This window comes from Streptosporangium sp. NPDC002544, from assembly GCF_040295965.1.
In the GTDB taxonomy this organism is placed as follows: Bacteria; Actinomycetota; Actinomycetes; order Streptosporangiales; family Streptosporangiaceae; genus Streptosporangium.
The window spans coordinates 57,672-114,544 of record NZ_JBEOWJ010000019.1; the positions used below are offsets into that span (position 1 = coordinate 57,672).

53 protein-coding genes (2 of these 53 cut by a window edge) are annotated in these 56,873 nt (G+C 70.6%); 26 read left to right on the forward strand and 27 right to left on the reverse strand.

Annotation, left to right across the window (positions count from 1 at the left end):
* Window positions 1-669: the 3' end of a glycosyltransferase family protein gene (locus ABT061_RS27085; protein WP_350923023.1), read on the forward strand. 1,389 nt of this gene lie to the left of the window's left edge; the window shows 669 of its 2,058 coding nt (coding positions 1,390-2,058); its start codon lies off the left edge, out of view; its stop codon occupies window positions 667-669.
* Window positions 670-1,383: 714 nt separating this feature from the next.
* Here ABT061_RS27085 and ABT061_RS27090 read toward each other — a convergent pair.
* Window positions 1,384-1,947: an ATP-binding protein gene (locus ABT061_RS27090; RefSeq protein WP_350923025.1), complete on the reverse strand. Its 564-nt coding sequence runs from the start codon at window positions 1,945-1,947 to the stop codon at window positions 1,384-1,386.
* Complete coding sequence (locus tag ABT061_RS27095) at window positions 1,944-2,231, reverse strand: hypothetical protein (RefSeq protein WP_350923028.1); 288 nt, start codon at window positions 2,229-2,231, stop codon at window positions 1,944-1,946. Before ABT061_RS27095 ends, ABT061_RS27090 begins: the two co-directional genes overlap by 4 nt.
* 208 nt (window positions 2,232-2,439) lie before the next feature.
* Here ABT061_RS27095 and ABT061_RS27100 point away from each other — a divergent pair, with 208 nt between their 5' ends.
* The 3 genes from ABT061_RS27100 to ABT061_RS27110 all read left to right on the forward strand — a co-directional run bounded on the left by ABT061_RS27100 (window position 2,440) and on the right by ABT061_RS27110 (window position 5,118).
* Window positions 2,440-3,300: a helix-turn-helix domain-containing protein gene (locus tag ABT061_RS27100; RefSeq protein ID WP_350923030.1), complete on the forward strand. Its 861-nt coding sequence runs from the start codon at window positions 2,440-2,442 to the stop codon at window positions 3,298-3,300.
* A complete protein-coding gene (locus ABT061_RS27105; RefSeq protein WP_350923032.1) occupies window positions 3,297-3,536 on the forward strand; it encodes a DUF397 domain-containing protein in 240 nt (79 codons plus the stop codon). Before ABT061_RS27100 ends, ABT061_RS27105 begins: the two co-directional genes overlap by 4 nt.
* Window positions 3,537-3,792: 256 nt before the next feature.
* On the forward strand, window positions 3,793-5,118 hold the full coding sequence (locus tag ABT061_RS27110; RefSeq protein WP_350923035.1) for a leucine-rich repeat domain-containing protein: 1,326 nt from the start codon (window positions 3,793-3,795) through the stop codon (window positions 5,116-5,118).
* Window positions 5,119-5,280: 162 nt separating this feature from the next.
* Here ABT061_RS27110 and ABT061_RS27115 read toward each other — a convergent pair whose 3' ends face one another.
* Window positions 5,281-5,604, reverse strand: a complete 324-nt coding sequence (locus ABT061_RS27115) for a hypothetical protein (RefSeq protein ID WP_350923037.1) — start codon at window positions 5,602-5,604, stop codon at window positions 5,281-5,283.
* A gap of 168 nt (window positions 5,605-5,772) precedes the next feature.
* On the opposite strand from ABT061_RS27115, the gene ABT061_RS27120 reads away from it, so the two are divergent.
* A complete protein-coding gene (locus ABT061_RS27120) occupies window positions 5,773-6,696 on the forward strand; it encodes a sigma-70 family RNA polymerase sigma factor (protein ID WP_350923040.1) in 924 nt (307 codons plus the stop codon).
* Entirely contained in the window at window positions 6,693-7,364 is a 672-nt protein-coding gene (locus ABT061_RS27125) for a hypothetical protein (protein WP_350923043.1), read from the forward strand. The genes ABT061_RS27120 and ABT061_RS27125 overlap by 4 nt, the downstream gene beginning before the upstream one ends.
* 203 nt (window positions 7,365-7,567) lie before the next feature.
* On the opposite strand, the gene ABT061_RS27130 is transcribed toward ABT061_RS27125, so the two are convergent.
* From ABT061_RS27130 to ABT061_RS27140, 3 genes are all read right to left on the reverse strand, one after another.
* Window positions 7,568-7,840 carry a GlsB/YeaQ/YmgE family stress response membrane protein gene (locus tag ABT061_RS27130; protein WP_350923046.1) on the reverse strand — a complete coding sequence of 91 codons (273 nt, stop codon included), beginning with the start codon at window positions 7,838-7,840 and terminating at the stop codon, window positions 7,568-7,570.
* Window positions 7,841-8,001: 161 nt separating this feature from the next.
* Window positions 8,002-9,483, reverse strand: a complete 1,482-nt coding sequence (locus ABT061_RS27135; protein WP_350923048.1) for an SPFH domain-containing protein — start codon at window positions 9,481-9,483, stop codon at window positions 8,002-8,004.
* 32 nt (window positions 9,484-9,515) lie between these two features.
* Window positions 9,516-9,716 (reverse strand): NfeD C-terminal domain-containing protein, encoded by a 201-nt coding sequence (locus ABT061_RS27140; RefSeq protein ID WP_030916074.1) that lies wholly within the window; start codon window positions 9,714-9,716, stop codon window positions 9,516-9,518.
* 493 nt (window positions 9,717-10,209) lie between these two features.
* Between ABT061_RS27140 and ABT061_RS27145 the strand changes: the two genes are divergently transcribed.
* Complete coding sequence (locus ABT061_RS27145) at window positions 10,210-12,207, forward strand: flavin monoamine oxidase family protein (protein ID WP_350923051.1); 1,998 nt, start codon at window positions 10,210-10,212, stop codon at window positions 12,205-12,207.
* 5 nt (window positions 12,208-12,212) lie between these two features.
* Here the strand turns inward: ABT061_RS27145 and ABT061_RS27150 are convergent, their stop codons facing one another.
* Window positions 12,213-13,241 (reverse strand): acyltransferase family protein, encoded by a 1,029-nt coding sequence (locus ABT061_RS27150; protein WP_350923053.1) that lies wholly within the window; start codon window positions 13,239-13,241, stop codon window positions 12,213-12,215.
* A 93-nt stretch (window positions 13,242-13,334) separates the two neighbouring features.
* Entirely contained in the window at window positions 13,335-14,141 is an 807-nt protein-coding gene (locus tag ABT061_RS27155; RefSeq protein WP_350923055.1) for an SDR family NAD(P)-dependent oxidoreductase, read from the reverse strand.
* 159 nt (window positions 14,142-14,300) lie between these two features.
* Here ABT061_RS27155 and ABT061_RS27160 point away from each other — a divergent pair, with 159 nt between their 5' ends.
* The 4 genes from ABT061_RS27160 (at window position 14,301) to ABT061_RS27175 (ending at window position 18,135) form a co-directional block, all read left to right on the forward strand.
* Window positions 14,301-16,760, forward strand: a complete 2,460-nt coding sequence (locus ABT061_RS27160; RefSeq protein WP_350923058.1) for a sensor histidine kinase — start codon at window positions 14,301-14,303, stop codon at window positions 16,758-16,760.
* The gene (locus ABT061_RS27165; RefSeq protein ID WP_350923060.1) at window positions 16,757-17,164 is read left to right on the forward strand and encodes a roadblock/LC7 domain-containing protein; all 408 of its coding nucleotides are present in this window, start codon (window positions 16,757-16,759) and stop codon (window positions 17,162-17,164) included. The genes ABT061_RS27160 and ABT061_RS27165 overlap by 4 nt, the downstream gene beginning before the upstream one ends.
* A gap of 67 nt (window positions 17,165-17,231) precedes the next feature.
* Window positions 17,232-17,579, forward strand: coding sequence for a DUF742 domain-containing protein (locus ABT061_RS27170; RefSeq protein ID WP_350923062.1), 348 nt, complete (start codon window positions 17,232-17,234; stop codon window positions 17,577-17,579).
* Window positions 17,560-18,135, forward strand: coding sequence for a GTP-binding protein (locus ABT061_RS27175; RefSeq protein ID WP_350923064.1), 576 nt, complete (start codon window positions 17,560-17,562; stop codon window positions 18,133-18,135). The genes ABT061_RS27170 and ABT061_RS27175 overlap by 20 nt, the downstream gene beginning before the upstream one ends.
* Before the next feature lie 72 nt (window positions 18,136-18,207).
* On the opposite strand, the gene ABT061_RS27180 is transcribed toward ABT061_RS27175, so the two are convergent.
* From ABT061_RS27180 to xylA, 6 genes are all read right to left on the reverse strand, one after another.
* Window positions 18,208-18,579, reverse strand: a complete 372-nt coding sequence (locus ABT061_RS27180; protein ID WP_350923066.1) for a DUF742 domain-containing protein — start codon at window positions 18,577-18,579, stop codon at window positions 18,208-18,210.
* Window positions 18,576-18,965, reverse strand: a complete 390-nt coding sequence (locus ABT061_RS27185) for a roadblock/LC7 domain-containing protein (RefSeq protein ID WP_343961557.1) — start codon at window positions 18,963-18,965, stop codon at window positions 18,576-18,578. The genes ABT061_RS27180 and ABT061_RS27185 overlap by 4 nt, the downstream gene beginning before the upstream one ends.
* A 114-nt stretch (window positions 18,966-19,079) precedes the next feature.
* Window positions 19,080-21,296 carry a sensor histidine kinase gene (locus ABT061_RS27190; protein WP_350923068.1) on the reverse strand — a complete coding sequence of 739 codons (2,217 nt, stop codon included), beginning with the start codon at window positions 21,294-21,296 and terminating at the stop codon, window positions 19,080-19,082.
* A gap of 141 nt (window positions 21,297-21,437) precedes the next feature.
* Window positions 21,438-22,097: a DUF998 domain-containing protein gene (locus ABT061_RS27195; RefSeq protein ID WP_350923071.1), complete on the reverse strand. Its 660-nt coding sequence runs from the start codon at window positions 22,095-22,097 to the stop codon at window positions 21,438-21,440.
* A gap of 166 nt (window positions 22,098-22,263) precedes the next feature.
* A complete protein-coding gene (gene xylB, locus ABT061_RS27200) occupies window positions 22,264-23,634 on the reverse strand; it encodes a xylulokinase (protein WP_350923073.1) in 1,371 nt (456 codons plus the stop codon).
* Window positions 23,631-24,782, reverse strand: coding sequence for a xylose isomerase (xylA, locus tag ABT061_RS27205; RefSeq protein ID WP_350923075.1), 1,152 nt, complete (start codon window positions 24,780-24,782; stop codon window positions 23,631-23,633). Before xylA ends, xylB begins: the two co-directional genes overlap by 4 nt.
* A 78-nt stretch (window positions 24,783-24,860) precedes the next feature.
* Between xylA and ABT061_RS27210 the strand changes: the two genes are divergently transcribed.
* The 4 genes from ABT061_RS27210 (at window position 24,861) to ABT061_RS27225 (ending at window position 29,058) form a co-directional block, all read left to right on the forward strand.
* On the forward strand, window positions 24,861-26,009 hold the full coding sequence (locus ABT061_RS27210) for an ROK family protein (protein ID WP_350923078.1): 1,149 nt from the start codon (window positions 24,861-24,863) through the stop codon (window positions 26,007-26,009).
* A 179-nt stretch (window positions 26,010-26,188) separates the two neighbouring features.
* Window positions 26,189-27,064, forward strand: a complete 876-nt coding sequence (locus ABT061_RS27215; protein ID WP_350923080.1) for a LysR family transcriptional regulator — start codon at window positions 26,189-26,191, stop codon at window positions 27,062-27,064.
* Between the two features lie 70 nt (window positions 27,065-27,134).
* Window positions 27,135-28,163 (forward strand): tartrate dehydrogenase, encoded by a 1,029-nt coding sequence (locus tag ABT061_RS27220; RefSeq protein WP_350923082.1) that lies wholly within the window; start codon window positions 27,135-27,137, stop codon window positions 28,161-28,163.
* Between the two features lie 7 nt (window positions 28,164-28,170).
* Window positions 28,171-29,058, forward strand: coding sequence for an alpha/beta fold hydrolase (locus ABT061_RS27225; protein WP_350923084.1), 888 nt, complete (start codon window positions 28,171-28,173; stop codon window positions 29,056-29,058).
* Here the strand turns inward: ABT061_RS27225 and ABT061_RS27230 are convergent.
* From ABT061_RS27230 to ABT061_RS27255, 6 genes are read right to left on the reverse strand one after another with little or no spacing between them, the layout of a single operon-like run.
* Entirely contained in the window at window positions 29,035-30,891 is a 1,857-nt protein-coding gene (locus ABT061_RS27230) for a prolyl oligopeptidase family serine peptidase (protein ID WP_350923086.1), read from the reverse strand. The genes ABT061_RS27225 and ABT061_RS27230 overlap by 24 nt on opposite strands.
* Entirely contained in the window at window positions 30,881-31,849 is a 969-nt protein-coding gene (locus ABT061_RS27235; RefSeq protein WP_350923088.1) for an ABC transporter ATP-binding protein, read from the reverse strand. Before ABT061_RS27235 ends, ABT061_RS27230 begins: the two co-directional genes overlap by 11 nt.
* Window positions 31,846-32,817, reverse strand: a complete 972-nt coding sequence (locus ABT061_RS27240) for an ABC transporter ATP-binding protein (RefSeq protein ID WP_350923090.1) — start codon at window positions 32,815-32,817, stop codon at window positions 31,846-31,848. The genes ABT061_RS27235 and ABT061_RS27240 overlap by 4 nt, the downstream gene beginning before the upstream one ends.
* Window positions 32,814-33,698: an ABC transporter permease gene (locus ABT061_RS27245; protein WP_350923092.1), complete on the reverse strand. Its 885-nt coding sequence runs from the start codon at window positions 33,696-33,698 to the stop codon at window positions 32,814-32,816. The genes ABT061_RS27240 and ABT061_RS27245 overlap by 4 nt, the downstream gene beginning before the upstream one ends.
* Complete coding sequence (locus ABT061_RS27250; RefSeq protein ID WP_350923094.1) at window positions 33,695-34,660, reverse strand: ABC transporter permease; 966 nt, start codon at window positions 34,658-34,660, stop codon at window positions 33,695-33,697. Before ABT061_RS27250 ends, ABT061_RS27245 begins: the two co-directional genes overlap by 4 nt.
* A gap of 6 nt (window positions 34,661-34,666) precedes the next feature.
* The gene (locus tag ABT061_RS27255; protein WP_350923096.1) at window positions 34,667-36,346 is read right to left on the reverse strand and encodes an ABC transporter substrate-binding protein; all 1,680 of its coding nucleotides are present in this window, start codon (window positions 36,344-36,346) and stop codon (window positions 34,667-34,669) included.
* 178 nt (window positions 36,347-36,524) lie between these two features.
* On the opposite strand from ABT061_RS27255, the gene ABT061_RS27260 reads away from it, so the two are divergent.
* Complete coding sequence (locus ABT061_RS27260; protein ID WP_350923098.1) at window positions 36,525-37,289, forward strand: TetR/AcrR family transcriptional regulator; 765 nt, start codon at window positions 36,525-36,527, stop codon at window positions 37,287-37,289.
* Here the strand turns inward: ABT061_RS27260 and ABT061_RS27265 are convergent.
* Together ABT061_RS27265 and ABT061_RS27270 are read right to left on the reverse strand one after the other, a co-directional pair.
* Window positions 37,230-38,318 carry a M20 family metallopeptidase gene (locus ABT061_RS27265; protein ID WP_350923101.1) on the reverse strand — a complete coding sequence of 363 codons (1,089 nt, stop codon included), beginning with the start codon at window positions 38,316-38,318 and terminating at the stop codon, window positions 37,230-37,232. The two genes, ABT061_RS27260 and ABT061_RS27265, sit on opposite strands and share 60 nt — an antisense overlap.
* A gap of 201 nt (window positions 38,319-38,519) precedes the next feature.
* Window positions 38,520-38,972: a MarR family winged helix-turn-helix transcriptional regulator gene (locus ABT061_RS27270; RefSeq protein ID WP_350923103.1), complete on the reverse strand. Its 453-nt coding sequence runs from the start codon at window positions 38,970-38,972 to the stop codon at window positions 38,520-38,522.
* Window positions 38,973-39,044: 72 nt separating this feature from the next.
* On the opposite strand from ABT061_RS27270, the gene ABT061_RS27275 reads away from it, so the two are divergent.
* Entirely contained in the window at window positions 39,045-39,554 is a 510-nt protein-coding gene (locus ABT061_RS27275; RefSeq protein WP_350923105.1) for a VOC family protein, read from the forward strand.
* Window positions 39,555-39,736: 182 nt separating this feature from the next.
* Here ABT061_RS27275 and ABT061_RS27280 read toward each other — a convergent pair whose 3' ends face one another.
* Window positions 39,737-40,699, reverse strand: coding sequence for an asparaginase (locus ABT061_RS27280; RefSeq protein WP_350923328.1), 963 nt, complete (start codon window positions 40,697-40,699; stop codon window positions 39,737-39,739).
* A gap of 159 nt (window positions 40,700-40,858) precedes the next feature.
* Window positions 40,859-41,776, reverse strand: a complete 918-nt coding sequence (locus tag ABT061_RS27285; RefSeq protein WP_350923108.1) for an SDR family oxidoreductase — start codon at window positions 41,774-41,776, stop codon at window positions 40,859-40,861.
* Window positions 41,777-41,954: 178 nt separating this feature from the next.
* On the opposite strand from ABT061_RS27285, the gene ABT061_RS27290 reads away from it, so the two are divergent.
* From ABT061_RS27290 to ABT061_RS27320, 7 genes are all read left to right on the forward strand, one after another.
* Window positions 41,955-42,089, forward strand: a complete 135-nt coding sequence (locus tag ABT061_RS27290; protein WP_350923110.1) for a hypothetical protein — start codon at window positions 41,955-41,957, stop codon at window positions 42,087-42,089.
* The gene (locus ABT061_RS27295; RefSeq protein WP_350923112.1) at window positions 42,082-43,482 is read left to right on the forward strand and encodes an MFS transporter; all 1,401 of its coding nucleotides are present in this window, start codon (window positions 42,082-42,084) and stop codon (window positions 43,480-43,482) included. Before ABT061_RS27290 ends, ABT061_RS27295 begins: the two co-directional genes overlap by 8 nt.
* Before the next feature lie 244 nt (window positions 43,483-43,726).
* Window positions 43,727-44,965 (forward strand): sensor histidine kinase, encoded by a 1,239-nt coding sequence (locus tag ABT061_RS27300; protein WP_350923115.1) that lies wholly within the window; start codon window positions 43,727-43,729, stop codon window positions 44,963-44,965.
* A complete protein-coding gene (locus tag ABT061_RS27305; protein WP_350923117.1) occupies window positions 44,956-45,597 on the forward strand; it encodes a response regulator transcription factor in 642 nt (213 codons plus the stop codon). The genes ABT061_RS27300 and ABT061_RS27305 overlap by 10 nt, the downstream gene beginning before the upstream one ends.
* A 4-nt stretch (window positions 45,598-45,601) precedes the next feature.
* Entirely contained in the window at window positions 45,602-46,390 is a 789-nt protein-coding gene (locus ABT061_RS27310; RefSeq protein WP_350923120.1) for a DUF4097 family beta strand repeat-containing protein, read from the forward strand.
* Window positions 46,391-46,490: 100 nt separating this feature from the next.
* Entirely contained in the window at window positions 46,491-47,120 is a 630-nt protein-coding gene (locus ABT061_RS27315; protein WP_350923122.1) for a TetR/AcrR family transcriptional regulator, read from the forward strand.
* 232 nt (window positions 47,121-47,352) lie between these two features.
* Window positions 47,353-49,764, forward strand: a complete 2,412-nt coding sequence (locus ABT061_RS27320) for a GH1 family beta-glucosidase (protein ID WP_350923124.1) — start codon at window positions 47,353-47,355, stop codon at window positions 49,762-49,764.
* Window positions 49,765-49,785: 21 nt separating this feature from the next.
* Here the strand turns inward: ABT061_RS27320 and ABT061_RS27325 are convergent, their stop codons facing one another.
* Together ABT061_RS27325 and ABT061_RS27330 are read right to left on the reverse strand one after the other, a co-directional pair.
* Window positions 49,786-53,532 (reverse strand): nSTAND1 domain-containing NTPase, encoded by a 3,747-nt coding sequence (locus tag ABT061_RS27325; protein ID WP_350923127.1) that lies wholly within the window; start codon window positions 53,530-53,532, stop codon window positions 49,786-49,788.
* Between the two features lie 674 nt (window positions 53,533-54,206).
* Entirely contained in the window at window positions 54,207-54,734 is a 528-nt protein-coding gene (locus tag ABT061_RS27330) for a COG4315 family predicted lipoprotein (protein WP_350923129.1), read from the reverse strand.
* A 411-nt stretch (window positions 54,735-55,145) separates the two neighbouring features.
* On the opposite strand from ABT061_RS27330, the gene ABT061_RS27335 reads away from it, so the two are divergent.
* A complete protein-coding gene (locus tag ABT061_RS27335; RefSeq protein ID WP_350923132.1) occupies window positions 55,146-55,673 on the forward strand; it encodes a signal peptidase II in 528 nt (175 codons plus the stop codon).
* Between the two features lie 156 nt (window positions 55,674-55,829).
* Here ABT061_RS27335 and ABT061_RS27340 read toward each other — a convergent pair whose 3' ends face one another.
* Window positions 55,830-56,507 (reverse strand): winged helix-turn-helix transcriptional regulator, encoded by a 678-nt coding sequence (locus tag ABT061_RS27340; RefSeq protein WP_350923134.1) that lies wholly within the window; start codon window positions 56,505-56,507, stop codon window positions 55,830-55,832.
* Between the two features lie 82 nt (window positions 56,508-56,589).
* Between ABT061_RS27340 and ABT061_RS27345 the strand changes: the two genes are divergently transcribed.
* Window positions 56,590-56,873 carry the 5' end (the start) of an MFS transporter gene (locus ABT061_RS27345; RefSeq protein WP_350923136.1) on the forward strand. 1,186 nt of this gene lie beyond the right edge of the window, so 284 of the gene's 1,470 nt are visible here — the first part of the coding sequence; its start codon is at window positions 56,590-56,592; its stop codon lies off the right edge, out of view.

A 56,873-nucleotide genomic window follows, 5' to 3' on the forward strand; every position in this document is an offset into this window, starting at 1 on the left:
CCCACCAACCGCGCCGCCCAGATCGAGCACGCGATCTCCTCGGTGGCCAAGCAGATCCACCGCCCCGTCCAGCTCGTCATGGTCCTGCACGGTCTGGACATCGACCCCGTCGTGGTGGCCGACAAGGCGCGGATGGCCGGGATCACCGACGTCGTGGTGCTGCCCGCCGACTCGTCACTGTCGCTGGGCGCCTGCCTCAACCTGGGCATCGCCGCCGCGGAGGGCGAGCTGATCGCCAAGATGGACGACGACAACCTGTACGGCGAGCACTACCTGTCGGACCTGGCCCGCGCCTTCGACTACTCCGACGCCGAACTGGTCGGCAAGGGCGCGCACTACGCCTACTTCGAGGGCAGCAACACCACGATGCTGCGCCTGCCGGGGCTGGAGCACCGCTACGCCTTCCTGGTGCAGGGCGGCACCTTCCTCGGCAGGGCGGACATGTTCCGGCACTACGGCTTCGAGGACGTCACCCGGGGCGAGGACACCCGCCTGGTCCGCCGACTCAAGGAGGACCGGGTCAAGATCTACTCCGCGGACCGGTTCAACTTCGTCTACTGGCGCAGCGGGGACGCGGGCATGCACACCTGGCAGGCCGACGACATCAAGCTCACTCGGAACGCGCAGTTCTCTTTTGTCGGGCATCCGGACGCGCATGTGATGATCTGATTTTCCGGCCGGGCCGTCGCGGGGGGTTCCGGCGTGCTCGATGACGGGCCGGCTGCTCTTGCGGGGACGCGTTCTCTTGCGGGGACGCGTTCTCTTGCGGGGACGCGTTCTCTTGCGGGGACGCGTTCTCTTGCGGGGACGCGTTCTCTTGCGGGGACGCGTTCGCGCTCCGGTGGGTGGGTGCTCCGGGCGGCCGTTGTTGGTGGCGGGTCTGGGGGTTCAGGCCTTCGGCCTGGCGGGCGCGCTGGTTGCGGATTCTTATAAGCCGCCCGGAGTACCCACCCACCTCCGCGCACTCCGTGCCTCGCCGTACGGCCTGCGGGCCGTAGTCGCTTCCTTGCGGGCCGCCCATTGGGCTCTTCTACGCTGAAGCAATCCGTACGGGGGCGTTCTGGGGCCATCGCCGTAGCTGAAGCAGCGGTGCGGGAAGGAGCGCAGGGGAGCTCCCTGTAGTTCATCGGGCCCGTCGTGATTCGCTGGTGCTGGTCGGCTTGCTGCGGCTTGTCGTCGCCGGTCATGGCTTGGCTCGGGGGCGAGTGTGGTCGCCTGATGGGACACCCCGCGACTCGGACCACCACTGTGACCGGAGGGAACCTCACTCCACTCCTCTGCCGGGGTCCAGCCGGACAGGCACACCGCGACTCGAACCACCACGGTGACCGGAGGGAGGGGTACGCCTCGGGAGAGGGGCTTCGGTCAGGTGGGTCAGGTGGGTCAGCTGGAGAAGGAGCCGGGTCCGTCAGGCCCGTCGGTTCTGCTGGCTCCGTCGGTTCTGTTGGTTTCGTTGGCTCGGTCGGTTCTGTTGGTTTCGTTGATTGGGAGGTGGAACCAGACGGCGGTGCCTGCTTCGGGGTCGTGGTGGGTGCCCCAGGCGGTGGCCATGGCCTCGACCAGGAGCAGGCCGCGTCCGCCATCGCTGTCGAAGTCGGTCACGCGGACGAAGGGGAGGCTGGTCGCCGAGCCGTCGTCGATCACCTCGGCGTGGACCATGCCGCCGCCCAGGCCCAGGCAGACCGTGATCGATCCTGCTGTTTTCCGTCCGGAGTCGGAGTGCACGACGGAGTTCGTCACGACCTCGCTGAGCAGGAGCACCACGTCGTCGAGGGCGGAGTCGTCGACTCTGCCGGTGAGCAGGTCTCGTGCCCAGGCGCGGACCGTCGCGACCGAGCAGGCCAGGCCCGCGAACTCGGCGTGGCCCAACGGGTACAGTACGGCCCAGCGTCCTGCGGTCGTTCGCTGTCTTTCGTAGCGGCAGGTGGCCTGCCGGTACGCGTTCATGCGATCGCCGCCGAGACGATGACGTCGGCGGCGTTGTCGGCCCCGGCCCAGACCCCTTCGCCCGGCCGCCACACCCTGGCCCACCAGGGCCGCCAGACGAACACCCAGCCGCAGGCGCGCCGGATGACGGCGATCCGGACCCGGGTCTCGCCCGCCGACATCACCTCCAGCACCGGCGGCCCTGCCAGGGGAAGCACCAGCGAGGTGCTCACCCCCAGTCCCCGCAGGTCCCACCCCAGCCGCACCAGGTGAATCAACTGCTCTTGCGGATCACGTGGCTTCACAGCCCGTCCTTCCCCTTGTCTGTTGAACTGGCCCGCTCGCACTTTCAGAGACGTTGATGCTTACGCACTGTCATTGACCGTATGCTCAGAGCATGCAGTCATGCAGCCCCATATGCAACCCCAAATGCATATGCATGAAGAAGGACTTCGCGGAAAGTTTGATTCGCGAAATAGGTCAACCCGGCGGAAATCTCATGAAGGTGGACACGTGACCGAAGGTCAGAGCCCTACTGTCCGGCGACGCCAACTCGGCATGGAACTCCGCCGACTCCGCGAGCGCGCGAATGTGCCCGCCATCGAAGCGGGCGAGCATATTGGTCGCTCTGATTCGACGATCAGCCGCTTCGAGACCGGCAGGGTCACCATCCGTCAGAAGGTTCTCGTTCAACTCCTCGACCTGTACAAAGCAGCCGACGACGAGACCCAAGCTGTACTTGACCTCGCACGCGAAGCGAGCAAACGAGGATGGTGGCACGCCCACGGAGACGCGGTACCGCCATGGTTTGAAGTTTTCATCGGGCTCGAAGCCGAGGCCACGTCGATCCAGACCTACCAACCTCAGCTGATCCCTGGCCTTCTCCAGACTGAGGCATACGCGCGCGCCGTCATCGAAGCCGACCACCCCGGAATGCCCGAGGCGGAAATCGACAGGCTTGTCGCTCTGCGCCTGGTAAGGCAGAAACTCCTTACCCGGTCGAGCCCACCGGAGCTGTGGGCGGTGATGAGCGAAGCGGCTCTACGGCACGCCATCGGCGGACCGGCGACAATGCGTGAGCAACTTCTCAGCCTCCGTGACGCGCGGCGACTCACAGGGGTCACTCTTCAGGTACTGCCCTTCGCCGGAGGCGCCCACCCTGGCATGCTCGGCCCCTTCCATCTCCTGGAGTTCCCTCAGCCTTCCGAAACTCATGTTGCTTACGTCGAGTACCTAACAGGCTCCATGTATCTGGAAAAGCCAGAGGAAGTGCGCAGGTATAGACTCATTTTCGACCATATTCGCGCGGCTGCCCTGCCGCCGAACGAGTCCGTCGCGCTGATGAGCGCGGTCATAGAGGAGATGACTTCGTGACCGTAGAAGAGCGTGAGCCGCAAGACTTCCCCGACCTGTCTCACGCCGTTTGGCGCAAGAGCAGCCTCAGTGGCAACGGCGGTGCCGACTGTGTCGAGGTCGCCACCGACCTCCCCGGCATCGCGGCCGTTCGTGACAGCAAGGACCCCTTGGGGCCAGCGTTGGTCTTCTCACCTGACGGGTGGCGAACCTTCGTCGACGGTGTCAAGGGCGGTGAGTTCGACACACGTCCCTGAGCGCGTGACAGGTCAGGGAAGGTTCCTGAGAGGTGAGGGACGCAGGCACCCTATGACGGGCCTCGCCGCCGTTTTCACCTCTGATCTGATGCGCGCGGTCGAGACCGCTTCCTTAGCTTTCGCCGACATTGATGTCCCATCCACAAGCCGGTCCTCAGCGCCCTCCAAACAGGTTCCTAGCGCCGATCCATAGCCTCATCCTCGACCCTCGCGCCCGAAACCACCGGGCATCCGAGCAACGACGAGGAGAGAGATCTTGGCGGAGACCGGGAACGACCCGATGACCGCTGACGAGCGGATCGACAGGTGCCGGCGAGAGGGATCGACCACGCTGGACCTGTCCAGGCTCGACCTGGACACGGTGCCGGAACTTCTCGGCGATCTCACCCATCTGACCAACCTCTACCTGTATGACAACCGGCTGACCGCTCTACCCGAGTCAGTGTGGAACCTCACCGCCCTCACCAACCTCTCCCTAGGCGGTAACCAGTTGACCGCTCTACCCGAGTCGCTGGGCAACCTCACCGCCCTCACCAACCTCTCCCTGTATGACAACCGGCTGACCGCTCTACCCGAGTCAGTGTGGAACCTCACCGCCCTCACCAACCTCTCCCTGGGCGGTAACCAGTTGACCGCTCTACCTGAGTCGCTGGGCAACCTCACCGCCCTCACCGACCTCTCCCTGCATGACAACCAGCTGACCGCTCTACCTGATTCGGTGGGGAACCTCACCGCCCTCACCGAGCTTTATCTGCATAACAACCAGCTGACCGTTCTACCTGATTCGGTGGGGAACCTCACCGAGCTCTACTGGCTCTACCTGAACGGTAATCAGTTGACCGCTCTGCCTGAGTCAGTGGGGAACCTCACCGCCCTCGAATGGCTCTACCTGAACGGTAATCAGTTGACTGTTCTGCCTGAGTCGCTGGGCAACCTCACCGCCCTCACCGAGCTCGACTTGGTCGATAACCAGTTGACTGCTCTACCTGAGTCGCTGGGCAACCTCACCGCCCTCACCGACCTCTCCCTGGGCGGTAACCAGTTGACCGCTCTGCCTGAATCAGTGGGGAACCTCACCGCCCTCACCGACCTCTACTTGGTCGATAACCAATTGACCGCTCTGCCCGAGTCGCTGGGCAACCTCACCGCCCTCACCGACCTCTCCCTGGGCGGTAACCAGTTGACCGCTCTGCCCGAGTCGCTGGGCAACCTCACCGCTCTCAGCGCCCTCAGTGTGGGCAGTAACCGGCTGACTGTTCTGCCTGAGTCGGTGGGGAACCTCACCGCCCTCACCGACCTCTACTTGGTCGATAACCAATTGACCGTTCTGCCCGAGTCGCTGGGCAACCTCACCGCCCTCACCGAGCTCAGTGTGAGCGATAACCCGCTGACCGATCTGCCCGATTGGCTGGGCGACCTTCCCGCCCTCAGCGAGAGCACCAGGCTCCTACTGAGTGTCTTCTATGAGGAGCGTTGGGGTTGGTGGGGTCAGAAAATTCCACCGGCCCCACCAGGCCACGGCTCTACTGAAGATGCATTCGGGGATGATCGTGGGGCCGCTTGCGAAGGCGAGGACGAGTGAGGCATGACGCGACAACGGCTTTCACCCCTCTGGTGACCCCGCCGGCCACCCCGCGGCATATGAGCGGCCTGTTCGTGATGTGGCCCATTGGGTCCTGGCGGCATGCGATGCAGAGCAACGGTCTTCTGACGGCGCGCACCGGAGACCGGGACACCAGGGGTTTCAGCCGCAGGGGCTCATGACGACGGCGAAGCCCTTGAGCAGGCCGACAGCGCCGAGAAGAAGCGCGAGAGCGGTCACTCCCCAGGTGACGTCCTTGCGCGCCTGGTGTTGGTGGTCGGTGAGACCGGTGGCGGCCTCCCACCCGGCCAGCAGGGCGATGAACACCGCGACACCGCCCAGACCGATCCCCGCAAAGTCGGTGTGGTTGCAGGTGGACTCCCCGTTGATCGTCAGGGTAACGGTCGTACCCACGCGCACGACGACGGCGAGTAGACCTACGACGAGGGCGGCCCGAGACTTGGCGGATGCGATACGAAGGTTCATGATCAAAATCTATTGACGCCCACTTGGAGAGAACTTGTAAACGGTTAGCAACGCTCCGCAGGCTGAATACCGGGGCATTGAGGTGGCGTCAGGAGCGAGTGGGTGTGATGTCCTGAACCTCTGGAACCGGTGGGTTCGGGCGGACAGTACATGTGTGTGGAAACGACTATGCGCGCCCGGGTGCGCGCCGGAGATCCGGACGCCTTCAGCCGGCTGTTCGACGACCACGCGCGCTCGGTCTACAACCACGCCTTCCGGCTGACCGGCGACTGGTCGGTCGCCGAGGACGTGGTGTCGGTGACCTTCCTGGAGGCATGGCGGCTGCGGGGCAGGGTCGACGGGGAGGGCGGTTCGCTGCGGCCCTGGCTGCTGGGCGTCGCGACCAACGTCGCCCGTAACGTCAACCGCGCCTTGCGGCGGCACGAGGGAGCACTGGCCAGGCTGCCTCCGGGCGGGGTGGTGCCGGACATCGCCGAGGAGGTGGCGGGGCGCGTCGACGACGACGAGTTGCTGGCTTCGGTCCGGGTCGCGCTGGGCACACTGCGCAGGTCCGAGCGGGAGGTGATCGCGCTGTGCGTGTGGGCCGGGCTCGGGTACACCGAGGCGGCGGAGGCACTCGGCGTACCGGTGGGCACGGTCCGCTCCCGGCTCTCCCGGGCGAGGAAGAGGTTGCGGAAGCTCGCCGTGGACGCTGTGAAGAGCAGCCGGGAACCATCACGTTTCGGGCGGACGGCCGGGAGAGCACGGGAAGCGCGGTGGCGGCCAGAACACGCGGACCCGGGACACACGGGCTCGGAACACACGGGCTCGGAACACACGGGCTCGGAACACACCGGCTCGGAACACACGGGCTCGGGACACACCGGCTCGGAACACACGGGCTCGGAACACACCGGCTCGGAACACACGGGCTCGGGACACACCGGCTCGGAACACACGGGCTCGGGACACACGGGCTCGGGGCAGGCCGTCGGAGACGCACGGCGCCCCATGTGGATGGCCGGGGAGACTCGGGAACCGCGGTCGCGGCCCGGACAGGTAGATGGTGACCGCGACGACGCGGTCCGGTCCGTTCAGGAGAGAGCCCTATGAATGCCGCCAAGCCCCAGCCTGACCCCGGTCAGATCGAGGAGCTGGCCCGGCTGCTGCCGGTCCCGGTGGAGCGGGACCTTCCGGCGGGCCGTCGCCGACTGCTCAAGGAGTTCGTGATGCAGGAGATCCAGCAGGACACCAGGCCGCGGGAGCGGGTAGGCCGTCGCCTGCTGCGGCGTCCGGCCTTCCTCGTCCCCGCCCTGGCCGCCGCCGCGGCACTTGCGGTGGCCGTACCGGTGTTCGTCTCCGGGGGGAGCCCGGCCTACGCCGTGGCGCGGAACCCCGACGGCACCATCCACATCACCATCAACGAGGCCAAGAACCCCGAGGGCCTCCAGGCGAGCCTGCGGGGCATGGGACTCAACGCGGTCGTGGACTACATCCCGACAGGCAAGAAGTGCAGCCCCCAGCCCCGCAGCCAGAGCTTCCTGTCCAACCAAGAGGCTCCGCTCAGCGTCTGGCCGGCACCGGAGGGCCAGGAGGTGGGCTTCACGATCGACCCCAGGGTCGTCAAGGACGGCCAGACCGCCGTACTGGAGTTCAGCGTCAGCGAGAGTTCGGCCGGGATGATCGCCGGCATCTGGGCACGGGTCTCCGACGGACCCGTGGCCGACTGCGAGCTGGTCGACAGCACCGAGGCCCCGCTCGGCCCGCCCACGGGCGGCTGACCCATCTCTCCACAGGTGCGGCAGGCCGCCAGGCCATCCCGACGGGGGCGCCTGCCGCACCTGTGGCACGTTCGGAACGGTGGTGCGGCATGTGACGACGGCCCCGGCCCGGAGAACTCCGGGCCGGGGCCGTGGTGGGTGCCGGTCTCCGGGTTCCCGGGATTTCCCCCGGGAACCCGGAGACCGAACACGGGTGGACTTGGTTACCGGACGCCCCGCCTGCCGTACAGGCTCACCGCCAGGAGGACGCCGACGGCGGCCAGGGCGACCTGGATGATGAGTTCGATCCAGTCGATGCCCGCTGTGGTGGCGACTCCGAGCGCTCCGGCGATCGCGGTGCCGATGAGAGCGGCGACGATACCGATGACGATGGTCAGCCAGATCGGGATGGCCTGCTTGCCGGGCACGACGAGCCGACCCAGGGCACCGATGATGGCGCCGATGACGATGGCGGTGATGATGCCGGTGACTGTCATGTTCCACGCTCCTGTCTGCTCAGCTGCCAGGCGTATGCCCTGGGAAAGTAGAACAACACATAACGGAGTGACCCGAATTACTGGCCGTCGGTCACGGCCCTGTCTTGAAGTGGTCGTATACGGGTTCCGGCCCGGCGCTCACCACCCGGGGAGCCCCGGTGTCAGGAGACCCGGTCGACGGGCTTTCCCGGCGTTTCCACAGCCGTGTCGCCGGCGGGGACGGCGGGAGTGCCGGGGGTGGCGGGGGTGGCGCCGCTCAGCAGGGAGCGGACGAGTCCGAGGCCGGTGCCGCCGAGGGTGAGAGCCTTGGCGAGCATCTCCTCGACACCCTGGGCGCCGTTGAGGACGACCATGTGGTCGACGTTGCCGAAGGACTTCGCCCCCGCCTCGACGATCTGCGGCCAGTTCTCGGCGAGCTGCTGGGCGATGACCGCCTCCTGGTTGTCGGCGAGGGCCTCGGAACGGGCCCGGATCGCATCGGCCTCGGCCAGGCCCCTCGCCTTGGCCGCCTCGGCCTCCGCGAGTCCCTGGGCCCTGGAAGCCTCCGCGGCGGCCAGGCCGGTGGCCTTGGTCGCGTCGGCGGCGGCGAGACCGCGCAGCCGCACGGACTCCGCCTCGGCCGCGGCGGCCTGCTTGACCTGCGACGCCTGCGCGGCGGCGCGGAGTTCGGTCTCGCGGGCCTCGGCCTCGGCCTGGGCGATGCGGGCGTCGCGCTCGGCCTGGGAGGCCGTCACCGTCTCGTACGCCCTGGCGTCGGCGGGCTTGCGGACCTGGGCCTGGAGTCGCTGCTCGGCCAGCGCCGCCTCAAGCTCGGCGGCGCGGGTCTCCTGGACGACGACCTCCTGGCGGGCGGACGCCTCAGAGAGCGGCCCCGCCTGGCGGGACCTGGCCAGGGCCTCGTCGATCTCGGCCTGGTAGGCGGCCTGCTTGATCTGGGAGTCGCGCCAGGCGGCGGCCTTGTTGGCGGCGGCGACCTGCTCGGCCTCGGTGGCCTCCTGGTCACGCTGGGCCTCGGCGATACGCGCCGAGGCGGCGATCCTGGCGGCGTGCGGCTTGCCGAGGTTGGTGATGTAGCCCGTCTCGTCCTCGATCTCCTGGATCTGCAGGGAGTCGACGATCAGTCCAAGCTTGATCATCTCGTCGGCGGCCGAGGCGCGGGTCTCACCGGTCAGCCGCTCGCGGTTGAGGATGAGGTCCTCGACCGTCAGGTTGCCGATGATCGACCGCAGGTGGCCGGTGAACAGCTCGTGGATGGCGCCGTTCATCGAGTCCTGCTGGTCCAGGAAGCGGCGGGCGGAGTTGGCGATCGAGTGCAGGTCGTCGCCGACCTTGTAGATCACGACGCCGCGGACCACCACCGGGATGCCCTGCTGGGTGACGCAGGAGACCTGAAGGTTGGCGGCCCGGCTGTCCAGGCGCAGGCGGCGCGCGGTCTGGAATCCGGGGAGCACGGAGGTGCCCTTACCTGTAATGATCTTGAATCCGAGGCTGTCGGCCTCCTCGCTCCTGCCCCGGGCCCCGAGCCCGGAGATGATCAGCGCCTCGTTGGGTTCGGCCACCCGCCAGATGGCCTTGAACAGCAGGACGATGACGAGAAGGGCGACGAGGACGACGCCCCCGATGACGAAGTACTCCGTAGGCATCGCGGCCTCCACGGTGGGGGATGAGAGGACTGTCAGCCGAGCGCTCGGGAGACGTAGACGGTGCGCGGCGGGAAGAAGTCGACGATCACGACGATCGAACCGACGGTGATCTCCTCGTCGGGAACCGTGGGATGCGCGTAGAACGCCTCGACACCGCCCCGAACCACCACCATCACCTCCCCGACCAGGCCGGGGCCGATCTTTCCGGTGACCCTGCCCTCTTTACCGACCACGCGATACTCCCCGAATCAGCCGTCAGGGGGAAAAACGAATGCGCGCCTCGCTCCGCCACGCACCATGCCGCGGCATGAGCTCGTCCGGACTTCCACCGTTAATCCCCGTGCTTCACTTTATAGAGGTAACGAGCCAACCTTCCATAACGTTCCGGCTTATCCTGAAAATTCATACGGCAAGCTCCCCGCTCATCCGCGTAGCCTCCCGTCCCGCGAAATCCGAGGTCAGCGGCAAAAAGGCACGAAGCAGCGGAGAACCATGCGGAGCGGTGCGTCCCGGTGCGTACCAGGACGCCCCAGGCGCGGCCCCCTTTCCGCGGGCCGGATAAGTCAGCGTGCCGTCGCCGCCCGCTCCTCCTTTCAATTCCCGGCGACCATGACATGACTCTCATGCAGGAGATATCATGACAGCGCGCTAATGGCATGGGTAAAAAGTTCCCGAAAACGCAGCGCGGCGACCGCGGCGATCCATTCACATCGTGATGATCGCCCCATGACCGATCCTGATGAGATCAATCCACGTAAGGCCCTGGAACTCGGCATGGACCGGCCCATCTCCCGCCGGGACTTCTTCGACGGGGTGATCGCGGCCACGGGGATCGCGGCGGCGTGCTCGCTGCCCGGGATCGGCGGATGGAACGCCTCCCCGGCCGAGGGCGCGGAAGAGGTGCCCCGCCTCGCCGGCGCGGAAGACCTGGAGCTCTCGCCCGACACCTCCTACCCGCCGTCCCTCACCGGGCTGCGCGGCGACACCGCGGAGGCGCTGAGCGTGCCGCACGCCCTTCGCGACCAGCGCTTCTGGCCGTACGCGGGCACGCCGGAGCCCACCGGCGAGCGCTATGAGCTGGTCGTGGTGGGCGCGGGGATCAGCGGTCTCAGCGCGGCCCACCGGTGGCTGGAGCGCGACCCCGGCGCGCGGATCCTGATCCTGGACAACCATGACGACATCGGCGGGCACGCCCTGCGCAACGAGTTCCACCCGAGGACCAGGAGGGGGCCGCTGGTCTCGTACGGCGGGTCACGGTCGATCATCAACCCGGCGGCGTGGACCTCCGAGGGGAAGGACCTGCTCGCCAAGCTGGACATCCGCCCCGAGAGGCTCGCCAGGGAGCGGAGACTCTACGCGGACCTGGGGATGCACGACAGCGTCTTCTGCGACCGGGAGACCTTCCCCGCCGAGAGGCTGGTCGTGTTCACCCCCGGCCAGGGGGCGCCGCGGTGGATCGCCGAACTGCCGGTCGCGGAGCAGGCCAGAAAGGACCTGCTCATGCTGTACGGCGACCCACCGGACTGGTTTCCCGGCCTGTCCGGCGAGGAGAAACAGGAGCGGCTGGCCAGGCTCACCTACTCGGGTTTCCTCGCCGAGGTCTGCGGGGTCCACCCGGATGTGCTGAAGTTCGTCCAGACCATGCCGAGTGACGAGTGGGCCTACGGCTCCGACGCCTTCGGCGCGATCGACGCCTGGGCCTGCGCCGACGAGCACCGGTACCCCGGGTTCCGGGGGCTCGGGCTCGACGCCTCCAAACCGTCCAGGTACAACTCCCCGACCGTGATCAAGGAGTGGGACGCGGACGAGCCGCGCGCCTACCGCTTCCCCGAGGGCAACCAGGCGATCGTCCGGATGATGGCCGCCCGGATGATCCCCGGCTTCGCCACGACCGCCGACATGGCGGGGATCACCACCGCGAGTTTCGACTACGGCGTGCTCGACCGGCCGGGCAACCGGGTCCGGATACGCCTGTCCAGCCCGGTGGTCTCGGCGGTCAACGACGGCCGGCCCGAAGTGGCCACCGGCGCCACGGTCGGCTACTTCGACGGCGAGCGGGTGCGGACCGTGCGGGCCGGAAGCGTGATCATGGCCTGCTGGAACTCAATGATCCCCTACCTGGTCGGCGACCTGCCGCCCGCGCAGCGGGCGGCGCTGTACCGGGCGGTCAAGGTGCCCCTGCTGTACGCGACGGTCCAGCTCCGTGACTGGCGTGCCTGGCAGGAGGCCGGGATCAGGCGCGCCAGGTTCACCGGCGCCCGCTGGTGCGTGGCCGAGCTCGACGACCCGGCCGACGTCGGCGGCTACCGGTGCCCGAGGACACCCGCCGAGCCGATCGCGGTGCACATGGTCAGCACTCCCGTCACGCCCGGCGTGTCACCCGCGCACGGCTCGATCGCCGGTCGGTACGCCCTGATCGAGACGCCGTACGGGCATCTGGAGTACAGCATCCGCGACCAGCTCACCCGGTTGCTCGGCCCGGGAGGCTTCGACGCGGCCCGCGACATCGAGGCGATCACGGTCAACCGGTGGGGACACGGCCACACACCTGAGTACGCCACCCCGTGGGATCTCGACTTCTACCCCGACGGGCAGCCACCGGCGGCCGTCGCCCGCCGGCCGCACGGCCGGATCGCGATCGCCAACTCCGACTCCGTGCCCGCCGCCCGCGCCGACGCGGCCGTCACCGCCGCCTACCGCGCGGTGGCGGAGCTACAGCGCTGACGGGGTCAGCCGGGCTTTCTCAGCCTGGTGAAGGCCCAGCTCATCCTCGGCTCGACCGCCCAGCGGGTGGCGCGCCGCACCGGTTCCGTGCACAGCAGGGCGGCGAGCCCGACCCCGAGAAGTGCCACGACCGTCACCCCCGGCAGGGTCTGGGCCCAGTCTCCGTAGAACCGCTCGGCGACCTTCACCACCAGGCCGTGCAGAAGGTAGGCGTACATCGTCGCCGCGCCGAGCCCCGAGTACCAGGTGCGCCTGGCCGGGGTGACCGCCAGAAACGCCGCGACGAGCAGCGCCCCGGTGGCCAGCATGCCCAGGCGGATCAGGCTGCCGGTGAGGTCGTCGACGCCGATCGCGTCGTTGGCGTGCCGCCACCGGATCCACTCGGTCTTCACCAGGGTGTGCGTGGCGAGCGCCAGGACGCCGCCACCGACCAGCACGATCGCCCCCGCGGCCCGTACCCACCGCCGCCTGAGCCACTCGAAGTGCTCAGGACGGAGCATCAGCCCGAGCACGTAGAACGGGAGCAGGCCGAGGGTCCGGTTCATCGACAGCTCGTCGGGAAGCCTGCTCATCCCGGACAGCAGCGACAGCCCGACCGCGACCGTCAGCGGCCACCGCAGCTGCTGCCAGACCGGGGTGGACAGCCGCCACAGGAAGAGCGACATCAGGAACCAGGTCAGGTAGTACGGGTCGAGGAGGCTGATGTCGAGCTTGCCGTACAGGACGAGACGAGGCAGCGAGTAGAGCAGCTCGAAGATCACATACGGGACGGCGAGCGTGCTGATCAGCTTGCGCGCCTTGCCGGAGGAGAAGGTGAAGTTCCGCGACAGGTAGCCGCTGAGCACGATGAACAGCGGCATGTGGAACGTGTACACGTAGAAGTAGGCCGCGTGCGCGACCGGCACTTCTCGCAGGTCCTCGATCAGGTGGCCCGAGACGACCAGGGTGATCGCCAGGAACTTGGCGTTGTCGAAGAACGGGTCCCTGCCCGCGGCGGGCGGGAGAACGGCCCGCAGCGGGGTTGCGACACTCACAGCCCCGGACCGTAACCGGACCCGCCCAACGTCCGGCGAACAGCCGGTGACAGCCGGGGAAATCCCCGCCGACCCCGCTCGGCGGGGATGCGGCTACCCGACGGCGGCGGCGCTGGCGTCCCAGAGCGCGCGGGCCAGCGCGGGGTCGGCCATTCTCCTGGGGACGGCCGCCGGGGCGCTTTTGGCGAAGTAGCGGCCCGGGTGGGCGGCGCCGTCCGGGTGGGTGGCGAGGTGGACCATGGTGCTCGCGCCCTCCTCGACGGTCTGGCCCATCCCGGGGATGTTCTTCACCATCCACATCATCAGCGTGGCCGGGGCGAACTCGGTCTTGATCACACCGGGGTGGAAGCAGGTCGCGGTCACCCCGGTGCCCGCGAGGCGCCGGGCCAGCTCCACCGTGAAGAGGGCACCCGCCTGCTTGGAGTCCCCGTACTGGAGCCAGCCGCTCCAGCGCCGCCGCTCGCGGTCGAGATCGGACGGATCGAGGCGCCCGGTCTTGCCCGCCCGGGAGGAGGTGGTGATCACACGCTCCCCGACCCGCTCCAGCAGCAGGTTCGTCAGCAGGAAGGGGGCAAGGTGGTTGACCTGGATCATCGTCTCGTGGCCGTCGCGGGTGAGCGTACGCTCGGCGGTCATGACACCCGCGTTGTTGACGAGAATGTCAATCCGCTCGTAACGGGAGAGCAGCTCGGCCCCCAGCCTGCGCACATCGTCCAAGGAGGTGTAATCGCAGGTGAACGTATCCGGGACCGTTCCCGAGACCGCCGTTACCCTTTCCGCCACGCGAGCTGTCTTACCGGGATTACGGCCGACCAGAACAACACGCTGCCCGCGCCTCGCGAGCTCTACCGCCGCCGCCTCACCAATTCCGGCACTAGCCCCGGTAATCACACTAATCATCCGATCCTCCACTGCGCAGAAAGCCTATTCGGTGCTAGTCTCCTATGCGATCTTCCGGAGGCCTATCCACCCCTAAGCCGGCACGAGCCTCCACACGCTCAGAGGTTGGGACGAGTGGACATGGGCTCTAGAAACCGCTCGATTCGGTTCAAAATTTTCTTGCTGTTGCTCCTGCCGCTGCTGTCGCTGAGCGCGCTGTGGGGCTTCGTGCTCAACCTGACCGTCGGTGACGGGATCACGCTGCTGAACGCGAACAGCATCTACCAGTCGGTGGGTGTCACCTCCACTGATCTGGGACTACAGCTTCAGGCGGAGCGGACGCAGTCGTCGGTGGCGATCAGTTCCCGGGTCCTCACGAGCGGGATGGGGGAGCAGCGCTCCCGGACCGACCGGGCGGTCGAGGCGTTCAGGAAGGCCACCGCCTCCGAGGATTCCGGCAGCCCGGAACTGCGTAGCTCGCTGAGCGCGCTGCTCAGCCAGCTCGACCGGCTTCCGAACATCCGGTCGGGTGTCGACAGCGGACAGCAGGCACGGCTGAGCGTGCTGTCGAGCTACAACCGGATCCTCGACGCGGTCTTCCTGGTGTACGACCAGATGACCGCGGTGCCCGATCTGTCGATCTCCCATCAGGCCACGGCCATGCAGGGCATGGGCAACGCCTATGAGATGTTCGCCAGGGAGAACGCGCTGATCAGCGGGGCTCTGATCGACTACCGGCTGTCGGAGGAGGAGCGCAAGGCCTTCGGCGAGTACGTCACCACCCGGAAGTTCCTGCACACCAAGGGTGTGGCCTCGCTCGACCCCGAGCTGGGCGCGACCTACCGCGACACCTTCAAGTCCGCGGCCTTCGAGAGGTTCACGGACCTGGAGAAGGCCATCGTCGGATCGACCGGCAACCGGCTGACCCCCGAGGCGGCCAGGTGGAAGGCGACCGCGAACGAGATGTCGGCCTGGCTGGACAAGGTCAACCTCGCCGCCTCCAAGAAGCTGGCGGAGCGGGCCCAGACGGCGGCCACCGGCATCCTGCTCCGGATCGTGATCGCCGGTGGCGTCGGCCTGATCGCGGTGGTCGCGTCGATCATCTTCTCGGTCCGCTTCGGCCGCCGCCTGGCCGCCGAGCTCGCCGGGCTCCGTTCGGCCGCCCTGGAGCTGGCGGACGTGCGGCTCCCCCACGTCGTGGACCGCCTGCGGCGCGGCGAGGAGGTCGACGTGCGGGCCGAGGCGCCGCCGATCCAGGCGGGCGGCTCGACCGAGGTGCACGACGTGGCCCACGCGTTCAGCTCGGTGCAGCGGACCGCGGTCGAGGCCGCCGTCGGCCAGGCCAACCTGAGGCGTGGCGTCAGCCAGGTCTTCGTGAACCTGGCCCGGCGCAAGCAGAGCCTGCTCCACCGCCAGCTCACCCTGCTCGACAGCATGCAGCACCGGGCGAGTGACCCCGACAGCCTTGAGGACCTGTTCCGGCTGGATCACCTGACCACCCGTATGCGGCGGCACGCCGAGGGCCTGATCATCCTGTCCGGCGCGGCACCCGGCCGGTCCTGGCGCAAACCGGTGCCGGTGGTCGACGTCCTGCGAGCCGCGATCGCCGAGGTCGAGGACTACACCCGGGTCAACGTGATGCCGGTGGCCGACATCTCGCTCGACGGGGCCGCGGTCGCCGACATCACCCACCTGGTGGCCGAACTGATCGAGAACGCCACGATCTACTCCCCGCCGCAGACCATGGTGACCGTGCGCGGCGACGTGGTGGCCAACGGGTTCGCCGTCGAGGTCGAGGACCGTGGCCTGGGCCTGAGCCCGATGGAGTACGCGGCCATCAACGAGCGGCTGGCCAACCCGCCGGAGTTCGACCTGGCCGACAGCGACCGGCTGGGCCTGTTCGTGGTGGGCCAGCTCGCCTCCCGGCATAACATCCAGGTCATCCTGCGCGGCTCGCCGTTCGGCGGCACCACGGCCATCGTGCTCATCCCCCGTACGGTGATCGCCCAGCAGGGCTCGCCGCTCGCCCTCACCGTGGAGCAGACGTCCTCCACCACCGAACGCGCCGCCGAGCGTCCGGGAGAGCTGTTCGACTCCCCCTCGCACGACACGTTCTCACCCTCCGCCAACGGCAACGGTCTGCCCCGCAGGACGAGGCCGGCCTCCCCTGCCCAGTCCACCGCCGCGCCCTCTCTCAGCGTGGTGACCGACCTGCCGGCCCGTACCCAGCCCGCCGGGCAGGAGGGACGTCCGGGCGGGACCGCGGACCAGGAGACCGGCTGGGCCCATGCCCTCTTCACCGCGTCGCCCGAGGGGGCACCGCAGGGGACCCGTGAGACCCGGCGGACGCCCGAGCTCGGCAATGACGCTCCGACACGTAAGACGGCCCCACAGCCCCCCACGGGGCCGGGTGGCCTGCCCCGCCGGATCCGGCAGGCGAACTTGGCGCCTCAACTCCGCCAGGAGCCCGAGGCGACGGAGCCCGCCCAGCCGGAGCCAAGGGCGGAACCGTGCGAGGAGCGTTCGCCCGACGAGGTCCGCGCGTTGTTCTCCGCCTTCCAGGCGGGTGCGCGGCGCGGACGCGAGGAGCAGGACGATGACTTCGCACACCACACGACAGGCGACAAGGGGGACAAATGACCGGAAAATTGACCAACACCGGCGAGCTGAACTGGCTCCTCGACGACCTGACCACCAGGGTGGGCGCGGTGCGCCAGGCGGTGCTCCTCTCCACCGACGGACTGGCCGTCGGCTTCTCGAAGGGGCTCAACCGCGAGGACGCCGAACATCTGTCCGCGGTCGCAGCCGGGTTCCAGAGCCTGGCACGCGGCGCGGGACGCCATTTCGGCGGTGGTGAGGTGCGCCAGACCATCGTGGAGATGGAGTCGGCGTTCCTGTTCGTCACCGCTGCCGGACAGGGCACCTGCCTGGCCGTGCTGAGCAGCTCCGACGCCGATGTGGGTCACATCGCGTACGAGATGGCGATGCTGGTCAAGCGGGTGGGCCAGCATATCTCCACCAATCCGCGCCAGGGTCTCTCGTGAGCGGGGGAGCGGGTGGCGGCGCCATCCATGGACCGTCGGATCCCCGAACCCGGTGCCGGAGGTCCGGATGACACGCTGGATGGACGAAGAGGCCGGACCGGTCGTCCGGCCCTACGCGCTCATCAGGGGTCGCACCCGCTCCTCCGGTGACACTCTGGACCTGGTCGCGATGGTCACCTCGACCCGCGCCGTCCCGTCCGGGGGATTCGTCCCCGGGCCGGAACAGGAACGCATTCTCGCCATGGTCACCACCCCGACCTCGGTCGCCGACGTCGCCTCGGACCTCAACCTGCCACTCGGCGTGGTCAGGGTCCTTCTCGGCGACCTGAAGGACCACAAGCTCATCTCGATCGGGCGCGCCTCCGCGAGCGAGCGCATTCTCAAGGAAGTGATCAATGGACTTCGGGCCCTCTGACGAACCCGTCGCCCTCAAGATTCTCATCGCGGGTGGCTTCGGGGTGGGAAAGACCACGCTCGTGGGCGCCATCAGCGAGATCCGGCCGCTCCGCACCGAGGAGGTGCTCTCCGACCGCGGTATCGGCATCGACGACGTCGACGGTGTGGAGGGCAAGACCACCACCACCGTCGCGATGGACTTCGGCCGCATCACGATCAGGGAGGGCCTGGTCGTCTACCTGTTCGGCACCCCGGGCCAGGAGCGGTTCTGGTTCATGTGGGACGAGCTGTCCTACGGCGCGCTGGGCGCCGTGGTGCTGGCCGACACCCGGCGGCTGACCGACTGCTTCCCCTCGATCGACTACTTCGAGCAGCGCGGCACGCCGTTCATCGTGGCCGTCAACTGTTTCGACGGCGCCGAACGGCACGAGGCGGACGACGTCCGCGTCGCCCTGGACCTCGATGTGGACGTGCCGGTGCTCCTCTGCGACGTACGGCGCCGTGTCTCGGCGAAGACGGTGCTCGTGACCCTCGTGGAGCACTCGTTGAAGGTGCTGACGGCCAGCCAGAGCTGAGCAGCGGGCCGGGGTGTCCCCCGGCCCTCGCTGCCGGAGACCGGACACGAACTCAGGCGCCCCGCCGGGAGGTCACAGTGCCCGCAGGCCGATGATCAACTCCCTCAGCAGGCTCTCCGGCGGCACGGAGGCGGCGGGAAGCGGCGATCTCACCAGGATCAGGCCCTGGTCGAGCAGGTCGCCCAGGAGGACTTTGACCACGCCGACCGGCAACCCGGCATCCGATGCGATCTCCACGATCGGGCGTGCCCGCCTGACCAGGTTGAGCAGCCGCCGGTGTTCGGAGCCCAGACACGCTCCCGGGGAGACCGGTGTCCCTGTCGCCACCGCCATCGAGAGCAGGTCGAACGAGGAGCAGGACGCCCTGGTGCGTCCCCCGGTCACCGCGTAGGGGCGGACGACGGGACCGGCCTCCTCGTCTACCCACTCGATGTCGTCGCTCATTGGCCGGCCATCCGGGGCCCGGTGGCCAGGTGCTGTCCGACCCGGGTGACCAGGCGGGCCATCTCGTAGGCGATCAGGCCCACGTCGGCGGCGCCGGTGGTCATGACCGACAGGCAGCTCCCCTGACCGGCGGAGGTGACGAAGAGGAACGCGGAGTCCATCTCCACCATCGTCTGGCGCACGGCTCCGCCGCCGAACTGCAGGCTGGTGCCCTTCGCAAGGCTCTGGAAGCCGGACGCCACCGCCGACAGATGGTCGGCGTCCTCCTTGGTCAGCCCTCTGGACGAGGCCATCATCAACCCGTCGTTGGACAGGATCAGTGCGTGCGAAACGTCCGCCACACTCGTGACGAAATCATCCAGAAGCCAATAAAGCTCACCCGGCACGTGGTTAAACCCCTTCCCCTCTGATGATCCTTTTGATCTTCATCCCCCACCGGCGCGACGAAGCCGGTCTCATGGACCCGCCTCCGTTCGCGCTCCCGCACTCACGGCCCCGGCTCAACGCTCGGCACCGCCGTCCTCGTCGTCGGCCCGGCCGCGCTGCCAGCCGGACTGCAGGGCGCTCATCAGCGCCCTCGCCTCCTCCGGTGACCGCTCCTCGATCTCGGCATCGGGCGGACGTGGCTCCCTGGCCTGCATCGGCGGCATGTTCGCCTGCCGTACCCGGCGTGGCAGCCCGCCGCCGCCACCGCGCCGCAGCGGCCTCCACAGGTCCGTGGGAATCGGCACCGCCGGCTCACCGGGTTCACCGGCGGCCCGTTCCGGCTGTCCCCCGGGCTCGGGCCGCACGCTGATGACGGTGAGCACCGGCGGCTCCGGCGGCTGCTCGACGGACTCCGGCTCCCCGAGCAGTTCCTCGGGGATGAGTACGACCACCCCGGTCCCGCCGTACGGCGAGGAGTGCAGCACGACCTCGACCCCGTACCTGGCGGCCAGCAACCCGACCACGGCGAAGCCCAGCCGGTCGGTGTCGCCCGGGTCGAACTCCGGCGGGCTGGCCAGGCGCTCGTTGATCGCGGCACGCTTCTCCGCGGTCAGCCCGAGCCCCCTGTCCTCGATCTCGACGGCGAAGCCACGGCCCGCGAGCTCGCCGCGGACCGAGACCTGGCTGCCGGGCGGGGAGAAGACCGTGGCGTTCTCCAGGAGCTCGGCGAACAGGTGCATCATGTCCGCGACGGCGTTGCCGACCAGGGTGGTGCCGCCCGTCGGGAGGATCCGCACCCGGGCGTAGTCCTCGACCTGGGCGGCGGCCCCGCGCAGCACGTCCTCCATCGGCACCGCCGAGCGCCACTTGCGGCCCGCCGCCCCACCGGACAGGATCACCAGGCCCTCGGCGTGGCGGCGCATACGAGTGGTGAGGTGGTCGAGCCTGAAGAGGTTCTCCAGCGCCTCGGGGTTCTCCGCCCGCTTCTGCATGCCGTCGAGCAGCTTGAGCTGGCGCTGCAGCAGCGACTGGCTCCGGCGGGCGAGGTTGCGGAAGGAGTGGGCGGCGCCCTCGCGCAGCCTGGCCTGCTCCACGGCGGCGTCCACGGCGCTGCGCCGGACGCTGTCGAAGGCGGCGGCGACATCGTGGATCTCGGCGGTGCTGCCCAGCGGTTCCAGCGCGGGCGCCTCGGCCGTCACGTCCACCTTCTCGCCGCGGCGCAGCTTCTCCATCACCCGTGGAAGCCGCACCTCCGCGAGGTCGGTGGCGGCCCGCCGTACGGCGGCGAGCTCCCTGGTGATCCCGCTGCCGATCCGGTACGAGACGAGCAGCGACGCGACGACCGCGACGAGGCCGAGCACGCCGACGACACCGGCGCGGATGTAGACGCCCACGGTCACCGGCTCGGCCCGCTTGACGAGCATGGGACCGATCTCCGTCATCGACCGCTGGTAGACGGCGTCCAGCGCGTCGCCCGCGGCGCGCCAGTCGGTGGCCGAGACACCGGCGCCGACCAGCAGGCGAGACTCCAGGGCGACGAACCTGGCGTATGTCGAGGAGGCGATCAGCTCCGTGAAGGGGGCGCCCAGCGAGGGCTCCAGCTCGGGGAGCGCCTGTTCCATGAGGAAGGCCCGGTTGGCGGCGATCCGGGCGAACACCCGCGCCTGGTTCTCCGTCATCGGGCTCCGCAGCGCCAGCGGGCCCGTGGCGAGTGCCCGCTCGCGGCTGAGCAGGTTCATGCTCTGGTTGACCATCGTGACGCTGCGCAACTGGCGGTAGAGCGGGAGGTCGTTGGTGAGACTCAGGGTGTTGAAGAGCCGGTTCAGCACGTCCGGCAGCCGGGCGAACTCCGCGGAGAGCCCCACCGAGTCGATCCGCCCCGCGTCGACCCTGGCGCGGATCGCGTCGAGCCCCTCCACCTGCCTTATCAGCTCGGCGTGGCGTGCCCTCATCTCGTCGGGCATCACCGCCCGCACCTCGTCCCTGTCCATCTCCTGGCGGAGACGGGTTCGGGCCTGGTCGGTGACCACCCGCTGTCCCGCGAGGGTCTTGTGGTCGGAGTCGGAGCGGGTGGCCAGGTACTCGGCCGACAGGATGTGCTCGCGTTGGACCGCGCTGTTCAGGTCACCTGAGGGTTTGCCGACGGATTCGTACAGCGTGCCGATGGAGCGAAGGCTCATCGAGTCGCCGACCGTGACGACCGAGGCGAAGCCCCACACCGCCACCAGCGAGGTGAGAGGAATGGCCAGCAGCACCGAGACCTTGAACCGGATGGACTTGCTCGATGCCATGTCACCTCAACGGCTCGCTCACGGAACGCCAGGGGGAGCCCCCGGACGATCTCTAGATCGCCGACGAGAATAGCACTGGCGGCTCCTGCTATTTGTAGCCTATTTGTGACATGTCATGAAATAGTCATGGGAAGTGATAAGTCAGCCCAGAGCGGCGCGTGATGCCTGAGTGGCGCTCCGTGCCCAGGTCAGCCGCGCGAGCCGGGCGGCCAGCACGCCGACCAGCGCGACCTCGGTCCCGAGCAGAATCCACTCGGCGAGGCCCGCGAGCACCCCGTGCCCGGGGAGCGCCACGTAGGTGATCACCAGCAGGCCGAAACCTCCGGCCAGCGCCAGCCACTCCACGGTCCTGGCCACCGGCCGCCACCGCTCGTCCTCGTTGAACCGCGCCACCAGCAGGCCGCCCGCCACCGGCATCGCCACGAGCACGGCGATCGACAGGTAGCGGTACGCCTGGCCGACCAGGTCGGTGCCCGTGCCGGGAAGGGCCGGGGGCAGCACCGCGAGGAGGATGAGCCCGGCACCCCACACCCGCATCAGCCGCTCGGCCAGGACACCCACCGGCGCCCCGGTCGCGCGCAGCCCGGCGACCAGCGCGAGAGAGGCGATCCCCAGCGACGCCATGACGAACCCGGTGACTCCGCTGCGGTCCAGCGCGGCGTACTCGCTGATCGTCAGATCGAGCGAGTCCGGGTGCGGAACCGGGTCGGGCTGCCCCACGACGGCGGCCAGGGCGGCCACCGCGGCCGCCGCGATCCCGGCGCACGCGATCAGGGGGTAGAGCCTTTTCGAGGCGAGCATGGATCAATCCTGCTCGCCGCAGGGCGTTTCGGGCATCCGGCGGCATCCCTGATCCAACCCTGAGCCGTCCCTGAGACGACCTGCCGGAGACGTCTTGGTCCCCTCGACGCCCCTGTACACGGCCCCGGCCGGGGCCGTGTACAGGCCGCCCGATCCGTCCGGCGTCTCAGCGGAGCCCGCGGACCTCGGCGTAGCGGGCCCTGACCTCGGGCGCGGGGTCGGCCTCGTAGCGCTCGGACCTGCCCGCCTCCCAGGCCGGAGGCTCGTCGCCGCCGAGCAGCCAGGCGGCCTGCCTGGCCGCCCCGTCCGCGACGTACTCCCCCGGCTCGGGAACGACCACGGGCCGCCCGAAGACCGCGGGGGCGATCCGCCGTACGGCCTCGGACCTGGCGCCGCCTCCGATGAGCAGCACCCTGGCCGGGTCGAGCCCGAGGGCGTCGAAGGCGTCGGCGAGGTGGCAGAGCAGCCCTTCCACCGCCGCCCTGGCCAGGTGGGCCGGGGTGGCGGTGCCCAGCGTCAGCCCGTGCAGCGACCCCGTGGCCGAGGGCAGGTTCGGGGTGCGCTCGCCCTCCAGGTACGGGACGTGGACGAGGCCGCCGGCCCCCGAGGGCGCCTCCAGGGCCAGCCGGTCGAGTTCGTCGAGACCGACCCCGAGCATCCGCGCGGTGGCGTCCAGCACCCTGGCCGCGTTGAGCGTGGCCACCAGCGGCAGGAACCGCCCGGTGGCGTCCGCGAACCCGGCCACGGCGCCGCTCGGGTCGGCGCTCGGGCTGTCGGCGACCGCGAAGGCCGTCCCCGACGTCCCGATCGACACCACCACGTCCCCCGGCAGGGCGCCGACCCCGAGGGCCGCCGCCATGTTGTCGCCCGTCCCCGGCGCGAGCCGCACCGTGCCGTTTCCGAACGCCTTGACCTCTCCCGCGCCGTCGCGGGGCCCCAGCACCTCGGGGAGTTCGGGAAGGGCACCGAAGGCCGTCCGCAGGAGGTCGGTCCGGTAGGCCCCGGTCGTGGGCGACCAGTACCCGGTGCCCGACGCGTCGCCCCTGTCCGTGACGAACTCCCCGCCCAGCCGCCAGGTGAGCCAGTCGTGCGGCAGGCACACCCTCGCCGTACGACGGGCGGAGTCGGGCTCGTGCTCGGCCAGCCAGCGGAGCTTGGTCACCGTGAACGACGCCACCGGCACGCTGCCGACCGCCTCGGCCCAGCGCTCAGGACCGCCCAGTTCCCTCACCAGGTCGGCCGCCGCCCCGGCGGAGCGGGTGTCGTTCCAGAGCAGCGCCTTCCTGACCACGTCGCCTGAGGCGTCCAGGCAGACCATGCCGTGCTGCTGCGCGCCGACGCTCATCGCCTCGACGCCGTCCAGCCCGCCCGCCCGGGTGAGCGCCTCCCGCAGCGCCTCCCACCAGGCCCCGGGATCGACCTCGGTGCCCTCCGGGTGGGTCGCGCGGCCCTGGCGGACCAGGGCGCCCGTGCGGGCGTCCCTGATCACCACCTTGCAGCTCTGGGTCGACGAGTCGACCCCGGCCACGAGCGTCATCCGCGGACCCCGAGGAGGTGCTCCATGGCGAGCTGGTTGAGGCGGGTGAAGTGGAAGCCGCGCGCGGCCACCGCTTCGAGGTCGAAGGAGTCGCGGCTCAGGTCCGCGATCGTCTCGCCCGGTGCCAGCGTGGGCTCGGAGAGCTCGGCGACCTTGCTCGCGGCGAGCGCCTCGACGACCTCGGGGTCCGCGCGGAAGGCCCTCACCTTCTCCTTCAGGATCAGGTACGTGCGCATGTTGGCCGCGGCGGAGACCCAGACGTCCTCGGAGTCCTCGGTGCGCAGCGGCTTGTAGTCGAAGTGCCTGGGGCCCTCGTAGCCGCCGTTCTCCAGCAGGTCGACCAGGAAGAAGGCGTTCTTCACGTCGCCGTGGCCGAAGATCAGGTCCTGGTCGTAGCGGGGGCCGTGCTGGCCGTTCAGGTCGATGTGGAAGAGCTTGCCGTGCCAGAGCGCCTGCGCGATGCCGTGCGCGAAGTTGAGCCCGGCCATCTCCTCGTGGCCCACCTCGGGGTTGAGGCCGACGCGGTCGGGGTGTTCGAGCTCGTTGATGAACGCGAGCGCGTGGCCGACGGTCGGGAGCAGGATGTCGCCGCGCGGCTCGTTCGGCTTGGGCTCGATGGCGAACCTGATGTCGTAGCCCTTCTCGATCACGTACGAGGTGAGCAGGTCCATGCCCTCCTTGTAGCGGCTGAGCGCGGCCCTGATGTCCTTGGCGGCCCCGGACTCGGAGCCCTCGCGCCCGCCCCAGCAGACGTAGGTGGTCGCACCGAGCTCGGCGGCCAGGTCGATGTTGCGGATGACCTTGCGCAGCGCGTGGCGGCGGACCTCGCGGTCGTTGCTGGTGAACGCGCCGTCCTTGAAAACCGGGTGGGTGAACAGGTTGGTGGTGGCCATCGGGACCTTGAGCCCGGTCTCGGCCAGCGCCTTCTTGAAGTTCGCGATGGCCCTGTCCCGGTCGGGCTCGACGGCGAGCAGGTCGTCGTCGTGGAAGGTGACGCCGTACGCGCCGAGCTCCGCGAGCCGGTGAACGCTCTCCACCGGGTCCAGCGGGGCCCGCGACGCGTCACCGAAGGGGTCGCGGGCCTGCCAGCCGACGGTCCAGAGCCCGAAGGTGAAGCGATCTTCGGGCTTGGGGGTGTAGGCGCTCATCTACGTTCCTCCGATTTAATCCATTTTATGGACTTAATATGGATCGGGGTGGTGGGATCGTCAAGGGGTGGATGTTCCATGACACAGGCCGTACGCCACGACTCGATGCGCGCCCGCAACCTCGGCGTGGTCCTCGGCGAGATCCGCAGGAACGGCCCGGCCACCCGGGCGGCGCTGGCCGAGATCACCGGGCTGACGAAGACGACGGTGTCGAAGATGGTCGGCGACCTGATCGAGGCGGGCATGGTCGCCGAGTCCGGCGCGCTGCGGGACGGCGAGCGGGGCCGGCCGGGCACGGCGGTGACGCTCAGCGGGCGGCGGGTCGCCGCGCTCGGCCTGGAGATCAACGTCGACTACCTGTCCGCCTGCGTGGTCGACCTCACCCTCGCGGTGCGGCTCCGATATTCACAGGCTGTGGACAACCGTGCGACCTCCCCTGTGGAAACCCTTTCCCACCTGGCAGAACTTGCCCACAGGGCTGTGGATGAAGCCCGCCGGGAGGGCCTGGCCATCGCCGGATCGACCCTCGCGGTGCCCGGCCCCGTGGACGGGGGGCTCGTGCACACCGCCCCCAACCTCGGCTGGCACCACGTCCGCGTCTCCGACCTGCTGGACTTCCCCGTCGAGGTGGACAACGAGGCCAACCTCGCGGCCCTGGGCGAGCTCTGGTTCGGGTCGGCCCCCGGCGACTTCCTGCACGTGTCGGGGGAGATCGGCATCGGCGCGGGCCTGGTGGTGGGCGGCACCCTGTTCCGCGGCGCCCGCGGTCTCGCCGGGGAGCTGGGGCACGTGGTCGTCCATCCGGACGGTCCGGCCTGCCGCTGCGGCGGCCGGGGCTGCCTGGAGCAGTACGCCGGGCAGGAGGCCCTGCTCCGGGCCTGCGGCCTGCCCGGCATCCCCGAACTGCTGGAGAGCCTGCGCGCGGGCGAGCCCGGCGCGCTGGAAGCCTGCGAGCGCGCCGGGCAGGCGCTCGGCATCGCCCTCACCTCGGCGATCCATCTGATGGACCCCGGCATGATCGTGCTGGGCGGCGTCTTCGCCCCGCTCTTCCCGTGGATCCGCGACCCGGTCAACCAGGCGATGACCGCCCGGCTGACCGGGATGCGGCACACCGTCCCCGAACTGACCGTCTCCCGGCTCGGCAGCGACGCCGCCCCCCTGGGAGCCGCCGGACAGATCATCCACCGGATCATCGCGAATCCGATCGCGATCCTGTTGCGACGCTGAGACCCGGCTCCCTCGCGCCTCGGTCCGGTCCCCGGCGCGGCCTCAGCGGCCAGGCCGTGGCCTGGCCGGACGGCTGAGGCAGGTCCACTCGGGCAGGAAGCAGACCGCCGAAGGGGCGGCACGGGGTCTGCTCCCCGTGGTTCCTGGACCCGGATCGCCGGGAGAGGGATGATCCTGCGGTGGACTTCCGGCAGTTGGAGCGGTTTCTCGCGGTCGTCGACCACGGCGGTTTCCATCGTGCGGCGGAGGTGCTCTATGTCGCGCAGCCGTCGTTGTCGCAGTCGATCAAGCAGCTCGAGCGGGAGCTGGGCGAGGCGCTGTTCCATCGGGTCGGCCGCGGTGTGGTGCTGACGGAGGCGGGGCGGGCGCTGGTGGAACCGGCGCGGGCGGTCATCCACGCGCGAGGCCTCGCCGTCGGGTCCGTCGAGGCGGTGCGGGGCCTGCGGACGGGACGGTTGGAGATCACGGCGATGCCGTCGCAGGCGATCGACCCGCTCGCGGGGGTGATCTCCCGTTTCACGGCGGAGTATCCGGGAGTGCGGGTGGTGGTCCGCGCCGCGGCGACCGCGGAGCAGGTGGTGGAGGCCGTCCGCACCGGCCAGACCGAGCTGGGCCTGCTGGCGGCGATACGGCTCCCGCAGCGGCCCGGCGTGGATCTGCATCCGGTCGGGCGGCAGCGGTTCGTGGTGGTCTCGTCGGCCGGCGGGCCGTTCTCCGCCGACGCCCGGGTGAGTCCGGACGAGCTGTCCGGCCTGCGGGTGATCGCCGGCCAGACGGGCACCGGGATGCGCGCGGTGGTCGACGACCTGATCCGCTCGGGGGTGCGGCTGACGATCGCGGTCGAGACAGAACACCGCGAGGCGATCCTGCCGCTGGTGCTCGGCGGGAGCGGCGTCGCCGTGCTGGCCGACTCGTGGCGGGAGCTGGCCGAGCGATCGGGCGCGGTCGTGGCCGACCTCGATCCGCCCGTCCATCTGGACGTCGCCTACGCCGGCCACGCGGGCGGGCTCGGCCCGGCGGCACGCACGTTCCTGCGCATGGCCACGCATCGATAGGCGGCGCCGATCGGTGGGGTAGGCAGCCGATCTTGGACCGCACCCGGGCCCGGCTGCTGGAATCGAGGGCATGAAATCGCATCGCATCGCCGTGATCCCCGGGGACGGGATCGGCACCGAGGTGTGCGGCGCCGCCCGCGCCGTACTCGACGCCGTGGGCCGCAAGCACGCCATCGACCTCACCTACGACGAGTTCGACTGGTCGTGCGCCCGCTATCTGGCCGAGGGCGCGATGATGCCCGCGGACGGCCTCGACCGGGTGCGCCACCACGACGCGATCTTCCTGGGCGCGGTGGGCGCGCCGGGCGTGCCCGATCACGTGTCGCTGTGGGGCCTGCTGATCCCGATCCGCCGAGGCTTCCAGCAGTACGTGAACCTGCGGCCGATCAAGGTGCTCGGCGAGCAGCGGGGGATCGATCTCGTGGTGGTGCGCGAGAACGTCGAGGGCGAGTACAGCGAGATCGGCGGCCGCCTGTACCAGGGGACGCCGGCGGAGATGGCGGTGCAGGAGGCGGTCTTCACCAGAAGCGGAGTCACCCGCATCGTCGACTACGCCCTGGACCTGGCCGAGCGGCGCACCGGGCGGCTGACCTCGGCGACGAAGTCGAACGGGATCATCCACACGATGCCGTTCTGGGATGAGATCGTCGCCGAGCGGGTGGCTCAGCGCTCCGGTGTCACCGTGCAGTCGGAGCACATCGACGCGCTCTGCGCCAAGCTGGTGCTCGACCCGGCGCGGTTCGACGTGATCGTCGCCTCGAACCTGTTCGGGGACATCCTTTCCGATCTCGCCGCCGCGGTCGCCGGCAGCATCGGCCTGGCGCCCGCCGCGAACATCGACCCGACGCGGGCCCACCCGTCGATGTTCGAGCCGGTCCACGGATCGGCGCCCGACATCGCGGGCCGCGGCATCGCCAACCCGGTCGGCGCGATCTGGACGGCCGCGATGATGCTCGACCACCTGGGCCACCCGGAGGCCGCAGCCGCCATCCTGGAGGCGATCGGTCACGTGTTCGCCACGACCTCCGTGCGCACCCCCGACCTCGGCGGCACGGCCACCACCGTGGACCTGACCCACGCGATCCTCGAAGCACTCTGAGGGAGTCATGAGCGTTCCGCTGCCCAGCCCGTTCCAGCCGCGCACGGTGGACGCCGGCGGCGTCGCCGTCCACACGGTCGTCGGCGGTGAGGGGCCACCTGTGCTCCTGCTGCACGGCTACCCGCAGACGCACCTGATCTGGCACGACGTCGCGCCCGCGCTGGCTTCCCGCCACACGGTCGTGCTGACGGATCTGCGCGGGTACGGCGACAGCGCCAAGCCCGCGCCGGTCACCGACGACCTGTACTCCAAGCGGGCGATGGCCGCGGACCAGCTCGCGGTGATGCGGGCGCTGGGCTTCGACCGCTTCGCCGTCGCCGGCCACGACAGGGGCGCGCGGGTGGGCCACCGGATGGCGCTCGACCATCCCGAGGCCGTCGAGGCGCTGGCCGTCCTGGACATCGTGCCGACCAGGCACACGTTCGCCCACGCCGACGCGGCGTTCGGCCTGGGGTACTACCACTGGTTCTTCCTGGCCGCCGGCAACGGCATCCCGGAGAGGCTGATCGGCAACGACCCCGAGTTCTGGATTCGCAGCCGGATGGCCGCCAGGCACGCGGGCGGCGCCAGGTACGACGAGGCCGCGGTGCGCGAGTACGTGCGCTGCTTCTCCGACCCCGCCGCGATCGCCGCGTCGTGCGCCGACTACCGGGCGGCCGCGGGCGTCGACCTCGAGCACGACGAGGCCGACGCGGCGGCGGGCCGTAAGGTGCGCTGCCCCGTGCTGGCACTGTGGGGCGCGCACAGTTTCGTCGGACGCACCTACGACGTGCTCGCGGTCTGGCGCGAGTACGCCGACGACGTCTCCGGTACGGCGCTGCCAAGCGATCACTACCTGCCCGAGGAGGCGCCGGCCGAGGTCGTCAGGGAGCTAGCGCGCTTCCTGCCCAGATGACCAGCGCTCGCCGCGCAGCGCCTTACGGGCCAGTTCCAGCTCAAGCTCGATCTTGCCGACCACGCCGTCGTTGCCGACGGGTCCGTGGCCGCCTTCGAAGAACCGGAGCACCACGTCGCCTCCGGCCTCACGCAGCCGCCGCGTGTACTCCTCGGCCTGCCGCGCGGGCGTACGGGTGTCGTAGCGGCCCTGGTTGATCAGCACGGGCGCCCGCACGTGCTCGATGTAGGTCATCGGCGAGCTCAGCCTGAACCGCTCGCCCGCGGTCTCCGGGGTGCCGCCGATGAAGCCTCTCCAGGCCGCCTGCAGCGCGGGGTGCATGTCCTCGTAGGCGATCTTCCAGTCGGCCAGTGCGATGAAGGCGAAGCCGCCGGCGAACAGCTCGGGTAGCCGGCCCAGCGAGAGCAGCGTCAGGTAGCCGCCGAACGAGGCGCCGGTGATGAAGACGGCCGAAGGGTCGGCGACGCCCTCATCGACGAGCCAACGCCAGGCCGCCTCGATGTCCTCCAGCTCGCGGTCTCCGACGGCGCCCCAGAACCCCTCGCGGAACTCCCGGCCGAACGTGACGGAGCCGCGGTAGTTCAGCGAGGCGTAGGCGAAGCCCTCCTCCAGCCACGCCTGCGCGACGGGATCGTATCCGCCGACCTCGGCGAGGTTCGGCCCGCCGTGCACGTTCAGCACGAGCGGCACGGGGCCGCTCGCCTCGCGCGGGGCCGCGACCCACAGCTGCAGTACGGTGCCGTCCTTCGAGGTGACAGGCACCGAACGCAGCGGGATCCCGGGCACCACGGGCTCGGAGGCGAGGAGGGTGCGCGGCTCGCCGTCGCCCCGGTCGAGCGCGAGCACCTGGAGCGGCAGGTCGGCACGCTGCCGCAGCAGCCTGATCTGGCCGCCGGGGCCGTAATGGGAGGCCCATGCGTTGCGCACCGCGCACGCCACCTCGGGGAAGAAGTAGGCCCCGTCGGGGTGCGGGACACGAAGCAGCTCACCGGCCGGGATGTCGTACTCGTACACCCGGTGGATGCCCTGGTCGACGTGGACGAGCAGCAGCCTGGCGGCGTCGTCCGACCAGTCGAGCGGGACGAGCTCGCCGGCGAGCTCCGGCGCGTCGACGTCGATGCGCTCGCCGGTGAGCGGGTTCCACACGCTGGGCCGGGCGTATCCGGTGCGCTCGGTGCTCACCAGCAGCCGCGGGTCCCCCGCGACCGGCGAGAACCTGACCCCGCGCACCGGCCCGAGCGGGCCGTCCGAGAGCGAGGCGAGCACCGCGCCGTCCGAGGTGTCGAGCACGGTGACGGCGAAGCGGCGGACGCCGGGGTTGTGGTCGGTGGTGTCGATGCTCGCCAGCGTGCCGTCGGCGGTGACCAGGCTGTTCCACGCCTCGTTCCTGCTGCGGAACAGGCGGCTGACTGCGCCGCCTGCCAGGTGGTAGAGCGTGAACCCGGCGTCCGTGACCGTCGCGATGACCACGGCCGAGCCGTCGCGCGCCACGTCGAGGCCGCGCAACGTGTAGGGAGGAAGGTCAGGGGTGAGATCGACGGGCCGACCGCCGCCGACCGGATACGACCACAGGTGGCCGACCTCGCTGCCGTCCTCGTCGTGCAGCACCAGCACCGAGCGGCCGTCGGCGGCCGGTACGGGGTCGGCCACGTGCGGCGGCAACTCGGGCAGCGGCGTGGTCGCGCCGGTGGCCGGATCCCAGATCGACACCTCGGCGTCTCCCACGCCGGCCGCGAAGATCATTTCCAGGTCGAGGTCACCAGGGCAGGGACGCGCGGACTCCAGCACGGGGACGGAGAAACGCGAGCGCCAGGTGCGGGCTTCAGAGGACATCGATCAACTCCGGTTTGTGACAGGCGACGCCGTGCCCGCGCTCGTCCGTGACGAGCGGAGGGACCTCGGCGGCGCAGATCTGGCTGGCCTTCGGGCAGAGGGTCCGGAACCGGCAGCCCGACGGCGGATCCGTCGGGCTCGGGACGTCACCGGTCAGGATGATCCGGCGGCGGGCGCGCTCGGCCCGTGGGTCGGGGATCGGCACGGCCGACAGCAGCGCCTGGGTGTAGGGGTGGAGGGGGCGCTGGTAGAGCTCGTCCGGCGGCCCCTGCTCGACGATCCGGCCGAGGTACATGACGGCCACCTGGTCGCTGGCGTGCCGCACCACGGACAGGTCGTGGGCGATCAGCACGTAGGTGAGGCCGAGCCGGTCCTGCAGGTCCTCCAGCAGGTTGATCACGCCCGCCTGAATGCTCACGTCCAGCGCGCTGACCGGCTCGTCCAGCACGATCACGTCGGGTTCGACGGCGAGCGCGCGGGCGATGCCGACACGCTGGCGCTGGCCGCCCGAGAACTCGTGCGGGAAACGGCCGGCGTGCCCGGGGTCGAGCCCGACGAGCTCCAGCAGCTCGGGCACGCGCGCCGGGTCGCGCCCGTGGGTGTCGAGGGCCTCGGTGAGGATGGCGCGCACGGTCATGTGGGGGTTGAGCGAGGCGTACGGATCCTGGAAGACCATCTGGATCCGGCTGCGTGCGTGTCGCAGCTCGGCGGCGGGCAGCGCGGTGAAGTCGGCGCCGTCGAGCAGCACCCGGCCGGCCGTGGGCTCCACGAGGCGCACCAGGCACGCGGCCAGCGTCGACTTCCCGCAGCCGCTCTCGCCCACGAGCCCGAGCGTGGTGCCGCGCTCCACGCGCAGGTTCACCCCGGACACGGCCTGGACGCTGCCGACGCGGCGGCGGAACACCCCGCTGCGTACTGGATAGGTCTTGACGAGGTCCACGACCTCCAGCGCCGTCATATCGAGCGAACCTCCTCTACTCGCAGGCACGACGCCGTGTGCCCGGCACCGATGGGGACCGGCGCGGGGACGGTCGTGTCGCACAGGCCCGCCCTCGCGTGCTCGCAGCGCGGGTGGAACGCGCACCCGGGAGCCCGCGAGGGCTGGCCGGGGATCTGGTAGAGCCGCTCGCCGTGGCGCGCGTCGAGCCGCGGCAGCGAGGCCAGCAGCCCTCGGGTGTACGGGTGGGCGGGCTCGTAGAAGATCGGCTCGACGGCGGCCTCCTCGACCTTGGCGCCCGCGTACATCACGAGCACGCGGTCGGCGATGCCGGCCACCACGCCGAGGTCGTGGGTGATCAGCATGAGCGCGGTCGCCGTGCGCTCCTGGATCCCCCTGATGACGTCGAGGATCTGCGCCTGCACGGTCACGTCGAGCGCGGTCGTCGGCTCGTCGGCGATGAGCAGGTCGGGCTCGTTGGCGAGGCTCATCGCGATCATGACGCGCTGGCGCATGCCGCCGGAGAGCTCGTGCGGGTACTGCTCGGCGCGCTTGGCCGGCGAGGGTATGCCGACCAGGTCGAGCAACTCGGCGACGCGCCCGCGCAGCTCACGGCGCGAGCGCGACGGGTCGTGCACGCTGATGGCCTCGGCGATCTGCGCTCCGACGGTGTGCACGGGGGTGAGCGCGGTGAGCGCGTCCTGGAAGACCATCGCGATGCGGCTGCCCCGCAGCGTGCGCAGCTCGGCCTCCGATCGGCCCAGCAGTTCCTCGCCACGGAACCTGATCGACCCCGTCACGCGGGCCCGGCCCGGCAGGATGCCCAGCACGGCCATCGAGGTGATGCTCTTGCCCGAGCCCGACTCCCCCACGATGCCGAGCGTCTCGCCGGGCGCGACGGAGAACGACAGCCCGGTGACCGCCGTGACCTGGCCGTCGTCGGTGGGCAGCTCGACCGTGAGGTCGTCGACCTCCAGCAGCGCGCTCACCGGCGGCCTCCCTTCGGGTCGAAGGCGTCGCGCAGCCCGTCGCCGAGGAAGTTGATGGCCAGCGCCGTGAGCAGGATGAACAGGCCGGGGAAGTACAGCAGGTAGACCTTGCCCGTGCCGATCAACCCGGCCGCCTGGCTCAACAGGTTGCCCCAGCTCGACTCGGGCGGCTGCACGCCGTACCCGAGGAAGGAGAGCGTGGACTCGACGATCACCGCGCTGGCGGCGCCGAGCGACGTGCTCACGGCGATCACGCCGGTGAGGTTGGGCAGGATGTGGCGCACGATGATGCGCCGCCTGGTCACGCCGAGCACCGTGGCCGCCGACACGTACTCCTTCTCCCGGAGCGAGAGCACCTGACCGCGGACCACCCTGGCCACCGTGGTCCAGCCGATGGCCGCCAGCACCGGGACGATCACCGTGGGAGACCGGCCGGCCCCCTGCAGCACGACGGCCAGCACCACGATCGCGGGCAGGACGATGAACAGGTCGGTGATCCGCATGATGATCTCGTCCACCCAGCCGCCGAAGAAGCCGGCGGCCGCTCCCAGAGCGGTGCCCATCGCGGTGGCGAGCACGGCGACGGACAGACCGATCGCCAGCGAGATCCGCCCTGCGTACAGCAGCTCGGTGAGGTAGTCGCGGCCCAGCTCGTCGGTGCCGAACCAGTGTGCGGCCGACGGCGGGGTCGGCCCGAGCATCAGGTCCTGCACGCCCCGCTCGTACGGGGCGATCACGTCGGCGCCGAAGCAGCCGATCAGCAGCACGGCGAGCACGCCGAGCCCGGCGACCGCGAGCCGGTGGCGCAGGAACCGCCTGCGGGCCAGCTGCCACTGGGTCCGTTCCTGCGCGGGCGCCGCCGGGGCGGTGAGCGTGGTCATCGGAGCCTCACTCTCGGGTCGAGTACGGCGTAGGCGATGTCGGCGAGCAGGTTGAACACGATCACGACCACCGCGATCACCAGCGTCCACGGCACCAGCACGAACACGTCGCCGGCGAGCAGGGAGTCGAGGAACAGCCGGCCCATGCCCTGGATGGCGAAGATCTGCTCGGTGACGACCAGCCCGCCGAACAGCAGGCCCGCGTCCACGGCGGTGATGCTGACGAACGGGCCGAGCGAGGTGCGCAGGGCGTGCCGCACCACGATGCGGCCTCTGGGCACCCCCTTGGCCCGCGCGGTGCGCACGTACTCGCTGGAGAGCGCGTCCAGCATGGTCGCGCGGGTGAACCTGCTCCAGCTCGCCACCAGGCCGACGGTCAGCGTCAGCACGGGCAGCACCAGATGGCGCAGGTAGTCGAGCGGGCCACCGCCCTGCGCCGAGTGCAACCCGACGAAGTAGAGCGGCGGGTCGGCCAGGCCGAGGATCTCCTGCGGCCAGGCGGCGAGGATCTGGATCAGGATCAGCCCGAGCCAGAACGGCGGCATCGCCACACCGAGGTAGGAGAGGCCGGTGAAGGCCAGGTCACCCGCCGAGTACTGCCGCACCGCCGAGTAGACGCCGACGGCGAGCGCGATCAGCGCGGCGGCCAGCACACCCCAGACGATCAGCTGCAGCGTGGTGCCGAGCGCGGGCAGGATCAGTCCGTGGACCGAGCCGGCCGTCCGCGAGCTGACTCCCCAGTCGCCGGTGACGAACTGGGTCAGCCACCGCCAGTACTGCTCGGGGATCGACCGGTCGAGCCCGAGGACCTCGGTCATGCGGGCGATCGCACCCTGGTCCTGCCCGCCGCGCAGCTTCGCGAGCGGGTCGAAGGTGGTCCTGACCGCCCAGAACAGCAGGAACGAGGCGATGAGTACGACGGGGACCGAGTAGAGCAGTCGCCGTCCAACGTAGGCGAACATCGGTTCTCAGCCCACCAGTCCCCACTGGGCCAGGTTCCAGAACGGGCCGCGGGCCGGGTCGATGGCCAGCGGCCCGCCGACCTTGTTGTTCCACAACAGGACGTTGGGGATCACGTCGAGCGGCAACAGGGCGGCCGAGTCGGCGAGGAGCTTGTCGGCCTGGCGCGACAGCTCGATCCGCTCGTTCTCGTCGAGCGTCGATGCGGCCGTGCCGAGCACCTTGTCGAGGCCGGGCAGGTCGATGCGCGACAGGTTGAGGCCGGAGAAGTCGTTGTCCTCGGTGGGGATCGCGCCCGAGGAGAAGGAGGCGTCGAGCGTGGGTTGCGGGAAGGTGTCGACGAGGGTCCACAGGCCCATCTGGAAGTCGCCCTTGGGCAGCTTGGCCGCGAACAGGTCGGTGGCCGAGGTGTTGTCGACGGTGACCTCGAAGCCGGCGACGCGCAGTTGCTCCTGGAGGATCTGCTCGGTCAGCTCCCGCCGCTTGTTGCCGGTCATCGTGCTGACGGTGAAGCTCGCCCTGGTGCCCGCCTTCGCCCAGATGCCGTCGGCTCCCTTGGCCCAGCCGTCAGCCTGCATCAGGGAGTCGACCTTGGCCAGGTCGGGGGTGTACTGCTCGAAGTCGGTGCCGCCGTACCTGCCGACGAGCGGGGTGTGCGCGCTCTGCGCCGGCTGCGTGACGCCGAGCGCGCCGTACAGGCGGGTGACGATGGCCTTGCGGTCCAGCCCGTGTGACACGGCCTTGCGGAACGTCGCGGAGTCGAAGGGCGGCTTGGCGTTGTTGAACCAGACGGCCTCGAGGTTGCCGGACTCGGGGTCGACGAGCGAGCTCGCGTTGGGCAGCCCGCTCATGATCTGGTCGATGGAGTCGAGCTGCGGCGTGGGGTAAAGCGCGTCGAGCTGGCCGGTCTTGAACGCCTGGAACGCCGCCGCGGTGTCGGCCGTGAACTGGAAGGTGACCTTGTCCAGTTTGGGCTTGTCCCCCCAGTAGCTCGGGTTCGGCACCAGGACGACCGAGACCCCCTTCGTCCAGGATTCGATCTTCCAGGGGCCGCCGCTCCAGGGGTAGCCGTCCTTCATCAGTGCGCTGCGGTCCTTGCCGTCGAGCAGGTGGCTGGGCAGCACGCCGCTGCTGTCGCTGAACAGGCCCTTCCAGTTGGCGTACGGCGCGTCGAAGGTGACGACGGCGGTCTTCTCGTCGGGCATGTCGATCTTGGTGATGTGGCTGTATCCGGTCCTGTTCAGCACGTCCTTGCCGTCGCGGATGGCCAGGGCCGTGTAGCGGAAGTCGGCCGAGGTGATCGGCTTGCCGTCCGACCAGACCGCGGCGGGGTTGATCCGGTAGGTGACCTTCTGCGGCGGGCCCGCGGCGACCTCGGGCTCCGACGCCATCAGGTCGGTGGCCACCGGCGCCCACGTGCCGCCGACCTTCTTGGGCTCGAACACGCGGGGAATGGTCGGGACGTCCATGATGTACGTGCCCCAGATCGAGGCGGCGCAGCTGGCGATCCAGTCGGTGCAGTCGGGCTCCTGCTCCGCGCCGATCACGATGCTCCCGCCCTGGCGCACCGGAGCGGCCGTGCTCGGGGCCGCACTCGACGTCCGGCCGGCACCCCCGCTCGTGCACGCGGCCGCGAGGAGTGCGAGGGCAGTGAGCCCGATGACCCCGAGTCTGATCCGTGTGCTCATGCTCTGGCCTTTCTGAAGGTGATGAGGGGAGGGTAGGCGCAAGCCAGAGCACAGGCAAGGGTCTTAGACATGTTTCTAGTCAGGCTCATTGACTATGCTGTGGTCCGGCAGGCCGATCAGCGGGTGCGAAAATGCCAGCACCAGCGGTGGCACAGTGGTCGACTACGGGAGGCTTTTGGTGGCAACTGCACGCCAGCCCAAGGAGAAGCGGGCAAAAGGCGAGAGCCGGCCGCGCCGTGCTCGCGACAGCCTCAACAGGGAGACGATCCTCGCGGCGGCAGAGAAGATCGCCCTGCGCGACGGCCTCGACGCGCTGACGTTCCAGGAGATCGGCGACGAGCTCCAGGCGCACCCGACTTCGATCTATCGCCACTTCAAGGACAAGGACGAGCTGCTGCTCGAGCTGGTGGACGGGCTCAGGGCCCGCTCGTACGGCGGCAGCGTCACGCCGACCGACGACTGGCGCGCCGACCTGCGCACCATCTCCCAGCGAGTGCGCGAGCACTACCTGCGCTACGCGCCGTTCGCGCAGCAGATGGTCATGCGCACCACGCGCCGACCCGTGGAGTTCTCCAACGTCGAGTTCACCCTCGACGCCGTCAGGCGGGCCGGAGTCGACGACGACGAGGTGGCGGCCGTGCAGCGCGCGCTCGGTAACTTCGTGCGCGCCGTGGCGAGCCTGGAGGCGGCCTTCCACACGCTCGACCCCGACGTGCGGCGCAGGGACGAGCTCGCGTGGCAGGTCGAGTACCGCCAGCTCGACCCCGAGAAGTACCCGACGATCGCCCACTTCGCCGACCATCTGCCCAACCTCGGCAGCCCCATCGCCTTCGACCTCGGCATGGAGATGATGCTCGACGCGATCGAGGTGCGCGCGGCGCGTTCACGGGCGCGCCAGGGCGTCGATCAGACCGGCGACGAGCCGGGCCCGCTCGGCGAGTGAGGCCAGCTCGACCCACTCGTGCTCGGCGTGAGCGCCGTCGCCCAGCGGGCCGAGCCCGTCGAGCGTGGGGACGCCGAGCGCGCCGGTGAAGTTGGCGTCCGAGGCACCCCCGACCGCCACCTCGTCGAGGTCGGGCAGCCCGAGTTCGGCGGCCAGCTTGCGGGCCGTGGCGTAGAGCCCACGCGAACTCGCCGGCTCCAGCGGCGGGCGGTTGATCGTGCCGTCCACCCTGACCGTCGCGCCGGCGATGCTGGGGGCCAGCGCGTGCATCCGCTCATCGACCCGCTCCAGCTCGGCCAGTTCCCAGGCGCGCACGTCCACCCGCAGATGGGCGTGCGCGGGCACGGTGTTCGTGGTGGTGCCCGCGCGGGCGACCGTGGGCGTGACGGTGGTCCCCCGTCCGGGGTCGGCCAGCCGCGACAAGGCCCCGACCTGCTCCGCGAGTTCGAGCAGCGCGTTCACCCCGCGCTCCGGCTCGAGCCCGGCGTGCGCCGCCCGGCCGGTGATGTCGACGCTGTAGAACGAGCCGCCCTTGCGCGCGGTCTTGACCGCGCCCTCCTGGCTGGGCTCCAGCACCAGGACGGCGTCCGCGCCGGCCGCCACCTCCTCGATCAGCGCCCGCGAGGTCGGCGAGCCGACCTCCTCGTCCCCGGTGACCAGCACGCTCACACCCGCCGGATCACGGCACTCGGCCAGCGCGGCGAACGCCGCGACCAGCCCCGCCTTCATGTCGAAGACGCCGGGGCCGAACGCGCGGCCGTCCTCGACGCGGAACGGGCGGTGGGCGGTCGTCCCCAGCGGCCACACCGTGTCGACGTGACCCAGCAGCAGCACGCCGCCCTCGCCGGGCGACCGCCAGAGCAGGTGCGGCGTGCCGCCGTCGCCGACGACCTCCGCCCGCCTGCCGAGGACCGGCTCCCCCCAGGCCCGCATCAGGGCGTGACACTGCTCGAGACCCTCGGTGTGTCCCGAGGGCGACTCAACGGAGACCAGGGCGGCGAGGCGCTCGCGCAACAGGGCGTGATCCATGGCCAGCAATGTAGTCAGGCTCATTGACTATAGCAAGGGCTATCTATCTGACATGTGGCCGGGATCCACCCCGTGCCGGGGCCGCACGCCTTCTCGCTCGCACAGCGCCACGGTGTAGCGCTCAGTCCGGCCGGCCGGGTTCGCCTGGCGTACCCGCCGGCGGCCTTCAAAGGAGCGTGGGCGCGTCCCCGCGGGGTTCGGTCATGAGGGGTTCGAGGTGGGGAGGAGGGCGGTACAGATTTCCCGCAGGTGGTGGAGTTGGTCAGGGGTCAGGCGGTCGAAGAGGGTCTGGCGTACGGCCTCGACGTGGCCGGGAGCGGCGGCGGTGAGGACCGCGAGTCCCGCGTCGGTGAGGATCGCCCAGCTCACCCGCTTGTCGGCGGCGCACGGCTCGCGCCGCGCCCAGCCGCGCTCCTCCAGTCGCTTCATCGCGTGCGACAGGCGGCTCTGCGAGGAGTTGAGCTCCGTCGCCAGCTCGCTCATCCGCATCATCCGGCCGGGTGCCTCGGAGAGTTTCACCAGCATGGCGTAGTAGGCGTGCGGCATGCCGGAGTCGCGCTGCAGCTGCCGGTCCAGCTCCTCCTGAACGAGCTGCGAGGCGGCCATGAACGCACGCCAGGTGCGCTGCTCGTCGTCGTCCAGCCATCGCGTCACGGCGCAAGCTTACTTGAACTCTCAACAAAGCGGGAGTAATCTACTTGAGAGTTCAAGTTTTTGGGAGGAACCATGCCGGTCCAGCGGCTCAACCACGCCGTTCTCTTCGTGCGCGACGTCGAGCGCAGCGTCGCCTTCTACCAGGAGGCGCTCGGCTTCAAGGTGGTCATGGGCATGCCGGGCGCCGCCTTCCTGCAGGCCTCGGGGTCCAGCAACGACCACGACCTCGGCCTCTTCGAGCTCGGCGCGCAGGCGGGCCCCTCGGGAGCCGGGCGCTCGACCGTCGGCCTCTACCACCTGGCCTGGGAGGTCGACACACTGCGGGAGCTGGAGCGGATCGCCGTCAAGCTCAGCGAGCTCAACGCCCTCGTCGGCGCCTCCGACCACTCCACCACCAAGGCCCTGTACGCCAAGGACCCCGACGGGCTGGAGTTCGAGGTCTCCTGGCTGGTCCCCGCCGACCTTCTCACCTCGGAGACGCTGAGCGGGCGCAGCAGTATCAAGCCTCTCGACATCGCCAGGGAGAAGGAGCGCTACGGCGCCGACACCCGCGGCGGCCTCGGCGTCTCGATCCCCGTCTGATCATCTCGCGTGGCCGGGACATCCATCCGGGGAACGACCGACCCGCGTGGGGGGAGAGGGGGGTGATCCGGCGGAGGCCTCCCCAGCCCTCCGCCGGATCACGGACTCCCCGGACCTGCCCACCCGGTTCGGGGATACTCCCTTTTTGACGATTTTCAGTCGCCCATAATTTCCTCGCGGGGTCAGAGCCTGCCGAACCAGTCGCGTACGGCGTCGATCCCGCCGGTCCCGAGGGCGACCATCAGCGCGCACCGGGCCTTCGAGGGCGCCAGGCCGCGGGCTCCGATCGCCCCGACGTGGGCGGCGAGCCCCGCGCCGAAGCGCATCTCGTCAAGCGGGACCGCGCCGGTACGGCACCTCGACGCGACGACCACCGGGATCCCCCACTCCGTCAGCTCGGCGATCGTCGTGAAAAGCCCGACCGGCACGTTGCCCAGGCCGGTCCCCTCCAGCACGACGCCCTGCGCCCCGGCGTCCACCACGGCGGTGAGCAGCACGGGGTCGATCCCCGGATAGGTCTTGATCAGCGCGACGTCCGACGCCGGGTCCCCACCGAAGGCGGGCGGCCGGCGCGGTGCGGCGGACAGCGTCTCGACCCGGCCGCCGGTCACCCGGCCCAGCACGGGGAAAGGCGCCGACGAGAACCCCGCGACGCTGGTGGCGTCGACCTTGGCGACCCAGCGGGCCGCGTGGATCTCGTCGTTCACGCACACGACGGCCCCGGCGCCCCGCAGCGCGTCGTCGGCCGCGGCCGCGAGCGAGGAGGCGAGGTTGCGCGGGCCGTCGGGGGAGAGTTCGTCCAGGGAGCGGACGGCGCCGGTCAGCACGATGGCGCCGCGCTCGGCCGCCCGGCCCGCGAGCAGATCCACCAGGTACGCGGTCTCCTCCAGCGCGTCGGTGCCGTGAGTGATCACGACACCGTCGAACCCGCGTTCCAGGATGGCCGAGCGCGCCCGGCGGGCCAGCTCCAGCATGGTCGAGGGGGACATGTCCCAGCTGGGCTCCGCCATCACGTCCTCGGCCACCACGTCCGCCGCGATCGCGCCGGGCGGGAGGGCCTTCAGGAGCTCGGCCCCGGAGGCGACGCCCGGACGACCGGGGGCGTAGGAGTGGGCGATGACGTCACCGGTCGCCAGCAGCAGCACACGCTTCAAGGACGGAATCCCTTCGACGGGCCATGTTCGGTCGCCTCTATTTATAACCCATAAGTACCCCTATTGGGGTTACATTCGGACGGCGTGGCGTCACCTGCCCCCAGAGCGAACGGCGCACCGGACGGGGAACGCGGGCGGGCTCCCGCGATGTCAGGAGGTCCGGGCGAGGAAATCCCGGTAGTAGGTGATGAAATCAGGCTGCGAACCGTCGACGTCCGTGAAGCCGTACTCCGCCGCCAGCCCGCCCGTGCTGTACGAGCCGCCGGTCCTGGCCATGATCTCCGGGTCGGCGGCGAGCGCGGCCACCGCCCTGCCGATGTAGGCGGGCGTCTCCGAGGCGGCGAAGTGCGGATCCTTCAGCGCGCCGTCCCGCCAGTTCTCCTCGGTGACGCCGAAGTGGTCCAGCATGGCCTCGGAGCGCAGGAAGCCGGGGGTCAGCGCGACCGCCGCCACACCGTGCGGCTTCAGCTCGGCGGCCTGGTTGCGGGCGAGCCGGATGACCGTGTGCTTGGCCAGGTCGTAGAAGAACGAACCGCGATAACCGCCCAGCACCTCGTCGACATCACGCTCGGTGCCGTCGGTGATCTCGACGACCAGGCCACTCCGCCGGGCGATCATCAGCGGCAGCGCGAAACGGCTGGTGATGATGTGGGTGTCCACGGCCCGGTGCAGCATGCGCAGCCCGTTGTCCAGGTCGTGCTCCCAGAGCGGCCTGTCCCACTCGGCGAGCGGATCGCCGCCCCACACGTCGTTGACGAGCAGGTCGAGCCTGCCCTGCTCGCTTCCGATCCGGTCGACGAGCGCGCGTACCTGCTCGGGGTCGGAATGGTCGCAGCGGACGGCGATGCCGGTCCCGCCGCGCGCCGAGACCAGTTCGGCGGTGTCCTCGATCGTCTCCGGCCGGTCCAGGTCGGAGCGCCCCTGTCTGGTGCTGCGTCCGGTGACGTACACGGTCATGCCCGCCGCGCCGAGTTCGGCGGCGATGCCGCGTCCGGCGCCACGGGTCCCGCCCGCGACGAGCGCGACGGCTCCGCCCGCCCGCACGGCATCTCCCTGGTGGTCCTGCACGGGATCTCCTTCTCTGTCCGGTCTCGGGTGCGGAGGCCACAGCTCGGGCGAGTGCCCCAGGACGGCGCGTGAGATCCCGCCGAGCCCCCACCCCATTAGTGAATGACTGTTCGTTAACCGTACCCGGTCCGGCTAGGTTTATAAACGAACAGCCGTTTATAAACGAGAGAGTAGGGTCATGCACGAGAGCACAGCGGGTTCGGTGCCGTCCCGGGGCCTGCCGGACAACCATCCGCGATACACGATCACCGGGGAGAGCCCTGTCGAGCACGGGCAGGCGGCTCCCCTCTCCAGGGACCGGGACCGTGACTGACCCCGGCCCCGTCCAGCGGCCCGGACTACTGCTCACCGTGCTGTGCACCGCGCAGATCATGCTCGTGCTGGACCTGGTGGTGGTGACGGTCGCCCTGCCGTCGATGGGCGCCGACCTGGGCATCTCTCCGGCGGACCTGCAGTGGGTCGTCACCGCCTACGGCCTGGCGTACGGCGGATTCATGATCGCCGCAGGGCGAGCCGGCGACCTGTTCGGACACCGGCGCGTGCTCGTCGCGGGACTGGTGGTCTTCACCGCGGCGTCGGCCCTGGCCGGGCTGGCGAACGGCCCGGCGACCATGTTCGCCGCGCGAGCCCTGCAGGGAGTGGGCGGCGCCCTGGTGTCACCCACGGCACTGGCGCTGGTCACCACGGCGTTCGCCGAGGGCGACGCGCGCAACCGGGCGCTCGGCGTCTGGGGTGCGGTGGCCTCCGCGGGGGCGACCGGCGCCGCCCTGGTCGGCGGCCTGCTGACCGACCTGGTGCACTGGCGGGCGATCTTCATGATCAACCTACCCGCCGGCGTCGCTGTGATCGTGATGGTGCTGCGACTGGTTCGCGATCATCGCCCCGGCGGGGAGCGCCGCCTCGACCTGGCCGGAGCCGTCCTCCTGACCGGCGGCATGGTCCTGCTGGTCGCGGCGGTGACCCGCGCGTCCCAGGGCGGGACGGCGACCACCTGGTCGATGGCGGTGGCCTCGGCCGTCGCTCTCGGGGCATTCGTGGTCGTCGAGCGCCGGGTGGCCGTGCCGCTGGTGAAACCGGCGATGTTCGCCAACCCCCACGTGAGGTACGGGAACCTGATCTGCGTCCTGTCCGCCTCCATCGTGTTGGTGACGCAGTACTTCACCACGCTCTCCCTGCAGAACGTGGCCGGGCTGTCCCCCTTGCAGACCGGGCTGGCCTTCGCCCCCGTCACCGCGGTCATCGTCGCGGTCTCTGGAAAGGCGGGAGCCCTGATCGCCCGGTTCGGGCTGCGGCGGATGCTCGCGGGCGGTGCCGCGGCCGCCGCGCTGGGGCTGCTCGTGCTCGGTCTGTCCCCGGCGGACGCCCTGTGGGCCGGGGTCCTGCCCGGCCTGCTGCTCAGCGGGCTGGGCGCCGGGTTGATGTTCGCCCCCTCGATGATCGTGTCGACCACCGGGGTGCCTGAGGGCGACCAGGGGCTGGCGTCCGGGCTGCTGAACACCTCCTTCCAGCTCGGCGCGCCACTGGGCCTGGCGGTGATGAGCGCGGTGGCCGCCACTGTCACCGGTGGGGAGACCGGCGCGCAGGCGCTCGGCGACGGCTACCGGTCAGCCTTCCTGTGGGCTCTGGCACTGCCCGCGCTGATCGTCGTCGCCGTCGCCGCCCTGCCTCACGACCGGTCCGCCCAGCCGGAGCCCTCCTCGGCCTGACCGGGACCCCGGGTTGCCCACCAGCCGCTCCGGCACGACTCCACGGGTGTGGGAACCCGCCCCCGGGCTCCCACACCCGTGAGGCCCCGGGGGCGCCGGGGATCTCGACGCCGTTTCCGCTCCAGACCCGGGCTCCGGCTCACGCCGGAAGGCGTCCCGGCGGTACAGGGGTGGGGTAAACCCCACCTTTTTCCGGGATACCTCGCCCATGTGCCCGAGCCGCCGCAGTCCCTACGGTGGTCCCATGAGCGGCATCGAGGCGACCACCCCCTGGTCGAGGATCAGCGCCCACTGGTCGGCACAGACCTGGCTCCGCACCGCGCACCTGGTGACGGGCCTGCCGATCGCCCTGCTGGGCGCGGCGGTGATCGTGGGCCTGACCGTGGCGTCGGTGCTGTTCGTGTGGACCGTGGTGGTCCCGGTGGTCGCGCTGCTGCTGTTCTTCTGGGTCGTCCGGCTGCTCACCCGGGTGCAGCGGTCCCGGTTCGCCGCCTTCCTCGATGTCGACATCCCCCCGGTCCCGCACCGCCCGCTGAGCAGGAACCCCTTCGGGCGGCTGCTCCAGGAGGCCAGGACGCGGAGCACCTGGCGCCGGCTCTCCTACCACCTGCTGGCCCCGCTGATCAGCGGCGTCGGCGCCGCCTCGGTCGTCGGGGCATGGGCCGGCGGCCTGGTCACCGCCGCGCTCGCGATGCGGAGCTGGGCGATGGGGGAGACCTGGCAGAGCACGGTGTTCATCCTCGTCTCGGGGACGCTGCTCGTTTCCGGGCCTTGGGTGGCCCGCGGATTCGCCGTGCTGGACGTGATCGCCGCCGAGGCCCTGCTCGGCCCCAGCCTCAGCGACCAGCTGGTGCTGCGGGTCGAGACGCTGCGGGAGAGCCGGGCCGGGGTGGTCGACGCCGCTGACGCCGAGCGCCGCCGCATCGAGCGGGACCTGCACGACGGCACCCAGCAGCGGCTGGTGTCGCTGGCGATGAACCTGGGCATGGCCCGCGCGACCCTCACCGACCTGCCGGAGCCCGCCCGCGAGGTGATCGTGCAGGCGCACGAGGAGGCCAAACAGGCGCTGAAGGAACTGCGCGACTTCGTCCGGGGGCTGCACCCGGCCGTGCTCAACGACCAGGGCCTGGACGCGGCGCTGTCCGGCCTCGCCGCGCGGGCCCCGTTTTCCGTGCGGCTGAACGTCGACATCTCCGAGCGGGTCTCTCCCACGGTCGAGGCGGTGGCGTTCTTCGTCGTCTCCGAGGCGCTGACCAACATCACCAAGCACGCGCGGGCGTCCGGCGCCGAGGTCACGGTGGAGCGCCGCGGCGACCGGCTGCACCTGGCCGTCCACGACGACGGCCAGGGCGGCGCGGACCCCGACCTGGGAACGGGGCTGCGCGGCCTGGCCCGCCGGGTCGGCTCCGTGGACGGCATCCTGTACGTCGACAGCCCGCCCGGCGGGCCGACGACGATCAGAGTGGAGCTACCGTGCGCGTAGTGCTCGCCGAGGACTCCGTACTGCTGCGAGAGGGGCTCATCCGCCTGCTCGGCTCGGTGGGCATCGAGGTCGTGGCCGCCGTCTCCGACGCCGAGGGGCTGCTGCGCGCCGTGGACGAAAACGTTCCCGACCTCGTCGTCACCGATGTGCGGATGCCGCCCTCGCACACCGACGAGGGCCTGCGCGCGGCGCTCGTGCTCCGCCGCCAGCGGCCGACGCTCGCGATCCTCGTGCTCTCCCAGTACGTCGAGGAGCGCTACGCCACCCAGTTGCTGTCCACCGCGACCAGCGGGATCGGTTACCTGCTCAAGGATCGGGTGGCCGACGTCGAGGAGTTCCTCGACGCGCTGCGCCGGGTCGCCGCCGGAGGCACCGCGCTGGACCCCGAGGTGGTCGCCCAGCTCCTGCTGCGCAGGCACAGCGACCCGTTGGACCGGCTGACCCGCAGGGAGTACGAGGTGCTCTCGCTGATCGCGGAGGGCCGGTCCAACACCGGGATCGCCGAGGCCCTGGTGGTCTCGGAGAGCGCGGTCGGAAAGCACATCAACAACATCTTCACCAAGCTCGACCTCTCCGGCGCCGACAAGGACCACCGCCGGGTACTCGCCGTCCTGCGATTCCTGAAGGTTTGAGAACATGCCGATACGGAGCAACGCCAGAAAAGCCTGGATCGTCGTGGGCGGTACGCTCACCGCGCTCACCGTGGCCTTCACCTCCATCGCGGCGTGGAGCGAGGTCACCCAGGCCCGCCGGGTCTCCGAGACCACGCTGCGGTCCCACGCGCTCACCTCGCCGGGAATCGTCGTGAAGACCACCGGTTACGTCAACGTCTCGGTCGTCGGCGGCGCGGAGCGGCGGCTGGACCTGGAGCGGACGCTCCAGTGGACCCTGGACCGGCCCGTGGTCACCGAGGACTGGGACGGGCGGACGCTCACGATCGGCGTCCGCTGCCCCGGCGGCGACCGTCCAGACGGCCCGAACTGCCGGGCCGACTACACCCTGAGCCTGCCCGGGACCACCGACGTCGAGGTGCAGAGCCGCTTCGGGACCGTGTCGGTCAACGGCATCTGGGGCGACCTGCGCCTCTCGACCGCCACCGGCGACGTGGTCGTGGACGGCACGCGGGGCGCGCTGCGGGCACGGACGGAGGTGGGGAACGTGCACGGCACCGGTCTGAGGTCCGCCGGAGCCGACGTCGAGACCGGCGTCGGAGACGTCGAACTGGGATTCGCGAGCCCACCCGGCGACGTCAGGGCCGTGGTGCGGACGGCCGGGAACGTGGAGGTCAGGGTGCCGGACGAGGACGGTTACGACGTGCGGGCCGGCGACGGGAACGCGACCGTCCAGGTACGGCGCGACTCCGCCGCCCCGCGGCGGATCACCACCCTGACCGCGGCGGGCGAGATGCGTATCCTCCCCTCGTGACCCGCGCCCCTCACCGGCGGGGTATTGCGCACACAGGTTTGACCGGGTCAAGACCAGTACGTGGCCCTCCCCGCCCTCGTGCGGGACTTGAATGGGAATCATGCTTCCCTCCGACGACCCGCGAGGCCAGGCGGTCATCGACATCGCGGCGCGGCTCTTCGCCGCGTTCGGCCACGACGGCACGTCGCTGCACGATATCGCGGAGGCCTCGGGGGAGGACATGACGTGGCTGCAGCAGCGGTTCGGCGACAAACGTGAGCTCTACCTGACCGTCGTCGACCACGGCAGCCGGATGGAGCGCGGCATCGTGACAGATGTGCTCAGCGCCCTCCCGGCCGCCGACCCCGAGGAGGCCCGCGCCGTCGTGTACCGGCTCGCGACGCGCTTTCTGGAGTTCTTCCTCGCCAACCCGCAGGTCCCCTCGCTGTGGGCACACCGCTGGCTCGGCGACGCCGCCGACATCCCCGAACTTGAGGCGACCTACAAGGACCCCGTCATCCACCTCGTCTGCGACGCGTTGCGCTCCGCCGTGGAGGCCGGTCTGATCGACGACCGGGTGAACCTGGAACAGACGGTGCAGACGCTGATCTGGAGCGTGTACGGGTTCATGCACGGCGAGATCAACACCGATGGGCACGGCTCCGCCTCCACCGACCCACAGGCGCGGCAGGCCTTCCTCGCCCATATCCAGCAGTTGGTCGACCGCATGCTGACCCCGCGCGGCGCCTGAGGGCGTGCGCCGGGAGGGCTCCCGCGATCCCGGAGCGGCCTCGTTGCCGGCGGTATCGGTTACCGTGTCACCGATCACGAACACGGGGTCGGGGGAGGCACACCAGTTCGGAATGGCGGTCCTCTCGACGCCGGACCTCGGCCGTGCCCAGAATGTCGGTGAGGTGTTTCCACCGGCCAGGACGTTCCGTGCGTCCTGACAATCGCGAGAACCAACGGGGAGTTGTCGAAGGATGACCGCAACGACCATCTCGGCTCGGGGCGAGACCCTGGCCTTTCCCGACGGCTTCGTCTGGGGGGCGGCCACCGCCGCGTACCAGATCGAGGGCGCCGCGCGAGACGACGGGCGCGGTCCGTCGATCTGGGACACCTTCTCCCACACGCCCGGCAGGACCGCCGCCGGCCACACCGGCGACGTGGCCTGCGACCACTACCACCGCCATGCCGGCGACGTCCGGATGATGGCGGAGCTGGGTCTCGGGGCGTACCGGTTCTCGGTGGCCTGGCCCCGGATCCAGCCGTCGGGCTCCGGACCCGTCAACGCCGCCGGGCTCGACTTCTACGACCGGCTGGTGGACGAGTTGCTGGCGGCCGACATCACGCCGTACGTGACGCTCTACCACTGGGATCTCCCCCAGGCGCTGGAGGACCTCGGCGGGTGGACCGACCGTGACACGGCCTACCGCTTCGCCGACTACACGCGGATCGTGCACGACCGGCTCGGCGACCGCGTCGGGACGTGGATGACGGTCAACGAGCCATGGGTGGCCGCGGTGCTGGGGTACGGCATCGGCGCGCACGCGCCGGGCCGCGCGTCGGCGGCGGAGGCCTTCCGCGCCTCCCACCACCTGCTGCTCGCCCACGGGCTGGGGGCCCGGGTGCTGCGCGAGGCGGGCGCCCGTGAGATCGCCCTCACCCTGAACCTCGCACCGGTGATCACCCCCGGCCAGGTGAGCGATCCCGACCTCGTGCCGTCCGCCGAGGACGCCGAGGCGGTGAACCGGGTCGACTGCCTCATCAACCGGCAGTTCCTCGACCCTGCCCTGCGCGGGAGCTACCCGGAGCCGGTGCTCGCGATCATGGACCGGATGGGCGGGCTCGGCCACATCCACGACGGCGATCTCGAAGCGATCAACCAGCCCGTCGACCTGCTCGGGATCAACTACTACACGCCCTGCGTGGTGCGGTCGGAGCCCGGCGAACCCTCCAACGCCGCCTACCCCGGGACCGAGGACATCCTGTTCAGCGGCGCCCACGCCCCGACGACCGCGATGGGCTGGGCGATCGTGCCGACCGGGCTCTGCCAGCTGCTCACCCGGCTCTCCCGCGACTACCCCGAGGTCGGCCTGCTGGTCACCGAGAACGGCGCCGCGTTCGACGACGTGGTGACGGGCGACCGCGTGCACGACACCGACAGGACCGCCTTCTTCGAGGGCCACCTGCGGGCCGCGCACGCCGCCATCGAGGCCGGTTCGGATCTGCGCGGCTTCCTGGTCTGGTCGCTGCTGGACAACTTCGAGTGGGCCGAGGGGTACGACAAGCGCTTCGGGATCGTGCACGTCGACTTCGAGACGCAGCGGCGGCTGCCCAAGGACAGCGCGCTCTGGTATCGCGAGGTGATCCGGCACAACGGGCTGCACCGCGAGCGTGTCAGGCGTCCCACGCTGGAGGCGGTCGCCGCCCGCGCCGGCGTGTCGAGGTCGACGGTCTCCCGGGTGATCAACGGTGAGGGCACGGTCAGCGACGAGTTCCGCGCCATCGTCCTGGACGCGGTCAACGAGCTGGGCTACGTCCCCAACTCGGCGGCCCGCTCCCTGGTGACCAGGCGCACCGACTCGATCGCGCTGGTCGTCTCCGGCTCCCCGGCCGGAGCGTACGCCGACGACCCGCTGTTCTCCGCGACCGTCCGCTCGGCCACCCGGGAGCTGGAGGACGCGGGCAAGCGGGTCACCCTCATGCTCGCCGACTCGGCCGAAGGCCGGCTCCGAGTCGAGCGGTACGCCGCCTCGGGACACCTGGACGGGGTGGTGCTCGACTCGACGCTGAGCTCCGACCCGCTGCCCACCGCGCTGGCCCGTACCGGCGTCCCCGTCGTGTCGCTCGGCAGGCCCGCGGTGTCGGCGCCCACCTCGTACGCTGACATCGACAACACCGGCGGCGCCGCCTCGGCGGTCAGGCACCTGCTCGCCCGGGGACGGCGGCGGATCGCCGCGATCGCCGGTCCCCCGGACACGATCGCCGCGCAGGACCGGCTCAGAGGGTACCGCGAGGCACTGCGCGACACCGGGCACCGGTCGATCATCGCCGTCGGCGACCTCACCCTCGCCTCGGGCGCGGACGCGATGCGCCAGCTGCTGCGGGACGACCCGGCGCTCGACGCGGTCTTCGTGGCCGGCGACCTGATGGCGATCGGCGCCCTGCGGGTGCTGAGCGAGTCGGGGCGACGGGTGCCCGACGACGTCGCGATCGTGGGGTTCGACGACATCGAGGCCGCCTCCTACACCGTGCCCGCGCTCACCACGGTACGCACGCCCAGAACGGACCAGGCACGGGCGGCGGTGCGCCTGCTCCTGCGCCAGATCGACGGCGGCCCCGCCTCGTCGACGATCCTGCCCACCGAGCTGGTCATCCGGGAGTCCACCTGACGCACCGGCCGCGAGCCCCGGTCAGCGCGAGGTCTGCAGGTACGCCTTGCGTTCGTCCGGGGTCAGCTCGCGGATGGTGCGGTCACCGGCGAGCCGGAGCACCTCCTCCATCGGGCCGCACACGTCGCACCGCCAGACCCGCACCGTGGAGTCGCCGTGCGCGGTGACGAGGTTACGGCTGTCGCGGGCGAACTCCACGCTCTCGACGGAGGCGCCGTAACCGTGGAAGACCACCGGCTCGCCCTCGCCCGCGGCCGCCTGGATCCTGACCGTGTTGTCGTTGCCGCTGCTGGCCACCCACTGCCCGTCGGGGCTGAAGGACACGCTCCACACCAACCCCCGGTGGCCGCGGAGCACCACCGGCTCACCGCGTCCCGAGACGTCCCAGACCCGGACGGTACCGTCGCTGCCGCCACTGGCCAGCCGCCGCCCGTCGGGGCCGAAGGACACATTCCACACCATCCCCTGGTGGCCGCGGAGCACCACCGGCTCACCATGCCCCGAGACGTCCCAGAGCCGGACCGTGCCGTCCTCACCCGCGCTCGCGACCCGCCGCCCGTCCGGGCTGAAGGCGACATGCCTGACCATCCCCTGGTGGCCGCGGAGCACGAGCGGCTCACCATGCCCCGAGACGTCCCAGACCCGGACCGTGCCGTCACTGCCCCCGCTGACCAGCCGCCGCCCATCCGGGCTGAACGCGGCGTTCCACACCGTCTCGAGGTGGCCGCGGAGCGCGACCGGCTCACCGCGCCCGGAGGCGTCCCAGACCCGGACCACACCGTCCCGCGTGGCGCTCGCCACCCGCCGCCCGTCCGGGCTGAAGGACACGCCGAGCATCTCCCCGCCACCGGGACTCAGTACCACCGTGCCGCCCTTGCCGGTGACATCCCCGATGCGGACCGTCCCGTCACTGCCGGCGTCGGCCACCCGCCGCCCGTCCGGGCTGAACGCCGCGTCCCATACCTCTCCGGTGTGACCGCGCATGATGGCGTCGCCCACCGCCGTCACGTCCCAGAGCCGTACGGTGCCGTCATCGCTCGCGCTGGCCAGCATCCGGCCGTCGGGGCTGAAGTCGGCGCTCCACACGGTTCCTCGGTGACCGCTCAGCAGCAGCGGGGCGATGGTGTCGCCCGCGCTCCAGACGTTGACCGTGCCGTCGTTGCCCACGCTGGCGATCCTGCGCCCGTCGTGGCTGAACGCCACCCCCTCCACGGTGCCGTCGTGCCCGCGCAGCACCATGGAGGAGCCGTCGCCCGGTATGTCCCACAGCCGCGCGGTGCCGTCGGTGCTCGCGCTCACCAGGCGCCGACCGTCCGGGCTGAACGCCACGTTCTCCACCGAGTCCTCGTGCCCGCGAAGCACGGTGGGCCGTTCCTTGCCCTCCGGATCCCAGAGCCGCACCGTACCGTCGCCGCCCCCGGTGGCCAGGCGCCGGCCGTCCGGGCTGAACGCCACCCCCAGGGCCCGCCCCTCGTGCCCGCGGAGCACGACCGAGGACGCGCCGGCCCATCCTCCGCCGCCCGCCTTCCACACCCGTACCGTGCCGTCGTCTCCGCTACTGGCCAGGCGCCGCCCGTCCGGGCCGAAGGACACGTTCCAGACCTCTCCCGTGTGCCCCGGGAGAACCGCGGGCCGGTCACCGCCGGTCAGATCCCACACCCGTACGGTGCCGTCGACGCCGGCGGTGGCCAGGTAGCGCCCGTCGGGGCTGAACACCGGGCTCCACGCCTGGCCTTCGTGCCCCCGCAACACGACCGGGCCCCCCGTCGGCAGGCCCTGCCCGGTCGTCCGCCACACCCGTACGGCCCCGTCACCGCTGCTCGCGGCCAGCAGGCGCCCGTCCGGGGAGAAGGCGACGCCGCAGACCTTGCCCCCGTCGACGGGCAGGATCAGACGCACCCGGGAGTCGACGACCGCCTGTCGCAGGACCGCGGCGGCCTCGACGGTGGGGCTGGCCTCGTACGCCCGCCGGGCCAGCAGCAGACTGAGCTGGGGATCGAGCTGGAGCTGGCCTCGGGCGTCGGCGGCGAGCTGGCGGGAGTAGGCGAGATTCTGCTCGTACCTGGCCCGATCCGCCTGGACGAGGGCCATCACCGCCAGCGCGCAGACCACCATGCCGACCGCCGTCACGCTGATCAGCACCCGGCGGGCCCGCCTGCTGCCCGCCGCGCGCTCGCGGGCCTCGCGCGCCCGCGCGGCCTCCAGGAAGGCACGCTCGGAGTCGTTGAGCCGGTCGAGCTCGCGACCGTCCCAGGCGGTCAGGCGTATCCCCCGGTAGAGCAGCTCGTCCTCACGCCCGTGCTGCTCCCACTCCGCCGCGGCCTCGGTGAGGCGCCGGTGCAGGCGTACCAGCTCCCGATCCTCGGCGAGCCAGCCCCGCAGCCTGGGCCACGAGCGGATGACCGCCTCGTGCGCCACCTGGACGCTGTCCTCGTCGACGGTGAGCAGCCTGGCCTCGGTGAGCCTGGTCAGCACGGTCGCCACCGCCGTGCCGTTCGGTCCGGACAGCAGCTCGTCGGGAGCGACGCGCCGGCGGGTGTCCTCGGTGCCCTCGCCCAGCGCGGTCAGGCGCAGGAACACGTTCTTGACCAGATGGCGCTCCCGGTCGCCGGACTCGTCGTAGACCCGCTCGGCGCTCTGCGCGATCGCCCCCTGGATGCCGCCGGCGGCGCGGTACCCGGCCAGTGTCATCGCGTCGCCCCTGCGCCGCTTCCATGTCTCCAGCAGCGCGTGCGAGAGCAGCGGCAACGCCCCCGGCTCCCGGCGGCAGTCGCCGAGGATGGCCTCGACCAACGCCCGGTCGACCTTGAGCCCGGCGCGGACCGCCGGTCCCGTGACCACCTGCCGCAGATCCTCCTCGTCCATGGGCCCGATCAGCAGCTGCCGGTCGCGCAGCGCGGCCACCAGCGGCGGGTACTCCGCGCACCGGGCGTAGAAGTCCGCGCGGACCCCCAGCACCACCCGCGCCCGGTCGTCGGTACCGTCCGCCGCGGTGAGCAGCCAGTCGAGAAAGGCCACCCGCTCCCTCTCGTCGCGGCAGAGCGTGAAGACCTCCTCGAACTGGTCGACCACTATCACGGCGCGTGCCGATTTCGGCCGTCCCTCAAGCAGCTGGCCGATGTCGAGACGGGCGCTCCCGTGCTCGGCCAGCAGCCCCGCGTGGAGCACCGAGGCGCTGGCCCCCACCTCGTTCGCCATGGCGATCGCGAGCTCCTCCAGCGGATGCTCGCCCGGGGTCAGCAGCAGCGTCGGCCACGCCTTACTCCCCCACAGTGCCCCGTCCCACAGCGCCGGTAGCAGGCCCGCCCGCAGCAGCGAGGACTTGCCGCTCCCCGACGGGCCGAAGACCGCCAGCAGGGAGGTGTCCTCCAGCCGCGCGCGCAACTCACCGACCAGCTCCCGGCGCCCGAAGAACCGGTCGGCGTCACCGGGATCGAAGGTCACCAGCCCCAGATACGGGGCGTCCTCGTCATTTCTGGCCCGCTCCGCCGCGTCGGCCGAGGCGAACTCCGCGGCCAGCGTCCGCCACCGCTTCTCCCAGACCTCGGGATCGCCGCCGCACGCCTCGACGTAGGCCAGGGTGACCGCGAGCGTGGGAAAGATCTCTCCACCGGCCGCCTCCGACAGCGCGGTCACCGAGTAGTGCGCACGCCGGGACAGCTCCCGGTAACTCGGCCGCCCGGCCTCGGTCCGCAGCTGCCGCAACTCTGACGCGAACCGCTGTAGCGGACTCGCGTCGGGATCGAGAGCCCTTTCCGGTCGCCCCATTCAGCCCCCGCCGACACGCGATCGTCGCTCGTCTTCTCCCGAAGATCGATTCTGGACAAGCGAGATGCAACCATGCCTGGCCGTACCGGTCCAGTGGATGGCAAGAATCCCTCGTGGACACGACGAAATCGGCGCCCGTCGAAAACGACGTCGCCGATGGGCACCTCACCCCCGCACCGGCCCCTTGAGAAAACGGTGCGGGGGTTTTCGTGCCGCCGTTTCGGAATCGTTCTCATGCGATCCGGTGGCGAAGCGCCGGCTCCTCCGTTCCCCGGTGGAGGGCCGGCGGCCGGGCACCGCCAGAACCGACTTCGGCCTGCGGACCGATGTGGGCGGAGACGGGTCCCGGTGCTCGGGCGCGCCTCACGTCATCCAGCCGCTTTCGCGGCGCTCGTGGCGGGCGCGGTCGGGGAGGTACGCGGATGCGAGCAGGGCTACATCTCCGGCCTCGACACCGGGGAGGATGTCACATGGCGTCCCTTCGGTCAGCGAGCCGTCTCATCGACGGGCTTTACTCACCTGTTTAGCGGTTTCCGGTTTGTCCAGCACATATCTCATGCACTGGACAAACAACCCTCCCGGCCGGAGATGGGTACTCCGCTGGTGCGACGGCGGACCCACTTCCTCCCGTCATGACGTGTGAGCAGCCCGTCGCCGATCCGGGCGAGACGCGCTCAGCTGTGCACCTTCTTCCCGTCCGCGCCGACCGCGTACCAGTCGGCGCCGAAACTGTTGAGGTCCTGCCCGGTCGTCTCGCCGGCCTTGGTGTCCTTGATGAAGTAGTAGAGCGGGTAGTGGTTGTAGGTCACCTGGGTCGTGCCGTCATCCCGCTTGGTGGTGCCGAGCAGCTGCTCCTTGACGCCCTTGCCCGCCTTGGGCTTTCCATTCGTGAGGTACGGCGGCCACGCCTGCGCGCAGGGGCCGGAACACGACGACTTCCCGCCCTTGTCCTTCTCGAAGAGGTAGAGCGTGCGGCCTCCCTCGCCGACCAGCACCTTTCCGATCTTCGTATCTCCCAGCCGGACCTCGGCCCTGGTCCCCGACGGGGCCGAGGGCGAAGACGAGGCAGGTGTCCCCGGCGATGTGGGCGACGCGTTGACCTGGTTCGCGACCATCGGCTCGGTCGCGCTCCCGTCCCCGGCGCCGCACCCGGCCGCGAACACCCCGAGCGCGAGCACGCCGGCATGAAGCAACTTCCTCATCTCCGACCCTCCAGGTAGCGGTGTACTGCTGCTGCACAGCAGACACTCCGCGCCCCCGGCACAGGGCCACGACACGTACCGCTTGGCCATGCCTTTGCTCACCGCCGACATCTCGCTCAGTGGAGGCGAACCGGCCGGACAGGTCCCGGTCCCCACCACCGCCGGGAGCCGCCGTCGAACGGGTGCCGGAGCAGGTTCCAGGCGGCACCACGGTCCGGGCCACCCCTTGCGTCCCCTTCAACGCCTGTGCCCGAGAGCACATCGACCGGTAACCTCACCGACGAGACGCTGCTCCGCCCGGCACGCGACACCGACGTCGCTCCTCAAGCACGACCCTTCCCGCCCACGACGCTCAGGGGCAGGGCCGCTCTCTGGATTCGATGCGAGAGAACTGCAGATTGTGGGGTAAAGGTGGCGGTCGGACGGGGTTCGCAGACGGCGAGGGGAGAGCTGCGGCTGTACGGGTGGATGCTCGCGCTGGCCGCAGTGGTCCTTACCGCGGACCAGACTTCGAAGATCTGGGCGATCTCGGCGCTCTCGGACGGCGAGCGTATCCCGGTGATCCCACAGCTGATCCAGCTGCGGCTGCTGTACAACCCCGGTGCCGCGTTCTCGATCGGGACGGGCGCGACGTGGGTGTTCGCGCTGGCGGCGGCCATCGCGGTCATCGGCATCCTGTACACGGGGCGGCGGCTGCGCTCGCCCGCCTGGACCGCCGCGCTGGGCGGGCTCCTGGGCGGCGCCGCGTCCCACCTGCTTGATCGCCTCCTGCGTTCCCCCGGATTCGGCCGGGGGCATGTCGTCGACTTCATCGACTACGGCGGCCTGTTCGTCGGCAACGTCGCCGACATCGCCCTCGTCGGAAGCTGCGCCCTGCTCATGCTGCTCAGCCTGCGCAACATCCCCCTCGGGGAGGTGGCCGACCGGGGGCCTGCCTGAGTCGCGAGCCGCACCACCCCCGGGCCCTCCGCCCCTGCCACGAGATCCGGGCAGCACGCCCGCGATGCCCGCCTCCGGCCACCGCGTCGTCCAGGGCACCGATGTGCACACGGACCACGTGGGCGGGCTCGGTGGTGCGGCCCGCCCGCCCGTCCTCTAGTGGACGCCGGAGCGGCGGCGGTGTGCCTTCTGGCGGCATGCCGCGCCGCAGAACCTGGCGGGCCTGCCCGTGCGCGCGACGCGGATCGGAGCGCCGCACACCTCGCATCCCGACGGGCCCACCCCGGCACGACTTTCGTTACGCGGTGCTGCCGCCCATGTTTCGTTACGATCGACCGTCACGTTGCCGCGTTTCGTCGCGCTGTCGCGTCGCATCGCCCCCCGCGCGCCATCGCGTCCCGCCACGGCCGGCGCGGCCTCCGCGCGGGCGTCGTAGTCCGCGCGTGCGGCGGCGATCTCGTTCTGGTGCCGCTCCGTCCAGGTGACGAGCGACTGGATGGTGTCGTGCAGGGTCACGCCGAGCGACGTGAGCCCGTAGTCGACCCGGGGCGGCACGACGGGGTGCACAGTGCGGCGCACCAGGCCGTCCCGCTCCAGATGGCGCAGGGTGACGGTGAGCATCCGCTGGCTGACGCCGTCGATCTCCCGGCTCAGCTCGGTGAACCGGAGGGTGCGCCGGTCGAGGAGCGCGATGACGAGCAGCGACCACTTGTCCGCGACGCGGTCGAGGATCTGGCGGACCTCGCAGTCCTCCCTGGTGTCCCACTGCCGGGCGTCGACGTGGGAACCGGTGTCCGCGCAGTGACTCGGTGACTTCGAAGTGCCTTCTTCCATGGTCGTTGATGGTGCCCCATGATGCGACTACTTACAAGAGGGAACCGATCGCGGTCCCTCCCTTCCCACAAGGAGCCGTCTCGTGTCCACACCACTGTCCCCACCGCCCGGCGGCGCCGACCGTACGGATCACATCGGCGGGCGCGCCCGGGGCATGCTGCTCGTGCTGTGCGGCGCGATCTTCCTGGAGGGGATCGACGTGGCGATGCTGAACGTGGCCCTGCCGTCGATCCGCGCCGATCTGGGCCTGACCACCGGATCGCTGAGCTGGGTGATGAGCTCCTACATACTCGGCTACGGCGGCTTCATGTTGCTGGGCGGGCGAGCCGCCGACCTGCTCGGCCGGCGGCGGATGTTCCTGGCGTG

Coding starts and splice junctions, on each gene's coding strand:
- ABT061_RS27340 (WP_350923134.1), bottom strand. CDS start 56,507: ATGGAAGAAGGCACTTCGAAGTCACCGAGTCACTGCGCGGACACCGGT.
- ABT061_RS27135 (WP_350923048.1), bottom strand. CDS start 9,483: ATGCCTACGGAGTACTTCGTCATCGGGGGCGTCGTCCTCGTCGCCCTT.
- ABT061_RS27145 (WP_350923051.1), top strand. CDS start 10,210: ATGACCGATCCTGATGAGATCAATCCACGTAAGGCCCTGGAACTCGGC.
- ABT061_RS27330 (WP_350923129.1), bottom strand. CDS start 54,734: ATGAGGAAGTTGCTTCATGCCGGCGTGCTCGCGCTCGGGGTGTTCGCG.
- ABT061_RS27255 (WP_350923096.1), bottom strand. CDS start 36,346: ATGAGCACACGGATCAGACTCGGGGTCATCGGGCTCACTGCCCTCGCA.
- ABT061_RS27235 (WP_350923088.1), bottom strand. CDS start 31,849: ATGACGGCGCTGGAGGTCGTGGACCTCGTCAAGACCTATCCAGTACGC.
- ABT061_RS27265 (WP_350923101.1), bottom strand. CDS start 38,318: ATGGATCACGCCCTGTTGCGCGAGCGCCTCGCCGCCCTGGTCTCCGTT.
- ABT061_RS27155 (WP_350923055.1), bottom strand. CDS start 14,141: ATGATTAGTGTGATTACCGGGGCTAGTGCCGGAATTGGTGAGGCGGCG.
- ABT061_RS27190 (WP_350923068.1), bottom strand. CDS start 21,296: ATGGCATCGAGCAAGTCCATCCGGTTCAAGGTCTCGGTGCTGCTGGCC.
- ABT061_RS27195 (WP_350923071.1), bottom strand. CDS start 22,097: ATGCTCGCCTCGAAAAGGCTCTACCCCCTGATCGCGTGCGCCGGGATC.
- ABT061_RS27245 (WP_350923092.1), bottom strand. CDS start 33,698: ATGACCACGCTCACCGCCCCGGCGGCGCCCGCGCAGGAACGGACCCAG.
- xylA (WP_350923075.1), bottom strand. CDS start 24,782: ATGAGCGCCTACACCCCCAAGCCCGAAGATCGCTTCACCTTCGGGCTC.
- ABT061_RS27320 (WP_350923124.1), top strand. CDS start 47,353: ATGACCGCAACGACCATCTCGGCTCGGGGCGAGACCCTGGCCTTTCCC.
- ABT061_RS27175 (WP_350923064.1), top strand. CDS start 17,560: ATGGACTTCGGGCCCTCTGACGAACCCGTCGCCCTCAAGATTCTCATC.
- ABT061_RS27170 (WP_350923062.1), top strand. CDS start 17,232: ATGACACGCTGGATGGACGAAGAGGCCGGACCGGTCGTCCGGCCCTAC.
- ABT061_RS27250 (WP_350923094.1), bottom strand. CDS start 34,660: ATGTTCGCCTACGTTGGACGGCGACTGCTCTACTCGGTCCCCGTCGTA.
- ABT061_RS27290 (WP_350923110.1), top strand. CDS start 41,955: ATGCACGAGAGCACAGCGGGTTCGGTGCCGTCCCGGGGCCTGCCGGAC.
- xylB (WP_350923073.1), bottom strand. CDS start 23,634: ATGACGCTCGTGGCCGGGGTCGACTCGTCGACCCAGAGCTGCAAGGTG.
- ABT061_RS27090 (WP_350923025.1), bottom strand. CDS start 1,947: ATGAACGCGTACCGGCAGGCCACCTGCCGCTACGAAAGACAGCGAACG.
- ABT061_RS27225 (WP_350923084.1), top strand. CDS start 28,171: ATGAGCGTTCCGCTGCCCAGCCCGTTCCAGCCGCGCACGGTGGACGCC.
- ABT061_RS27315 (WP_350923122.1), top strand. CDS start 46,491: ATGCTTCCCTCCGACGACCCGCGAGGCCAGGCGGTCATCGACATCGCG.
- ABT061_RS27130 (WP_350923046.1), bottom strand. CDS start 7,840: ATGACAGTCACCGGCATCATCACCGCCATCGTCATCGGCGCCATCATC.
- ABT061_RS27325 (WP_350923127.1), bottom strand. CDS start 53,532: ATGGGGCGACCGGAAAGGGCTCTCGATCCCGACGCGAGTCCGCTACAG.
- ABT061_RS27300 (WP_350923115.1), top strand. CDS start 43,727: ATGAGCGGCATCGAGGCGACCACCCCCTGGTCGAGGATCAGCGCCCAC.
- ABT061_RS27230 (WP_350923086.1), bottom strand. CDS start 30,891: ATGTCCTCTGAAGCCCGCACCTGGCGCTCGCGTTTCTCCGTCCCCGTG.
- ABT061_RS27210 (WP_350923078.1), top strand. CDS start 24,861: ATGACACAGGCCGTACGCCACGACTCGATGCGCGCCCGCAACCTCGGC.
- ABT061_RS27125 (WP_350923043.1), top strand. CDS start 6,693: ATGAATGCCGCCAAGCCCCAGCCTGACCCCGGTCAGATCGAGGAGCTG.
- ABT061_RS27310 (WP_350923120.1), top strand. CDS start 45,602: ATGCCGATACGGAGCAACGCCAGAAAAGCCTGGATCGTCGTGGGCGGT.
- ABT061_RS27115 (WP_350923037.1), bottom strand. CDS start 5,604: ATGAACCTTCGTATCGCATCCGCCAAGTCTCGGGCCGCCCTCGTCGTA.
- ABT061_RS27220 (WP_350923082.1), top strand. CDS start 27,135: ATGAAATCGCATCGCATCGCCGTGATCCCCGGGGACGGGATCGGCACC.
- ABT061_RS27165 (WP_350923060.1), top strand. CDS start 16,757: ATGACCGGAAAATTGACCAACACCGGCGAGCTGAACTGGCTCCTCGAC.
- ABT061_RS27120 (WP_350923040.1), top strand. CDS start 5,773: ATGCGCGCCCGGGTGCGCGCCGGAGATCCGGACGCCTTCAGCCGGCTG.
- ABT061_RS27275 (WP_350923105.1), top strand. CDS start 39,045: ATGCCGGTCCAGCGGCTCAACCACGCCGTTCTCTTCGTGCGCGACGTC.
- ABT061_RS27180 (WP_350923066.1), bottom strand. CDS start 18,579: ATGAGCGACGACATCGAGTGGGTAGACGAGGAGGCCGGTCCCGTCGTC.